We start from the raw sequence: 57,671 nt of genomic DNA on the forward strand, positions 1-57,671 counted from the left end.
AACCGGCTGCTCGATTCCCACGGCGCCTTCCGCAGTTTCATCGCTGGACGGCATCTTCAGTGAACCGGTTGGCCGCAGCAACGCAACCAGTGTTCCGAATGGCAGCCAGGTTTCCCTGGGCGTGGTGTACAGCCACAACACCCAGACCAACCGTGCCTATCTGCAGGATTACCAGGCCAACGCCGGCACCGGTTTCGGCCAGAGCCTGCTGGTGCAGCCGATTCATGACGCCTACGTTGCCACGTCGAAACCCGACCTGGCGGTGGACTGGGTCAAGGCTTCCCTGCAACGGCAGTTCGGTTCGGTCACGGTGTACCCGGACATGCAAAGCCTGAAGGCGGCAAAACCGGATGTGATCGCGGTGGTGGACGCCCGCAGCCAGCTCATTACCTCGCGCAGTTCCGACATTGAAGCGGATGTCAGCGCGCACTTCTATGACAGTCACCTCAACTACATTGGCAGCGCACATGGTCGTGACTCCAAGGCATTGAGCCCGGTGTGGGCAGACTTCAAACGCAGTGAAGAGATAGTGGCTGACATCAACGAACAGCAAAACGTGCAGGTCAGGGCCTTGCAGAAGTTCGATCAGTCGCTGAATAACTTATTGGCCAGCCCGACGGAAAAAGTGTCGATGATCGATAACAACTCCGGCTCGAAACCGTACTGATGGCAGTGACGCCATCGCGAGCAGGCTCGCTCCCACATTAGTTGGATGTTTGATATCAACTAATGTGGGTGTGAGCTTGCTCCTGATAAGGCGCAACCGCCCCATGCATCTTCGTCGCAATATCAGGCAATTGTTCCGCAGGATCCGGCGCACCCAACTCCATTACTCTGGCCATTCGCAATGACGCGAACTCTCGGAATAATGGAGATTATTATGAGTACGGACCAGAAAAGATCATTTATCGCACGCATCCGCTGCGACAATACACCGATGAAATTCTTCCAACAGCTGCTCGGCAACAGCGCCCCCCAGGGCAATCTTCTGACCACCGCCCATCGATACTCCGATCTCACCAAAAGAATGGTGCGGGTTCATAAACCCATCAACCCCACCGTCCTGACCCGGTCGGACGAGATGATTGTCTATTTCCGCTGCTATGACGATTACTACAACATTCAGATTCGCAGCGAAGGCTATCTGGGCAAATACTTCAGCAAAAACCCCCAAGGCCTCCTGGGTGCCTTTGCAGGTGCCGGTGGCAACACCACTTCGTTCAACTTGCTGAACCTCGATCAGGACATCATCACCCTTGATGATCTCAAGAAGGACGAAGCCACGGTTTATCTCAAGGCGAGGAATGCGGGCACGGTAAAACGCCACTTGATAGAGGACCCGAAGGTTTATGCCTATACCGATAAGCTCGGTGAACCCGTGGCATTCAATCTGCAGATCCTGGAACGCGATGTGCCCTACCCGATCGATTCGACCCCTTACCGGCTGTTCATCGAGCCCAAGTATCAAGATGAAGAAATCTGATTTCGCGCAAACCCTGCTCGGACACTGAAAACAAAAAAGCCCCGCATCTTTCAATGCGGGGCTTTTTCATTCAACGGCTGATCAGGCCGCAGGTTCCAGCTCGGCTTTGGCAGGAGCAGCGGCAGTCGCCGGCGCTTGACCGCTCAAGGCCAGATCCAGCAGCTCGCGGTTGGCCACCGCATACATGGCGTAGTCCGTACCGCTGGCGGCACGGATTTCCACCAGCATGGCGCGCCAGCGTTCGATCATGCTTTCGTGCTGTGCCATCCACGAACCCAGGCGAGCTTCCACGGAGCCTTCACCGCGTTGCAGAACCGAGATGGTGATCGCACGCTGTTGCCAGTCGACGTCATCGCGGAACGCTTCACGGGCCAGGGCCTGCCAGTTGTTTTCAACCGGCAAGGCGCTGATCTGTTGCAGGTACCAGGTGATGTCCAGCTTTTCACCCACGGCGAAGTAAGCCTTGGCCACTTCGGCAGGATCCTGGCCGGTCACATCAGACGCCTCGATGACTGGCAGCAAGGTGTACAGATGCGAGGTACCCGCCACCATGCGCGCCAGCAGCTCAGGCACGCCAGCTTCGACGTAAGCCTGATAACGCTTCTGCCAGCCTTCGCGGGTTGGACCTTCCAGCAGTTCGTCGAGCTTGAGGCCCAACTCTTTCAGGTGCGGACCGAAGTGCGCGACGTCACGGGCAGCATTCTGCTCGTTGCGGCGTGCACGCAGGAACCAGCGCGTGGCACGACGGCCCAGACGCATCAGCTCGTCCATCATCTCCAGTTGCACGTCAGCGGAAACTTTGTAGTCCAAGGCTTCGATCTGACGGAACCAGTGAGGGAGGTGGAAAATGTCACGCACGATCACGTAGGCGCCGGCCACGTTCGCCGGGGTCATGCCGGTCGACTCTTTGAGTCGTTGAACGAAGGTGATGCCCATGTGGTTCACCAGATCGTTGGCGATCTGGGTGCTGACGATTTCGCGCTTCAGACGGTGACGACGCATGGCTTCGGAGAACTTGTTCACCAGTGTCGGCGGGAACGCGGTTTCCATGTCACGGGTCAGGTAGTCGTCATCCGGCACCAGGGAGCCCAGCAGCTGCTCCTTGAGGTCGATCTTGCTGTAGGAGATCAGTACCGACAGTTCCGGACGGGTCAGGCCATGGCCTTCAGCGACGCGCTCGTTGATCGCATCTTCAGACGGCAGGAACTCGATGGCGCGATCCAGCTTGCCGCGACCTTCCAGATCGTTCATCAGACGCTTGTATTCAGCGATGCGTGGCAGGGCACGACGAGCCGCCAGGGACAGCGCCTGGGTCTGCTTGTAGTTGTTGCCCAGCACCAGGCCACCGACTTCGTCGGTCATGCTCGCCAGCAACTCGTTGCGTTGCTTGTCGGTCATGTCGCCGGCCTGAACCACTTCGTTCAGCAGGATCTTGATGTTCACTTCGTGGTCGGAGCAATCCACGCCACCGGCGTTGTCGATGAAGTCGGTGTTGGAACCGCCGCCATTGAGGCCGAACTCCACACGACCCAGCTGGGTCATGCCGAGGTTGCCGCCCTCGCCCACCACTTTGCAGCGCAGTTCGTTGCCGTTCACGCGCAGTGCATCGTTGGCCTTGTCGCCGACGTCGGCGTGGCTTTCGCTGCTGGCCTTGACGTAAGTACCGATACCGCCGTTCCACAACAGATCCACCGGCGCCTTGAGCAAGGCGTTGAGCAGTTCGGTCGGGGTCAGTTTGTCGGCCTTGATGTCGAAACGCTCTTGCATCTGCGGGGAAATCGCGATGCTCTTCGCGCTACGGGAGAAGATCCCGCCGCCTTCGGACATGATGTCGGTGTTGTAATCCGACCATGACGAACGTGGCAGGTCGAACATACGCTGACGCTCGGCGAAGCTGGTCGCCGGATCCGGGTTCGGGTCGATGAAGATGTGCATGTGGTTGAACGCTGCGACCAATTGCAGCTTGTCGGACATCAGCAAGCCGTTACCGAACACGTCACCGGCCATGTCGCCGACGCCCACTACCGTGATGCTGTCTTCCTGGACATTGATGCCGCGCTCGCGGAAGTGGCGCTGTACGCCAACCCACGCGCCCTTGGCGGTGATGCCCATTTTCTTGTGGTCGTAACCGGCCGAACCACCGGACGCGAACGCGTCGCCCAGCCAGAAGCCGTAGTCGATGGCGATGCCGTTGGCGATGTCGGAGAAGGTTGCAGTGCCCTTGTCCGCGGCCACTACCAGGTACGGGTCATCGTGGTCATGACGCACGACGTTGGCCGGCGGAACCAGCGCGCCGTCTTTCAGGTTGTCGGTAATGTCCAGCAGACCCGAAATGAAGATGCGGTAGCAGGCGATGCCCTCGGCCGCGATCTCGTCCCGGCTGCCGCCCAGAGGCAGGCGACGTGGCAGGAAGCCACCCTTGGCACCCACTGGCACGATCACCGAGTTCTTCACTTGCTGGGCTTTTACCAGGCCCAAAACTTCGGTACGGAAGTCTTCTTCACGGTCGGACCAGCGCAGGCCGCCGCGAGCGACGTTGCCGAAGCGCAGGTGCACGCCTTCGACCCGTGGCGAGTAAACAAAGATCTCGAACTTCGGAACAGGTTTTGGCAGTTCCGGGATCAGGTGCGGGTTGAACTTGAAGCTGAAGTACGACTTGTTATGGCCGTGGGCGTCGGTCTGGTAGAAGTTGGTACGCAGGGTCGCCTTGATCAGGTCCAGGTAGCGACGCAGGATGCGGTCTTCGTTGAGCACCTGAACGTCGTCCAGGGCGCTGAGAATCGCGTGTTCCAGGCGTTGCTGCATGTCGTCCAGATCGTCGCCGCTGAGCTTGCGCGCCAGGTAGAAACGGGTCTTGAACAACCGGGTCAGTTCGCGAGCGATATCGGTGTGGTTGTTCAGGGTGCTGGCGATGTAGCCCAGGTCGAAGCCCAGACGGATCTGCTTAAGGTAACGGGCGTAGGCACGCAGCAGCGCCACGTCACGCCATGGCAGGCCGGCGGTCAGCACCAGGCGGTTGAATGCATCGTTCTCGGCATCGCCACGCACGATGTGGACAAAGGCGTCCTGCAAGGTGTCGTTGAGCTGCTGGATGTCCAGGTCCAGGCCTTCAGCAGCAGTGAAGGCGAAGTCGTGAATCCAGAACTCGCGACCATTGGTGTGGCGCAGACGGTACGGGAACTCACCCAGCACGCGCAGGCCGAGGTTTTCCAGGATCGGCAGTACGTCGGACAGGGCCAGCGGGGTATCGGCGTGGTACAGCTTGCAGTGCAGCTCGCGCTGACCGGACACCTGGCCCAGCGGCTGATAGAAGCTCATCACCAGCGGGTTCTTGTCGCTGAGGTTCAGCAGGTGCTGCATGTCGACCACGGCCGAATGCGCAGCGAAACGCTCGCGGTAACCGGCCGGAAAGCCTTTCGGGAAGTCGGCCAGCACGTTGGTGCCCTGGGCTTCGCCGAAGGCTTCAACGGTCAGCGCCGAGTAGTCGTCCTGCCAGCTGCGGCAGGCCTGGATGACTTCGTTTTCCAGCTGTTGCGGGTCGATGTCGATGCGGTTTTTCGGGTCGACGCGCAGGATCAGCTGCACGCGGGCCAGCACGGACTCGGAGAAGAAGGTCCAGAACTCGCAGTCCGAGGCCTTCAGGCGATCCATCAGCACTTGCTGGATCTTCTGGCGCACTTCGGTGGAGTAGATGTCGCGCGGCACGTAGGCCAGGCAGTAGCAGAAACGGCCGTACGGGTCCTTGCGCAGGAACACGCGAATCTTGTTGCGCTCCTGGATCTGCACGATCGACATCACGGTGCTGAACAGCTCGTCCACCGGCGTCTGGAACAGATCGTCCCGTGGCAGCACTTCGAGGACCTGCGCCAGTTCCTTGCCCAGGTGAGCCTTGGACTGGAAGCCGGAGCGGCGTTCGATTTCCTCGACCTTGCGACGGATGTACGGGATGGTCCGCACACTTTCGCCGTACACCGAGGAGGTGTACAGACCCATGAAGCGGCATTCCTTGATGACCTTGCCGTCGGCGTCGATTTCACGGATCGACACGTAGTCAGGGTAAGCCGGACGGTGTACACGGCTAGGGTGCGCAGCCTTGGCGAAGGTCAGCAGTTTCGGCTCGCGCAGGTAGTTCACGGCGTAGTTTTCGATGCGCGTGTCATCGTAGCTCATGCCGGTGCGCAAGGTTTTGGTCAGGCCGAGGAAGGAGCTCTGGTCATACTCGATGTGACCGCCATCGGCCTGATCGGTGACCACGAACTCTTCGTAGCCGAGGAAGGTGAAGTGGTTGCCCACCAGCCATTCCAGGAAGCCCTTGATTTCGTTCTTTTCTTCGGCATCGACGGCGAAACGGCTGCTGTCCAGGTTGGTCAGGATTTCCTGGACCTTGGCTTTCATCGGTTCGAAATCGGTCACCGCGGCACGCACTTCGCTGAGCACTTGCTCCAGCTCTTTGGTCAGCACGTTCAGTTCGGCGGTGTTGGCGCAGCGGTCGATTTCCAGGTACATCAACGACTCATGCAGCACGTCGTCGCCCTGGGTGCCTTTTGGCAGGATTTCCAGCAGTTCGCCCTTGTCGCCGCGACGCACGCTCAGCACGGTGGTTTGCAGGGTGTGGATGCTGTAGCCGCGACGGTTCAGCTCGGTACGCACCGAGTCCACCAGGAACGGCAGGTCGTGGTGCAGCACTTCGACGGCAGTGTGGGTCGACTGCCAGCCGTGGCGTTCGTAATCGGGGTTGTAGACACGCACTTGCGGATGCGCGTGATCGAAGCGCTCAAGCAGGCGCCACGCAGAAAGAGTACAGCCAGCGAGGTCGGACAAACGACGCTGGGTCAGTTCGTCCAGGGAGATAATGCCGAAGAATTGTTCAGCGAACAGCGCCACTTGTGGCAGTGCCTGTTCACTGATGTGCTGCGCCAGTGCCGCTTGCAGTTGGTGCTGGAAGTCGGCTTTGCTGGCTGCGGTGAAGAACGCCATCTGTGGTACTCCGCTAGGGCTTGTTATTGATGGAAGCGTCGCGTGCAAAACCCCTTTTAGGGGCTACCCGTCACCCTGTTCCTGATTCTCGGGCAGAGGAAACAGGGCGACAGGTGGGTGAAGCTGGACGAGACACTCGGGTCACATTCACCTTCCGTGAATGGGCATCTGCAAAAGCGACTGGCCTTTCGGCAACGCAATGCCTTTACAGGTGCTCATCCGTTGCGCAGCTTAACGAGTGCGGCAAGGCCCATTCTTGCGATGCTGCGACATATTCGGTCATCGGCACGCTGCTTCGCCGCGGCGCATCGAACAACACTAGCAGTCGCACGGGAAAATGACGGTTTTCCGTCCGGTTTTGCGGGACGCCCGTACCAGAAATGACCAGCAACACTTTGCCCGTTCACGTTATGCCCCGGACACTCAGGCGAGCAGAAATTGCGCGGGGCTGGCAAAATCGCCTTTCTTTCGCCCTCACTACGCTCGTCGAGCCAGGACTTCCCCATGCAAATGACCACCGCCCTCTTGATCGTCAACCCGTGTGATGACGAAGAAGACAACATGGCCATGCTCTGCTGCCACAGCAACCAGGGCGAAATGTTCCTGATGACCCGCTACCCCGACGAGGACGAGCTGGAAATCACCCTCGACGGCGAGCCCTCGACCCTGGAGGGCGTGAAAGCCACCCTCGGCGCCAACCTGCTGAAGATCGAAATCGCTGCGGCGGATGCCGATGCGTTGAATGGGGACGATGTGCTGGAAATCACCTTCAACCCGGACATGGTGGATATGGCGGAAGTTGAGCAGACCCTGAAGAATATCCTCGACGGCACTGGCACCTTTATCAGCCAGATTTGAGCTGCTTGATCCGCCCTCATCGCGAGCAGGCTCACTCCTACATTGACGGTGTACGACGCTCAATTGTAGGAGCGAGCCTGCTCGCGATGGGGCCGGCACAGCCACCCGTTCGCTCCCCTGCCAGCAAAATCCGGCAACTACCCCAATCATTTCCCCCACTTTGCACAAAATGCCGTTAGTCGCCGCCCCCCGCGATGGATTAAAGTAACGCCCCCAGCCCCGGCGTTTACCAACGACCTCGGCCACCCTTTTGCAGGAACAGTCATCGATGGAACATCGTGAAGCGCTACTGGCGCTGCGAACCTTTCTTTCAACGCAGATTCTCGGCCAGGAAAAGCTCATCGAGCGCTTGCTCATCGCCCTGCTCGCCGACGGCCATATGCTGGTCGAAGGCGCTCCCGGCCTGGCCAAGACCAAGGCCATCAAAGAACTCGCCGAAGGCATCGAAGCCCAGTTCCATCGCATCCAGTTCACCCCCGACCTGCTGCCTGCCGACATCACCGGCACGGAAATCTATCGCCCGGAAACCGGCAGCTTCGTGTTCCAGCAAGGCCCGATCTTCCATAACCTGGTGCTGGCGGACGAAATCAACCGTGCCCCGGCCAAGGTTCAGTCGGCGCTGCTCGAGGCCATGGCCGAGCGCCAGGTCAGTGTCGGGCGCAGCACTTATGAACTGTCGCCGCTGTTCCTGGTGATGGCCACGCAAAACCCCATCGAGCAGGAAGGCACCTATCCACTGCCCGAGGCCCAGCTCGACCGTTTCCTCTTGCACGTGAAAATCGGCTTTCCGGATGCCGCCGTCGAACGCCGGATCCTGCAGCAGGCCCGCGGTGAAGCCCTGAACGGCGAGACCAAGCCGGAGCGTCGGGTCAGCCAACAGGCCATTTTCGCCGCGCGCAAGGAAATCCTTGGCTTGTACATGGCCGATGCCGTGGAGGAATACCTGGTGCAATTGGTCATGGCCACGCGCACCCCGGCCAAATTCGACCCGGAGATGGCCGAGTGGATCGCCTATGGCGCCAGCCCTCGCGGCTCCATCGCCCTCGACCGCTGCGCCCGTGCCCACGCCTGGCTGGCCGGCCGCGACTTCGTAAGCCCTGAGGATATTCAGGCGGTGCTGTTCGATGTGCTGCGCCACCGCATCATTCTTTCCTTTGAAGCCGAAGCCGCTGGCATCGATCAGGACCGCGTGGTCCAGCGGATTCTCGACGTCGTAGCCGTCGCTTGACCCCGATGAACGCGCCCCTGCCGTCCGAACCCGGTGTTCGCATCACCCTCGCTGAAATGATCGAGATGCGTCATCGCGTGCGCGAAGTGCAGCTGTTCTCCACACCGAGCCAGCGCAGCCCCTTGATCGGCCTGCACCACTCCAAGCTGCGCGGGCGTGGCGTGGACTTCGACCAGGTGCGGGTCTACCAGGCCGGCGACGACGTGCGGACCATCGACTGGCGCGTCACCGCCCGGACCCAGGAGCCGCACACCAAGCTTTTCCATGAAGAGCGCGAGCGGCCGATTTTCATCATGGTCGAACAGAGTCGCCGGTTGTTCTTCGGCTCGGGGCTGATGTTCAAATCGGTACTCGCCGCCCAGGCCGCGAGCCTGATTGGCTGGGCCGCGCTCGGGCACAACGACCGGGTCGGCGGACTGGTGTTCGGTGACAACGAGCACTATGAAATCAAGCCGCGACGCAGCAAGCAGAGCCTGCTGCAACTGCTCAACCGACTGGTGCGGGTCAACCAATCGCTGCACACCGAAAGCGAGCCCGACCGCGACGCCTTTGGCATTGCCCTGCGCCGGGCACGGGAAGTCTCGCGCCCCGGCAGCCTGATCATCGTGATCTGCGATGAACGCGCCTTGAGCGAAAGCGCCGAGCAGCAACTGAGCCTGTTGTCCCGCCATTGCGACCTGCTGTTGCTGCCGCTGTCCGACCCACTGGATCATGCCCTGCCCGCCGCGGGCTTGTTACGCTTTGCCGAGCGCGGTGCGCAACTGGAACTCGACACCCTGAACTTCGACCTGCGCCAGACCTACCGTGCCCAGGCAGAAGCCCGCATCGCCCGCTGGGAATTGCTCGCGCAAAAGTTGCGGGTGTTGATGATGCCGTTGAGCACCCAGAGCGAAATGGTCGAGCAACTGCGTGAATACCTGAACCCTCAGAAACCGGGGGCCGGTCGATGAACGGACTCGAACAACTGCAACCGCTGATCTCCCCGCCGCCCATCGACTTCTGGCCGCCGGCACCGGGCTGGTGGCTGCTGCTATTGCTGCTGCCCGCCATTGGCTTTGCCGTGTGGAAGCTGCGGCGCTTCATTCCGCGGAAAAAACCTGTCGTGCGCGCCGAACAACCACTGGACCCGGCACGCGTCGCCGCACTGGCGGAGCTGGCGCTGATGCCCAAGCCCTACGACGGTGCCCCCGCCGGGGCCTGGCTGCAGCAGCTCAACGGCCTGCTCAAGCGCCTGTGCCGCAACCACTATCCCCATAGCCAGAGCCATACCCTCAACGGGCGCAAATGGCTGGCGTTCCTCGACAACCGTTGCCCGGCCGCCGGCCTGACCCGCTGGATGGTGCTGGTCGAAGGGGCCTACAAACCCGAATGCAAACTCGACGACAAGGCCATCGCCGGCCTGACCCAGGCTGTCGACACCTGGATTCGCAAACATGTTTGAGTTCGCCTGGCCGTGGATTTTCGCCCTGCTGCCCCTGCCGTGGCTGATGCGTATCGCGCTGCCGGTGGCCGACAGCGGCGAACCGGCGCTCAAGGTCAGCTTCCTCAATGATCTGGAAGGCCTGGCCCGACGCCGTGCCCGGGCCAACCTGCCCGCCTGGCGGCAACAGGCACCGTTCATGCTGCTGTGGTTGATGCTGCTGACCGCCGCCGCGCGCCCGCAATGGCTCGGCGAACCCTTACCGATTGCCGCCAGCGGCCGCGACCTGCTGGTGGCGGTGGACGTGTCCGGTTCCATGGATTTCCCCGACATGCAGTGGCAGGACGAGGACGTCAGCCGGCTGGCGCTGGTTCAGCATCTGCTCGGCGATTTCCTCGAAAACCGCGATGGCGACCGGGTCGGCCTGATCCTGTTCGGCAGCCAGGCCTACCTGCAGGCACCGCTGACCTTCGACCGCCACACCGTGCGCGTCTGGCTTGACGAAGCACGCATCGGCATCGCCGGCAAAAACACCGCCATCGGCGACGCCATCGGCCTGGCCCTCAAACGCCTGAGACTGCGCCCGGCCCAGAGTCGCGTGCTGATTCTGGTCACCGACGGCGCCAACAATGGCGGTGAAATCGACCCGCTCACCGCCGCGCGCCTGGCGGCCAGGGAGGGGGTGAAAATCTATCCAATTGGCATCGGTGCCGACCCGGAGCAAAGCGGTACGCTGGGGTTTCTCGGCGTCAATCCGAGCCTGGATCTTGACGAGCCTTCCCTCAAGGCGATCGCCGAGGCCACCGGTGGCCAATACTTCCGCGCCCGCGACGGCAAAGAGCTGCAAGCGATCAAGGACACCCTCGACCAGCTGGAACCGGTGACGCAGCAACCGACCCAGGCTCGCCCGGCGCAGGCGCTGTATCAGTGGCCGCTGGCAATGGCGCTGATATTGAGCATGTTGCTGGTGGCCCGCGAGCTGTGGCCGGATAACCCGCTGCAACGCCTGTTTACCAAGGATCTGTTTTTGCAAACGCAACTGCCTGACTGGCGCCAGCGGCTCAAGCGCCTGCGCCTGCGGAGACGCCGATGAGCGCGCTCTGGCCTTACTGGTTCCGCCCCTGGTGGCTATTGTTGTTGCCGCTTTTGGGCTGGTTGCTGTGGCAGCTCTGGCATCGGCAGAAACGCGCCGGGCGCTGGCAGATGATCCTGCCACCGGCTTTTCATGGCGTACTGCTCAGCGGTGGCAACGGACGCGGCAGCAAACTGCCGTGGGTGGCGCTGGGCGTGGCGTGGTTTCTGACTGTCCTTGCGCTGCTGGGGCCAAGCTGGGAGCGCGTCGAGCAACAGAGCCAGAAACCCGCTGACCCGCTGGTGGCGATTGTTGAATTGACCCCGGAAATGCTCGCCACCGACGTGCCGCCCAATCGCCTGGAACAGGCCCGGCGCAAGCTGCTGGACCTGCTGCAGATCCGCAGCGATGCGCAGACGGCCATCGTCGTCTACGCCGGCAGCGCCCACACACTGGTGCCGCTGTCGGACGACCTGTCCACCAGCCGCAACCTGCTGGATGCGCTCAAGCCATCGTTGATGCCCGAAGCCGGCCATCGCGCCGACCTGGCGGTCATCAAGGCCTTGAACCTGCTGGAGCAAGCCGCACTAGGCGACGGCCGGATCCTGTTGATCGGCTCGTCCCTGTCGGAACTCGAACGCCAGGGCATCCGCCAGGCACTGAGTGGCAAATCCACCCAGTTCCTGATGATCGGTATCGGCACCGCCGAAGGTACGCCGATCACCCAGGAAGACGGCAGCTTCCTCAAGGACGAACAGGGGGCAATTCTGGTGCCGCATCTGGATGAGCCCGGCCTGAAAGCCTTCGTCAATGACCTGGATGGACGCTATCGCCACGGGCGCCTGAGCGATGCCGACCTGCGCGGCCTGGGCCTGCTCGACGGCCCGCGCAACCTGCGCAACGACGGCCAGACCCTGCGCCTGGATACCTGGGCCGATCAGGGTTACTGGCTGTTGTTACCACTGTTGCTCTTGGCGGCCTGCGCCGGGCGCCGTGGCTGGCTGTTGTGCCTGCCGCTGCTGCTGGCACTGCCACAGCCAAGCTATGCCTTCGACTTCCAGGACCTGTGGCTGCGCCCCGACCAGCGAGGCCTGCACCTGCTCAAGCAGAAACGCCCGGCCGAAGCGGCGCAGCACTTCGAAGATCATCAGTGGCAAGGTGTGGCCCTCTACGAGGCCGGCGACTACAGTGCAGCCGCCCAGCGGTTCGCCGAGGGCAACGATGCCAACGCCCACTACAATCGAGGCAACGCCCTGGCCAGGAGCGGTGAGCTGGAAGCCGCACTGGATGCCTACGAACAAGCACTGGAACGCCAACCGGATCTGCGCCCGGCGTTGACCAACAAGGCACTGGTGGAAAGTCTGCTCAAGCAGAAAGCCAACCCGCCCCAGAACGAATCGGACAAAACCGCCAGCGAGCAATCCCAGGCTTCCGAACAGGAACCACCACCCGGCGCCGCCACCCAGCAGCAAGGCCCCGGGGAGCCGGAAAACACCGAACAACACGCCAGCGCCGAGACCGAACAATCCGCCACGACGCCACCAAAACCCGGAGGCAACGAAGTGCCGGGCAGCGAATTGGGTGACGAACAACACACCACACCGCCCATGCGCCCGGCCAGCGACAGCATCGAAGGCGAACAGCAGCAGGCGCTGGAGCAATGGCTGCGGCAGATCCCGGATGATCCGGGGGAATTGCTCAGGCGCAAATTCTGGTACGAACAGCAACAACATCAGGATCAGGGAAAAACTCGATGAGCCGCTTCACCGCTTTCATGTTCGCCTCGCTGCTTTGCGCCGTTCAGGCCCAGGCCGCAGAGTTGGTCGCCAGTGTCGACCGCACGCGCCTGAACTCCGGCGAAACCGTCGAGCTGACCCTGGAATCCAACGATGTCACGCAGTTCGGCAAACCGGACCTGGCGCCCCTGGAGCCGTTGTTCGAAGTCCGTGGCACCCGCCAGGTCAACCAGCTGAACACCCTCAACGGCGACAACCGCGCCACCACCCGCTGGATCGTGACCCTGCTGCCACGGCAAAACGGCAGCGTAGTGATCCCTGCGCTGAAGATGGGCGAGGTAGAGAGCCAGCCGATTACCTTGCAAGTGGTCGAGAGCGAAGTACAGGAGAACCAGACCAAACTGGCTCCGGTGTTCATCGATGCCAGCCTCGATCAAACCAGCGTTTATGTGCAGGCCCAGGCCATCCTGACCTTGCGCATCTACCATTCTGTGTCGCTGTACGATGACAGCAGCCTGCCGCCGTTGCAGATTCCCGACGCGCGCATCGAACAACTGGGCGAGTCGCGCGCCTACGAAAAAGACATCAATGGCGTGCGCCACGGCGTGATTGAAATGCGCTACGCGATCTACCCGCAGCACAGCGGCGAACTGATCATTCCGGGACAGGTATTCAACGCCGCGCTGGTGGAGGCGCAACCCACTGCGGACTCCACCTCGCAGTCGCCCAAGTCCGGCAAGCTGATGCGGGTCAGCTCCGGCGAGCTGCTGCTGACGGTCAAGGCCAAACCCATCACCTACCCGGCCGACCTGCCCTGGTTGCCGGCGCGCAGCCTGACACTCAGCGAGACCTGGAACCCGGAACCCGAACACGTACAGGTGGGCGACTCACTGACCCGCAGCCTGACGGTGAAGGCCGAAGGCCTGGCCAGTTCGCAACTGCCACCGCTGCCCGGCACCGAAGCCAGTGGCTTGCGTCGTTATCCCGATCAACCGGTGCTGGGCAACCAGAACAGCGACAGAGGCCTGGTCGGCAGCCGCGAAGACCGCGAGGCACTGGTGCCGTCGCGCAGCGGATCAATCGAGTTGCCCTCGGTGGACGTGGTCTGGTGGAACACCTTCGAAGACCACCTGGAGCACAGCAGCCTGCCGGCCAGAAGCCTGCAAGTGGCCGCCAATCCAAGCCTGATGGTCGACACCCCGGCCGCAACCTCGCCGCTCAACGCGGCGGCTGAGAACGAAAGCCTGTGGCGCTGGAAACTCAGCAGCCTGTTCCTGGCCTGCACCACCCTGCTCGGCTTCGGCCTTTGGTGGCGCGCGCGCTCGCAACCGGCGGTCCTGCGCGCCGCGCAAACCGGTCCCAGCCCGCGCACCGTGCTCGATGAACTCAAACGTGCCTGCCAGGCCAACGACCCCCACGCCACCCGCCAGGCTCTGGACGCCTGGGCCCGACAGCAACCGGAAACCCTGGCCGACATGGCCGCCCGTTTCGTACCGCTGTCTGACGCACTGGATGGCTTGAATGGCGCGTTGTACAGCGAAGCCGGCCAGCACTGGCAAGGTGAAGAGCTGTGGCGAGTGATTCGCACCATCCCGATCGCCGAGCGGGTTCAGGATCCGGCGGGTGACAGCGGGTTGCCGCCGCTTTATCCCAAATAATTTCTGAGCCAAGGTGTACACCCTGTGGGAGCGAGCTTGCTCGCGATAGCGGTGCATCAGGCGACATTGAAGCTCACTGATTTGCCGCCATCGCGAGCAAGCTCGCTCCCACAGTTAATTGGATAAATCCACACAATCGGCGCTCGACCACCTCAAGCGCGTTTGCCAGTAAACTCTCTCCCCTTTCGCCGCCTTCATTTCCATCGCGGCCATCACCTTTCAAGTAGCGGAGTTCGCCTTGCGTCTGTTCCACACCTCCGACTGGCACCTCGGGCAGAACCTGCACGGCCAGGATCGCGATTTCGAGCACGGCTGTTTTCTTGAGTGGCTGTTGCGTCAGCTCAAGCTGGATCAGCCCGATGTACTGCTGATCGCCGGCGACATCTTCGACACGGTCAACCCGCCGGTCAAAGCCCAGGAACGCCTCTACGATTTCATCGTCAGCGCCCACGAACAGCAACCGAAGCTGACCATCGTGATGATCGCCGGCAACCATGATTCCGGATCGCGCATCGAACTGCCCGCGCCACTGATGCGCCGCTTGCGCACCCACGCGCTGGGGCGGGTGCTGTGGCTCGATGACGGTCAACTGGATGCCGAGCGCCTGCTGCTGCCGCTGCCCAATGCCAAAGGCAAAGTCGTCGCCTGGTGCCTGGCGCTGCCGTTCCTGCGCCCCGCCGAAGTCACCGGCGCGCACCTGGGCGACAACTACCTGCGCGGTATCGGCCAGGTTCACGAATGGCTGATCGAAGCGGCCAACGCCAAGCGCAAACCGGGCCAGGCGCTGATCGCCATCAGCCACGCCCACATGGCCGGTGGCTCGGTGTCGGAAGACTCCGAGCGCAGCCTGATCATTGGTAACGCCGAAGCCCTGCCCGCCAGTCTGTTCGGGCCGAGCATCAGCTACGTCGCCCTTGGCCACTTGCACAAGCCGCAGAAGGTCAACGGTGAAGAACGGATTCGCTACAGCGGCTCGCCGATTCCCTTGTCGTTCTCCGAGATCAGCTACAAGCACCAGATTCTCGACATCACCCTCGACGGCGAAACCCTGGTCAGCGTCGAGCCCAAACTGATTCCCCGCGCGGTGAACCTGCAACGCCTCGGCCCGGCGCCATTGGCGGAAATCCTGCTGCAACTGGCCGACCTGCCGAACATCGACCTGTTGGCCGACTACCAGCGCCAGCCCTGGCTGGAGGTGCGGGTACGCCTCGACGAACCGCAACCGGACCTGCGCAATCAGGTGGAAACCGCCCTGCAAGGCAAGGCCGTGCGCCTGGTGCGTATCGCGGCCGAATACGCAGGCAGTGGCAGCCGTGACGGCGCCGAGGACGGTGCCACGCTGATCGAACTCGACCAGCTCACGCCTCAGGAACTGTTCAGCCGCGCCTGGCTGGACAATTACGGCAGCGAGGTCGACGAGCAAACCCTCAAGGACTTTGCCGAGCTGCTGCAGGACGTGCAGATGGAGAGCGAGCAGCCATGAAAATCCTCGCCATTCGCCTGAAGAACCTCGCCTCGCTGGCCGGTCCGTTCGAGATCGACTTCACCGCCGAACCACTGGCCAGCGCCGGCCTGTTCGCCATCACCGGCCCCACCGGCGCGGGTAAAAGCACCTTGCTCGATGCCCTGTGCCTGGCGCTGTTCGGCACCGTGCCGCGCCTCAACAACGTTCAGGCCTCGGCCAAGGCCCCGGATGTCGATGGTGAAATCAACACCGGCGACCCGCGTACGCTGCTGCGCCGGGGTACCGGGGACGGTTATGCGGAAGTGGATTTTGTCGGCATCGACGGTCGTCGCTATCGTGCGCGCTGGGAAGCCAACCGTGCCCGGGACAAGGCCGCCGGCCGGTTGCAGGCCAGTCGCCAGAGCTTGCGCGACATCGAACAGGATCAACTGCTGGCCAGCCAGAAGACTGAATTCAAGAACCAGATTGAAGCGGTACTGGGCCTGAACTTCGAACAGTTCACCCGCGCCGTGCTGCTGGCGCAAAGCGAATTCAGCGCCTTCCTCAAGGCCGATGACAACGACCGTAGTGAGCTATTGGAAAAGCTCACCGATACGGCGCTGTACACCCGGCTGGGACGTCGGGCCTTCGACAAGACCAAGGAAGCCCGCGAAGCCCACAAGTTGCTGCAGGATCAGGCCAGCGGTGTCACGCCACTGGCGCCCGAAGCCCGGGCGGAACTGGATGAGCGCTTCAACAGCGCCCAGCAGCAGCTGAAAGTTCAGCAGGCACAGCTCAAACAACTGGAGTTGCAGCACACCTGGCTCAAGGCGTTGCGCGAGCTGCAGGACGCGCAACACAGCGCCAGCGAGCAACTGCAATCGGCCCAGACTCACTGGCAAAGCCTGGATGGCGCACGCCTGAAACTGACCCGCCTGGAGCAATTGGCACCGCAACGGCACCAGTTCGCCCGCAAGGCGCAGATCGATGCGTTGCTGACACCCCTGGCGGCGCAGATTGCTCAACAGTCCGGGCAGCTCGGCGAACTGGGCGAGCGCCAGACGCAACTCGAACAACAGCTCAACGCCAGCCGAACCGCGCTGAGCGAAGCGCAGCTGCGGCAAACCGACAGCGCCCCCTTGCTGCGCCAAGCCTTTGAACAGCAGAGCACCCTCGCCCGCCTGGCCAAGGACACCGCCCTGAGCGACGAAACCCGGCAAAACGCCGAGCAAGCCTGCACCCAGGGACAAAGCACCATTCAAGCCCTGCAGGAACGGCAAACCCAGGTCGCCGAACACCTGCAACGCATCGCCGTCGAACTCGAACAAAGCAACCACCTGGCCCCCTTGAGCGATGCCTGGAGTGCCTACCGCGATCGCCTGCAACAGTTGATGTTGATCGGCAATCGCCTCAATCAAGGTCAATCGGAACTGGCCAGCCTCGAACAAAACGCCACGACTGCCGCGCAAGCCCTCACCGCGCAGAAGCAGCAGCTGGAGGTGCTGTTCAAGGAGGCCGACGCCGAGCCGGACGCCGTCGCCGAGCAGATCGGCATTCTCGGCACCTTGTTGCAGGACAACCGCAAACAACTGCGCGCCATCGAAGACCTGACGCGCCTGTGGGCCAGCCAGCAGGAACTGGACAAGCGCGATGCCGAGCTGCAACAGCGCCTGCTTGTCGCCCAGCAGGAGCGCGAGCGCCTGACCGAGGACGGGGTCAAGACCAAGAACGAATTGAGCGTCGCCGAACAGACCCTCAACGTTACCCGCGATCTGCTGGAGCGCCAGCGCCTGGCGCGCAGTGCCAGTGTCGAGGAACTGCGTGCGCAGTTGCAGGACGATCAGCCGTGCCCGGTCTGCGGCAGCAACGAGCATCCTTATCATCAACCCGAGGCGTTGCTGCAAAGCCTCGGCCGCTTCGATGAAAGCGAACAGGCCAACGCGCAGAAAGCCGTCGATCTGCTCAAGGAAAAGCTCCTTGAACTGCGCGCCGAAGTCGGTGGCGTGATCGCCCGGCAAAAGGAACTGCTGCAACAGCAGGAACAACTGGCGACCCAGCGCCAGGCCCTGGCCCCGAGCCTTGAAGCGCATCCGTCGAGCGCTGCGCTACTGGATCAGGACGCCGGCCAGCGCGACGCCTGGCTGGCCCGGCAAAACAGCCAATTGACTCAAAGCATCACTCAGGACGAACAGCGGCAAACCACCCTGCTCACCCTGCAACAGGATGCCGCGCGCCTGACCCAGCAACTGCGCCAGGCGGAAACTGCGCATCAACAAGCAACGCAGCACCTGGACAATCAACAGCGTGAGCTGAGCAACGACCGCAAGCGTCTGGACGAAGAACTGGGCGCCTTTGCCAGCCTGCTGCCGGCGCAAACCCTGGAGGCGCTGCGCACCGACCCGGCCGCGACCTTCATCCAGCTCGACCGGCAGATCACTGAACGCCTGACGCAACTTGAGCAACAGAAAGAAGAGTTGGCCGAACAGCTACAGCGTCAGCAGACCCTGGAAAAAGAACAGGATCGCCAGCAGGTCCGCGCGCAGCAATTGCAGGCTGCCGAGCAACAGTTCAATGCACTGGCCGAGCAACAGCAAGCAAGCCAGAACACCCTTGCGCAGTTGTTGGGGGAACACGCCAGCGCCGAGCAATGGCAGCAGCAACTGGAGCGGGACGTGGAGGCCGCCCGCAGCGCCGAGACCACGACAGCCCAGGCCCTGCAGGACGTGCTCACGCAACGGGTGCAAATCGCTGCCGAACTCAAGGCCCGACAAGAACGCCTGCAGGCGCTGGAAGGCGAAGCGCATGAACTCGCCGGCAAGATTGCCGACTGGCGCGCTGGTCATCCGGAGCTGGATGACGGTGGTCTGGAAGATTTGCTGCAAGTCGATGACACCCAGGTCAGCGAGCTGCGCCAGGGTTTGCAGAACAGCGAAAAGGCCGTCGAACAGGCCAGCGTGCTGGTGCAGGAGCGCGACAAGCGTCTGCAGGAACATCAGGCGCAGCACAACGGCAACCTGGACGCAGAGCAGCTCGTGACCGCCCTCGCCGATCTGCAACAACAGTGCGCCACCAGCGAACAGTCATGTGCCGAACTGCGCGCCGAACAGGCCGAGGACCAGCGCCGACAAAACGCTAATCAGGCGTTGGCGCAGCAAATCGCCGAAGCCTACGCCGAGTATCAACGCTGGGCGCGCCTCAATGCATTGATCGGCTCAGCCACCGGCGACACCTTCCGCAAGATTGCCCAGGCCTACAACCTCGACCTGCTGGTGCATCACGCCAACGTGCAGTTGCGCCAGCTGGTGCGCCGCTATCGCCTCAAACGCGGCGGCAGCATGCTCGGGCTTTTGGTGATGGATACCGAAATGGGCGACGAACTGCGTTCGGTGCATTCGTTGTCCGGCGGCGAGACCTTCCTGGTGTCCCTGGCCCTGGCCCTGGGCCTGGCTTCGATGGCATCGAGCACGCTGAACATCGAATCGTTGTTCATCGACGAGGGCTTCGGCAGCCTCGACCCGGATTCCCTGCAACTGGCCATGGACGCCCTCGATGGCTTGCAGGCACAGGGACGCAAGGTCGCGGTGATTTCCCACGTACAGGAAATGCATGAACGGATTCCGGTGCAGATTCAGGTTCAACGCCAGGGCAACGGCCTCAGCACCCTGGAGGTGAAATGATCACGCTTTATTCGTTCCGACGCTGCCCGTACGCCATGCGGGCGCGCATGGCCTTGCGTTACTCGGGGGTTGCCGTGGACATCGTCGAAGTCAGCCTGAAGGCCAAGCCCGCCGAGATGCTCGCCCTGTCGAGCAAAGGCACGGTGCCGGTGCTGAGCGTCGATGGCCGGGTGATCGATGAAAGCCTGGACATCATGCGTTGGGCACTGGCACAGAACGATCCGCAGGACTGGTTGCTCAAGGCCGATCCCCAGGGACCGGAGCGCATCGCGGCATTGATCGAAGAAAACGACCAGGCGTTCAAGGTGCATTTGAATCGCTACAAATACGCCGAGCGCTATCCCGAGCAACCGATGGAGGCTTATCGAGCCGAGGGCGAGGTGTTTTTGCGCAAGCTGGATGAACTGCTGGCGGATCGCGCGTACCTGCTGACCGACCATCCGAGCCTGGCCGACGTGGCGCTGATGCCATTCATACGGCAGTTTGCCCATGTCGATCGCGAGTGGTTCGCACAGACGCCTTATCAGCGGTTGCAGGGCTGGTTGCAGCGGTTTCTGGAGTCGGAGTTGTTCACGTCGATCATGAAGAAATAACCGATATTTGGGGCACCGAAACCTGTGGGAGCAAGGCTTGCCCGCGATGCTTCTGGCGGCCTTGAGGACCCCATCGCGGGCAAGCCCCGCTCCCACAGGGACCGTGGTGTATTAACCATTTACGCCAGCACTTCACACATGCCAATCACCGAGCAATCGACCTGGAACGGTCCGAAGAAACCGCTATCGGGTTTGGTCGGCGGGTTGCCGGCCAGCATGCCCATAGCCTTGGCTATCTCGATGTTGTGCGCGATGTTGTGATTGGCTTCGATGGCCCGTGCCACCCCGCCTATCGAACCGCTCCCGATCCCCAGCAAGGAAAATCCGTTGGTGATGAATGCCAGGAAGGCAATGATCAAAAGTTTGCAACGATTCATGCTCCGCCGACTCCCGAAAGATCAGCCTGATCAACCATCGCCTGCTGGGCGCGGTGTTCAAACTGGATGCCGGGATGTGCCACCTGGATCGGCGGGTCGATGGTTTGTTGCGACTGTGGCGAAAGACTGACAACCAGCACCATGACCAGGTAAAGACCGATAGCCACATAGGCGCCGTGTTTGGCAGAAGTGATGATTGCGCTGGCCATGATGAACTCCGTGGACATGTTTCAGAGTCCACAGAATCGGTCAAAAAAGCACCAGTGACCAACAACGCCTGTCTATAGCGAATATCATCGACGTTGATCATTAAAGGAGACTATTTCAGTCTTCAATAAAACTCATCAGGCGCTCGCGGGCAGCCTCGGGCTCCCCGGAAATGGGCGTGGCAGCGGACAGAATCGGGGTGGAATAGAGAAACAGCAGCACCACAGCCAGACGCATTGCCATATTGTCGATCCTTTTCTTCTGAAGGAGTCAATAAACCCGCGTCAAATTTAAACGGGTGGCAAGGTGATATCAAGCGATACCTTAATGGCTATTTAATGCTGTCGGAAATGAGTTATGCAGGAGCGACATCTGTAGCAGTTGGCGAAGCCCGCATCCGTGTAGGAGCGAGCCCTGCTCGCGATGGTCGTCAACGATGACGTGGGCAGTCTGATTGCCCGCGGCGCCTGGACCTCCATCGCGAGCAGGGCTCGCTCCTACACTTGCGGAGAGAAACGCTCAGTGCTGGGCTTTGTGATCCAGCGCGGCGTAGAAGTTTGCGCTCTGTTGCAGGTATTTCTGGGTGTAGCTCTGGGTGTGGGATTTTTTGTCGCTGATTTCAACGTTGGCACTGGCTGGCAGGGCAACGGAAGCCGAGATGGCGGAGGCGGCGATTATGGAGAAGAGATTGAAGTTCATCGGGTATTCCTCGAAGTCAGTTGGCTTGCTTGCCCGGTTGGGCCGTGAAGCAAACTTACCCCTCGAGGAACGAGGCCTTGAAATGCTTTGTAGCATTACCAAATATCAGCCTCATTGATAGAAAGCTACAGGCCCCACAAACCGGGGCCTGCGGCCTATTGTCGCAGCAAGAATCTCAGATCGCCCGGGGCGTCCATCGGCAGTTTTCAGGCGTTACGCCTCTGGTTCGTCGTCTTCGTTGTCACCGCTGAAGACGTCGCCGATGCACACCAGGCGATGCTCACCGTCATTGCCCACGATCAGCCAGCTTTGCAGGGTTTGATCGAAGCTGGCGGCCTGGATCTGCGCCGGCGTGAACTCCCAATGCAGTGAATTTCTACCGTCCATGCATTCGATATGCAGGTTGTCGTCTTCGTCCAGGGCGAATTCGAAGGCATGCAGCCCGTCGATTTCCACCATATCGCAGTGTTCGAGGGCGTTGAGCAGGGTGTCGGATACAGCAGTCATGGCAGTCAATCTTTGGATGGGAAAGACGCAATGATAGCTCATGCCTCCACCGATCGTTCCCACGCTCTGCGTGGGAATGCAGCACGGGACGCTCTGCGTCCCTTCCAGAGCCGAACGCGGAGCGTCCGTAGAGGCATTCCCACGCAGAGCGTGGGAACGATCAGCGTGGCGGAAGGTTAGATCGCTTCGCGCGACGGTTTGCCATCCACCAATCGCTGAATACCCAGCGGGTTGGCGTTTTTCAGCGCATCCGGCAACAGGCTGTCCGGGTAGTTCTGCAAGCAGACCGGACGCAGGAAGCGGTCGATGGCCAGGGTACCGACCGAAGTGCCACGGGCGTCGGAAGTCGCCGGGTACGGGCCGCCATGCACCATCGAATCGCAGACCTCGACCCCGGTCGGATAGCCGTTAAGCAGGATCCGACCGACCTTCTGTTCCAGCAACGCCGTCAGCTCGCCGAACTGCTCGAAATCCGCTGGCTCGCCGATGATTGTCGCGGTCAATTGACCGTGCAATCCGTTCAACGCGGCACTCAGTTGCGCTTGATCCGCCACTTCCACCACCACCGTGGCCGGGCCGAACACTTCCTCCTGCAACACCTCGTCGCCTTCGATCAACAGGCTGACATCGGCCTTGAACAGTTGCGGTTGCGCTTGGCGACCTTGCTGTGGCTGACCGGCCAGATGCTCGATGTGCGGATGGTCGAGCAGCTTTTGCAAACCCTTGCCATAGCTGCTCAAGGTCCCGGCATTGAGCATGGTTTGCGCCGGTTGATCGGCCATCATGTCCGCCAGCAATTTCAGGAATGCGGTGAACTGCGACGAACGAATGCCGATCACCAGGCCGGGATTGGTGCAGAACTGGCCGCAGCCCTGGACCACCGACGCTGACAGGCCACGGGCGATGGTTTCCGTGCGCTCCTGTAGCGCCTGGGGCAGCACGATCACCGGGTTGATGCTCGACATTTCAGCGAACACCGGGATCGGCTGCGGGCGCGCCGCCGCCATGTCGCACAGCGCGCGACCACCCTTGAGCGAACCGGTAAAGCCCACCGCCTGGATTGCCGGATGCTTGACCAGGATTTCGCCGACGCCACCGCCGTAGATCATGTTGAACACACCGGCCGGCATGGCGGTTTTTTCCGCCGCGCGGATGATCGCATCGGCAACCTGCTCGGCCGTGGCCATGTGGCCGCTGTGGGCCTTGAACACCACCGGGCATCCGGCAGCCAGGGCTGCGGCGGTGTCTCCACCGGCAGTGGAAAATGCCAAGGGGAAATTACTCGCGCCGAACACGGCCACAGGGCCGAGGCCGATGCGGTACTGACGCAGGTCGGGACGCGGCAGCGGCTGGCGCTCGGGCAAGGCCCGGTCGATACGTGCGCCGTAAAAATCGCCACGGCGCAGCACGCTGGCGAACAGGCGCATCTGGCCACTGGTACGCCCGCGCTCACCGATAATCCGTGCCGCCGGCAAGGCGGTTTCGCGGCAGACCACGCTGACGAAATCATCGCCCAACGCGTCCAGTTCATCGGCAATCGCGTCCAGGAACTGAGCCCGGCGTTCGCCGCTCAGGCCGCGATAGGCCGGGTACGCGGCTGCCGCAGCCCTGGCGGCGGCATCGACTTCTTCGGGGGTTGCCTGGATGAAATCATGGGGCAACGCCTCGCCGGTTTCGGCATCGATGCTCTGCAGCTTGACGCTGCCTGTGGCCCTGCGCTGGCCGCCGATGTAGTTGTGACCAAGAATGCGGGTCATGAGTAGCTCCTCAACATGGATAGCGCCTTACAGGGTGCCGACAGTGCCGGGTTCGAACGCTGCTTCGACCGGTGCGATGCCATTGACCAGCGGCGCGCCGAACTCGGCCTGGCTGATCTCGAACACGTCCCCCGGCTGCGTGCGAATGCCATCGGCGAAAGACAGGGTCGCGGTGCCGAAGAAGTGAATGTGCACATCCCCCGGACGCAGGAACTGGCTGTATTTGAAATGGTGGAATTCCAGGTTCGCCAGGCTGTGGCACATGTTGGCCTCGCCACTCAGGAACTCGTTCTGCCATAGCACTTCACCGTCGCGCAGGATGCGACTGGTGCCGGCCAGGTGCTCGGGCAATTCGCCGACGCGCAACTCCGGGCCGTAGCTGCAACTGCGCAACTTCGAATGCGCCAGGTACAGGTAGTTCTTGCGCTCCATGACGTGATCGGAAAACTCGTTGCCCACGGCAAAGCCCAGGCGATACGGCTTGCCGTCGTGGCCAATCACGTAGAGGCCACTCAGCTCGGGCTCTTCGCCGGCATCCTCGGCAAATGGCGGCAGCGCAAACGGCTGGCCAGGGCGCACGACAATGCTGCCATCGCCCTTGTAGAACCATTCCGGTTGCACACCGGCCTGCCCTTGCGCCGGTTTACCGCCCTCCACGCCCCATTTGAAGATGCGCATGGTGTCGGTCATCGCCGACTCATCGCCGGACTGCTGGTGCATTTTGTCCCGTGCCGAGGCGCTGCCCAGGTGGGTCAGGCCGGTGCCGCTGACCAACATGTGAGCCGGGTCCGGATGATCCAGAGGTGGCAGGATGCGCAGTTGCGCCAGCAGCTCGGCGTAGTCGTGGCCGATGCCCAACCCCAGGGCTTGCACCTGTTGCTCCAGATTGACCCCCGCCTCGATCGCCGCCAGGGCCAGGTCGCGAACCGTGTGCGCCTCACGCACCTCCAGGACCTGCGCCCCCTCGACCACGCCGACACGGCGTAAACCGTTACTCAATTCGAATTGAACCAAACGCATGAAGTTTCTCCTGTCGAATTCAAACACCGCCATTCCCTGTGGGAGCGAGCCTGCTCGCGATAGCGGTGTATCAGTCACCATCAATGTTGAATGTGGCGGCCCCATCGCGAGCAGGCTCGCTCCCACAATGGGCCGGTGGATGCAATCAGGTACGCGTCGCGCCACGGGCACTGGCGGCAAACTCATCCGCCGGCAGCACATGCTTGCGTTCCAGCTGGCGATAAACCACGCCGGTCAAAATCAGGCCGAAGACCATCACGCACGACAGGAAGTACAACCCCGAAGCCAGGTTGCCGGTGTACTCCTTGAGCGCGCCGATCACGAACGGACCGATGTAGCCACCCAGGTTGCCGACCGAGTTGATCAGGGCGATCCCCGCCGCCGCGCTGGCGCCGGCAAAGAAACGGCCGGGCAAGGTCCAGAACACCGCCGTGCAGGAAAACAGTGAAAACGCCACCAGACACAGCGCCATCAGTTGCAGCACCGGGAACGTCAGCCAGGCACTGAGGAACAGGCCGATGGCGCCCAGCACGTAAAGCACCGCCAGGTGGCCGTAGCGATCGTTCAAGCGGTCGGAACTGCGCGGAATGATCAGCAGGCCGATGATCCCGAAGATGTACGGCACGGCTGACACGAATCCGGTCACCAGATCGCTGCCGCCGAACTGCTTGATCAGAGTCGGCAGCCACAGGCCCAGGCCATAAATGCTCAGAGTGACCGGCAGGTAGAACAGCGCGAGCAGCAAAACGCGTTTGTCCTTGAGTGCATGCAGCGGATTGCCGTGGCGAGTCTGACCGTATTGCTGCAGGTCTTTTTGCAGCTCGCCGGTCAGCCAGTCCTTCTCCGCCTGGTCCATCCACTTCACCTGTTGCGGACCATCCGGCAACCAGCGCAGCACCGGCCAGGTCAGCAGGATCGCCGGGGTGCCGATGACGATGAACAACCACTGCCAGCCGTGCAGGCCCAGCACGCCGTCCATGCCGAGCAGTCCGCCGGACAAGGGGCCGGTGATCATCATTGCGATGGGCTGCGACAGGATGAACAGGCCGAGGATCTTGCCGCGATGGCGGACCGGGAACCATTGGGTGATGTAGTACAGGACGCCCGGGAAAAACCCGGCTTCCGCCGCACCGAGCAGAAAGCGCATCAGATAGAAGCTGTTCGGCCCCTGGACAAAGGCCATGCCGATGGTGATGGCGCCCCAGGTGACCATGATCCGCGCAAACCAGCGCCGCGCGCCGAAGCGATCGAGCATCAGGTTGCTGGGGATTTCCAGCAGGAAGTAGCCGATGAAGAACAGCCCCGCGCCCAGGCCGTACGCCGCGTCACCGAGGCCAATGTCGGCGCCCATGTGCAACTTGGCGAACCCCACGGCGGAGCGATCCACATAGGCGATCAGGTACAGCAGGATCAGGAAGGGAATCAGTTTCAGCGTGATGCGACGAATAAGCCGCAGTTCCTGGCTCATGAGATCGGTCTCCGATTGTTGTTTTTATAGAACCTCGGGGGACACCTCTCACGGCAAACCGTCAGGGTCATCCCTCCGCTGAAAATGACTATATAGTAATACTAATTACCCAACAACACTTCCAAACGGCGCAATTTGCGCTTATGTTACGCCTCAGCTCGAACAATATAGTCATACAATAAGAGAATCGATCATGTCTGATAAGAAACCCACCCTGCGCTCCGCCCAATGGTTTGGCACGGCCGACAAGAACGGCTTCATGTACCGCAGCTGGATGAAGAATCAGGGCATCGCCGACCACCAGTTCCATGGCAAGCCGATCATCGGCATCTGCAACACCTGGTCGGAACTGACCCCCTGCAACGCGCATTTCCGCCAGATCGCCGAGCACGTCAAACGGGGTGTGATCGAGGCCGGGGGCTTCCCGGTGGAATTCCCGGTGTTCTCCAACGGTGAATCCAACCTGCGCCCCACCGCGATGCTTACCCGCAACCTGGCGAGCATGGACGTTGAAGAGGCGATTCGTGGCAACCCGATCGATGGCGTGGTGCTGCTGACCGGCTGCGACAAAACCACTCCGGCCTTGCTGATGGGCGCTGCCAGTTGCGACGTGCCCGCCATCGTCGTCACCGGCGGACCGATGCTCAATGGCAAGCACAAAGGCAAGGACATCGGTTCCGGCACCGTGGTCTGGCAGCTCAGCGAGCAGGTAAAAGCCGGCACCATCACCATTGATGACTTCCTCGCGGCCGAGGGCGGCATGTCCCGTTCCGCCGGTACCTGCAACACCATGGGCACCGCCTCGACCATGGCCTGCATGGCCGAAGCGCTCGGCACTTCCCTGCCCCACAACGCAGCGATTCCCGCCGTCGATGCGCGCCGCTACGTGCTGGCGCACATGTCCGGCATGCGCGCGGTAGAGATGGTTCGCGAAGACTTGAAGCTGTCGAAGATCCTGACCAAGGAGGCCTTCGAAAACGCCATCCGCGTCAACGCTGCCATCGGCGGCTCGACCAACGCGGTGATCCACCTCAAGGCCATTGCCGGGCGTATCGGCGTGGAGCTGGACCTGGACGACTGGACCCGCATCGGTCGCGGCATGCCGACCATCGTCGACCTGCAACCGTCCGGGCGTTTCCTGATGGAAGAGTTCTATTACGCCGGTGGCTTGCCGGCAGTGTTGCGCCGCCTCGGTGAAGCCAACCTGATCCCGAACCCGAACGCCTTGACCGTCAATGGCAAGTCCATCGGCGAAAACACCAGGGAAGCGCCGATCTATGGCGAAGATCAGGTTATCCGCACCCTCGACAACCCGATCCGCGCCGATGGCGGGATCTGCGTGTTGCGCGGCAACCTGGCGCCATTGGGTGCGGTGCTGAAACCGTCCGCCGCTACACCTGAATTGATGCAGCACCGTGGTCGCGCCGTCGTGTTCGAGAACTTCGACATGTACAAGGCGCGCATCAACGACCCGGAACTGGACGTCGATGCCAACTCGATCCTGGTGATGAAAAACTGCGGTCCGAAGGGTTATCCGGGCATGGCTGAAGTCGGCAACATGGGCCTGCCGGCCAAGCTGCTGGCCCAGGGCGTGACCGACATGGTGCGCATTTCCGATGCGCGCATGAGCGGCACCGCGTACGGCACCGTGGTCCTGCATGTGGCGCCGGAAGCGGCGGCTGGCGGACCTCTGGCAGCGGTGAAGGAAGGCGACTGGATCGAGCTCGACTGCGCCAGCGGCCGCCTGCACCTGGACATCCCCGACGCCGAACTGGCCGCGCGCATGGCCGACCTGCAACCACCGCAGCAATTGCTGGTGGGCGGCTACCGCCAGCTGTACATCGACCATGTGCTGCAAGCGGATCAGGGGTGTGACTTCGACTTCCTGGTGGGTTGCCGCGGGGCCGAGGTGCCCCGTCACTCCCACTAATCACACAAAATAACTGTGGGAGCGAGCCTGCTCGCGAAGGCGATTTATCATTCAACATTTTTGTTGGCTGACACTCCGCTTTCGCGAGCAGGCTCGCTCCCACATTTGATCTACGCCCGCCTCAAGAATGTGTCGTGCCTGTTATCATGCCCGACACCCCCTCGCACAGGACCGCGCCGCTTCCCATGGATTACCGCAAACCCTCCGACCGCAAAAGCATGCATTCGCGCATCGTTCAGGAACTGGGCATGCACATCGTCTCCGGGCGCTTCCTGCCGGACGACAAACTGCCGGCCGAAGCCCTGCTGTGCGAGGAATATGCCGTCAGCCGGCCGGTATTGCGTGAAGCGACCCGGGTGCTGGTCGCCAAGGGCCTGGTTTACTCCCGCCCGCGAGTTGGCACCGTGGTCAAGCCGCGCAAGGACTGGCACATGCTGGATCCGGATGTGCTGCACTGGCTGATGCAAAGCAGCCCGCAAAACCAGTTCTTCGACCTGCTCACCAGTGTGCGCAGCATCATCGAACCGGCCGCTGCCGCCCTGGCTGCCCAGTTCGCCACCGACGAAGACATCGCCTCCATCGGCGAGGCCTATCAACGCATGGAAGCCGCACCGACGCCGGAAGCCCTGTTGCAACCGGACCTGGACTTCCACAGCCGCATCGCCGATGCCACCCACAACGACCTGCTGGCCAACCTGTGCAACATGCTGTCGGTGGCGATCGCCGAGGCGCTGAAACACTCGAACCAGCGACCTAACCTGCATGAACTGGCGTTGCCACGGCACAAGGCGATTTTGACCGCCATCGAGAATCGTGATGCGCTGGGTGCGCGGCATGCGACTCTGGTACAACTCGACGATGCGCGTAGCGCGTTGAATGTGGTGCTGGGTACCGATCCAGTCTGACCAACACAAATCCACTGTAGGAGCGAGCCTGCTCGCGATGAGGCCCTGTCAATCAACATTGATGCTGAATGACAAACCGCTATCGCGAGCAGGCTCGCTCCTACAGGGACTGATGTGAATTTGAGGCATAAAAAAGCCGCAACCCTGAGGTTGCGGCTTTTGTGTTTCTGATCAGGGATCAGTGAGCAAACAGCGAGTTGCCCTTCTGCCCCGCCAGTTTCTCCGGCTTGATCAGGAAGCGTGCCAGCGCTGGCAACAGCCACAGTGCACCGAACATGTTCCACAGCAGCATGAAGGTCAGCATCAGGCCCATGTCGGCCTGGAACTTGATGGCCGAGAAGATCCAGGTGCACACACCGATGGCCAGGCACAGACCGGTGAACAATACCGCCTTGCCGGTGGACTTCAGCGTCTGGTAGTACGCCTCTTGCAGCGGCAGGCCGGCACGCAGGAAGCTTTCCAGGCGGCTGTAGATGTAGATGCCGTAGTCCACGCCGATCCCCACGCCCAATGCCACCACCGGCAGGGTCGCCACTTTCACGCCGATGCCCATGAAAGCCATCAGGGCGTTACCCAGTACCGAGGTCAGTACCAGCGGCAGCACGATGCACAAGGTCGCCGCCCAGGAGCGGAAGGTGATCATGCACATCACCGCTACGCAGATGTACACCAGGATCAGGATGGTCAGCTCGGACTTCTTGATGACCTCGTTGGTCGCAGCCTCAATACCGGCGTTACCGGCGGCGAGGATGAACTCCAGGCCTTCCTTGTTGTTTTCCTTGGCGAATTCCTGCACCGCATGTACCGCACGATCGAGGGTTTCGGACTTGTGGTCGTTGAGGAACACCAGTACCGGAGCCAGCGAACAATTGTTGTTGTACAGGCCATCGGCACGGGCGATGGAGTTGTTCAACACGTCCGGGTTACGCGACAGGGTTTCCCACTTCAGGTTGCCCTCGTTCATGCCCTTGATCATCTGCTTGGACACGGTCACCAGGGAAATCGCCGACTGCACGCCCTCGGTGTTCTGCATCTTCCACATCAGCTCGTCGATCGGCGCCATGGCTTCGTAGCGCGAACAACCTTCGGATTTGGTCTTGACCATCACCACCAATACATCGGAACTGGTGGAGTAGTTGTTGATGATGAAGTTGTTGTCCTTGTTGTAGCGCGAATCCGGACGCAGTTCAGGCGCACCCTGGTCGAGGTCGCCGATCTTCAGGTTCTGGCTGTACCAGAGGCCGCCACCGAAGGCGATCAATGCCAGCAGGATCGAGACCGGTGCAACCTTGGCGCTGGCAAAATTCGCCAGCAGGCGCCAGAACGGATGTTCGCGGTGCGCGTCCTTCTTGCTGCGATCGACGGCGCGCTTGCTGATGCCGACGTAGGAAATCGCCACCGGCAGCAGGATCAGGTTGGTGAACACGATCACCGCCACGCCGATGGACGCGCCGATGGCCAGCTCGCGGATCACGCCGATGTCGATGATCAGCAGGGTAATGAAGCCCACGGCATCGGCGAGGATCGCGATCATCCCCGGCAGGAACAGTTGGCGGAAGGTGCGGCGCGCAGCGGTCAGGGCGTTATCCGCCTCACTGGATTGCAGGGCGATACCGTTGATCTTCTGTACGCCGTGGGAAATACCGATGGCGAAGATCAGGAACGGCACCAGCATCGAGTAAGGATCGAGACCGAAGCCGAAGAAATGCATCAGGCCCAATTGCCAGATCACCGCCACCAGTGTCGTGCTCAACACCGCCACGGTGCTGCGCATGCAGTTGGTGAACCAGTAGAGCAGGATCAGGGTGATGACGAAGGCGACACCGAAGAACATCACCACCATCACCAGGCCGTCGATCAGGTCACCGACCTTCTTGGCGAAGCCGACGATGTGGATCTTGACGTTGGGGTTCTGTTTTTCGAACTTGTCCCGGATCTTTTCTTCAAGATCGTGGGAGAACTTGCGATAGTCCAGCGCCAGCAGCTTGCCCTGGTCCTGTGGATCCGGGTAGGACTCCAGCAGCGGGATATCGACGATGCTCGACTTGAAGTCGTTGGCCACCAGCCGCCCGATCTGCCCGGACTTGAGCACGTTGTTGCGCAGCATGTCGAGGCTCTGCTGGGAGCCGTTGTAGCTCTGCGGAATCACTTCACCACCGGCGAAGCCCTCCTCCGTCACTTCGGTCCAGCGAACGCTCGGGCTCCACAAGGACTTGAGGCCGGAGCGGTCGACGCCAGAAATGTAGAACACCTCGTCGTGGATCTGGCGCAGGGTCTCCATGTACTCCTTGGAGAAGATGTCGCCGTCGGTGGCTTCCACGGATATCCGTACGGTGTTGCCCAAGTTCGCCAGATCGTTGCGGTGCTCCATCATCTTCTGAATGAAGGGATGCTCCAGCGGGATCATTTTTTCGAAACTGGTGGATGGCCGGATCAGCGTTGCCTGCCAGAACAGGAAAATGCTGACCAGCAGGCAGATGGTGATCACTGCCGGGCGGTTGTTGAAAATCAGGCGTTCAAGAAACGTCGCCTTGTCCTGATGATGAGTGCTCAAGGAAGTCATAGCCCCGCCTTCTTATTATTAACCTGGCTCATTTGCCCAGCTCGGCGCCGTTTGGCGCAGTGGCGCGAACGCCGCCCTGCCCACCCAGAATCAGATTGCCGTTCCCCGCGCCGACCACCGACGAGATGGAAATACGATCCCGACGGTTGAAGACGCTGAAGGTTTCGCCGTTGTCGCTGCTGCTGATCACCGAACCGCCGTTGCCGACGATGACGATAGAACCATCTTCGAGCAGCGTGCCGCCGGACAGGCCGAACTCCAGCGCGCCACGTTCAGCCTTGAGTTCGACCTGCTCCCAGGTGCTGCCGAAATCCGTGGAGCGGTAAAGATTGCCGCGCAAGCCGTAGGCCAACAGGGTGTTGGGTTGAGCGGTGCCGATCACGCCGAACAGCGAACCTTCGTACGGACCTTCGAGTTTCTCCCAGGTCTGCCCCCAGTCGGCGGAGCGGAACATGCTGCCTTGCTCGCCAACGATGAACAGTCCGGCATCCTTGACCGCAGTGATGGCGTTGAGGTGGTACTGGTCTTCGTTGTCCAGGCGATCGCTGACGTCTTCCCAGTTTTTCCCGCCATCGGTGGTTGCCATCAACGCACCATAGGCGCCCACGGCGAAGCCGCTGTTGACGTCCTGGAACCAGACGTCGAGCAGCGGCGATTCGCGTTTGAGATCTTCGAATTGCTTGGTCCAGGTAACGCCGCCGTCCTCGCTGGCGAGGATCTGCGCGTCATGACCAACGGCCCAGCCGTGTTTGTCATCGACAAAGAACACCGAGGTCAGCAGTTGCCGGGTAGGCACCTTCGCCTGGGTCCAGGTCGAGCCCTGGTCATCGGAATAAAGAATGTGCCCGCGATCCCCGACCGCCACCAGGCGCTTGCCTGCATGGACGACATCGAGCACCAGGCTTTTGCTGGCCTTGGCTGATTCAACGGAATAAACAACGTCGGCTGCCGGCGCGTCGGCCGACAAGACAGGCGCCGACCACACGGCACAACCCAACAGCGAGAGCGCTGTAGCCAGCAAGGCGAATTTACGCAGTGCCGGCGGGCGGCAGGTACCCACACCCATGACAGGCTCACTCATAGACCTTCCCCCATTATTATTGTTAGGTCATTCAACCTTTCAGGGCGCCGCAAGGGTGCACGCCTGGACCCGCTGTTTCAGAGCATAGTCCTGAAACCCGCAATCCAGAGCCCCTTCGGAAGCTGGCTTATCCTATAGAGGTTTTTGAAGAGCTGACAATCGACGGCACGTTATGTTTTGTTAACCGCGGGGGTGATGTGGTTTTTCTGAATGATGGGGTATTGAGCGGGGTGATTGCGGCTGAGGGAACGATGGAAGGTCCTGCAGGGTTCGAGCGAACCCTGCAGGCGCGGTTACCTGATCAGGCCAGGCTTTTGCTGACCACTTCAAACACATCGCTGGACAGCTGCCCCGAAGCACGAATCCGCTCCAGTTCGCCTTTCATCAACGCCTGACGCGCAGTGTCATATTTGCGCCAGCGTGTCAGTGGTGCCAGTTGGCGGGAGGCGATTTGCGGGTTGAAGCCATTGAGCTCAATCACCAGATCCGCGAGGAAGCGATACCCCGAACCATCCGCCGCGTGGAAGTTGACCAGGTTCTGCCCGGCAAACGCACCGATCAGCGCGCGCACCTTGTTCGGGTTCTTGATGTTGAACGCAGGGTGCTGCATCAACGCCTTGACCCGCTCCAGGCCACCTGGCAATACGCTGCCGGCCTGAACGCTGAACCACTGGTCCATGACCAGCGGATTGTCGCTGAAGTGCGCGGCGAAACCGGACAGCGCCTTGGCTTTCTGCTCCTCGAACGGCGAGTTGACCAGCACAGCAAGCGCGGTCAAACGCTCGGTCATGTTGTCGCACGCATCGAACTGCTCCAGCGTCGCCGCCAACACTTGCGGCTTGCCACTGAGCATCAGGTAGGACAGCGCAATGTTCTGCAGCGCACGACGGGCGAAGTGTTCCGCTTCGGCCACATACGGGGTTTGCTTCGACAGTTCGCGGTTGGCCTGATAGCGCAGCCACAGACCTTCGAACAGCGCCTCGGCCAGTTGCTTGCGGGCAAACTCACGGGCGATGTGAATGGCGTCGACATCCGCCACTTCGCTGATTTCGGTCAGATAGGCTTCGCTCGGCAGCGAGAGCATTTCCGCGACCATCGCCTGATCCAGCGACTCGTCGGACAATACCGTGCGCAAGGCCGACACCAGGCGCTGATCCAGTACCAGGGTTTCGCCCTTCTGCTGCTGGGCAATCAATTCCTGCAACACCTGCACCGACAATTGCTGGCCGGCGTCCCAGCGATTGAAACCGTCGCTGTCGTGCTGCATCAGGAACATCAGTTGGTCGCGGTTGTACGGGAAGCTGAGTTTCACCGGCGCGGAGAAGCCACGCAGCAAGGAAGGCAGCGGCTGTTCGGCGATGTCGACGAAAGTGAAGGTCTGCTCGGCTTCGGTCACGGAGATGACCCGCGAAGTGCCTTGCGCCGCCGCTTCGCCGGCAAGACGCAGAGGCATTTCAACACCCTTGCTGTCCAGCAGGCCGAGCGCGACCGGAATCACGAACGGCAGTTTCTCAACCTTGTCAGGGGTCTGCGGGCAGCTCTGGCGGAAGGTCAGGCTGTAGGTTTTCGCCGCGGCATCGTAGGACTCGCTAACCACCAGACGTGGCGTGCCGGCCTGGCTGTACCAGCGCTTGAACTGGGTCAGGTCGACGCCGTTGGCGTCTTCCATGGCCTTGATGAAGTCATCGCAGGTCACGGCCTGGCCGTCGTGGCGTTCGAAGTACAGGTCGCTGCCTTTACGGAAGCCTTCGGCGCCGAGCAAGGTGTGGATCATGCCGACCACTTCCGAGCCCTTTTCGTACACGGTCAGGGTGTAGAAGTTGGAAATCTCGATGAAGCTGTCTGGACGCACCGCGTGGGCCATGGGGCCGGCGTCTTCGGCGAACTGGTGAGTACGCAGATAGGCGACGTCCTGGATGCGCTTGACCGTGGCCGAGTTCATGTCGGCGGAGAAACCGGAATCGCGGAATACGGTGAAGCCTTCCTTGAGCGACAACTGGAACCAGTCGCGGCAGGTCACGCGGTTGCCCGACCAGTTGTGGAAGTATTCGTGGGCCACGATGGCTTCGACCCGTTGGTGCGCGGCGTCGGTGGCGGTTTCGGCCTTGGCCAGCACAGCACTGGAGTTGAAGATGTTGAGACCCTTGTTCTCCATCGCGCCCATGTTGAAGTCGTTCACGGCGACGATCATGAAGATGTCCAGATCGTATTCGCGACCGTAAACCTCTTCGTCCCAGCGCATGGACTTCTTCAGGCTGTCCATGGCGTGCTGGCACTTGTCGATGTTTTCCGGTTCGACGTAGATGCGCAGAGCCACGGTACGCTCGGTCATGGTGGTGAAGGTGTCTTCGACACACCACAAATCACCGGCCACCAGCGCAAACAGGTACGCCGGTTTCTTGAACGGATCTTCCCAGGTCGCCCAGTGCCGGCCGTCTTCGCCAGGACCGGAGGCGATCGGGTTGCCGTTGGACAGCAGCACCGGATAGCTGTGCTGCTCGGCGACCACGGTGGTGGTGAACGTGCTCATCACGTCCGGGCGGTCGAGATAATAGGTGATCTTGCGGAAGCCTTCGGCCTCGCACTGGGTGCAGAACATCGTGCCGGACTTGTACAGGCCTTCCAGCGCGGTGTTGGTTTCCGGATGAATGCGTACGCTGGTGTCGACAGTGAAGGACGTACTGGTCGGGTGCAGCGTCAGGTGGTTTTCGGTCAGCTGGTAATCGGCTGCACTCAGTTCGCGATCTGCCAGGGTCACCGACAGCAGGTCCAGTTGCTGGCCGTCCAGCACCAGCGGCGGCAGGCCCGGGCCACGCTCGGGATTGCGGCGCATCACCAGTTGCGCATGGACCAGGCTGTGGTCCTCGAACAACTCGAAGGTCAGGTGCGTTTCGTCAATCAGGTACTCGGGCGCCTGATAGTCCTTGAGGTAGATCATCTTCGGTTGTTCGGTACGCATGCTGGAGTCCTTACTGATGCACGGCGAGCTGGTAAGCCGTGTATTTTCGAATGTTGATCACGCCGTTATCGAAGATCAGGTACTGGCCCTTGACCCCCAACAGCGTGCCTTCGGCAATCGGCTGCTTGTCCAGGTTGAAGCTGACAATCTTGGCCGGGTATTGCTCGACCGGATACTTGATTTCGAGGGTTTCGACATCGGCAATCGGCTGGATCGCCTGCAGCCCGAATCGGTCCTGCAACGCGCGAAGGCCGTCGGCGCAGCTGGCGAACAGCTGGTCACGAATCCCGGCCAGGTCCACCGACGCCGCATCGCCCTTGAGCAAGGCACGCCAATTGGTCTTGTCGGCCACCTGGGTGCGGAACAGATCCTCGACGAAACCCGACTGCTGGCGAGTGGCGACGCGCATGATCGGCAGCGCCTGACGGGCGCCCTGATCGATCCAGCGGGTCGGCAACTGGGTGGCGCGGGTAATGCCGACTTTCACCCCGGAAGAGTTCGACAGATAGACGATGTGATCGGTCATGCAGAACTTCTCGCCCCACTCCGGTTCGCGGCAGGTACCGGCGTCGAAATGGCAGCGTTCCGGGCTCATGATGCACACGTCGCACTGGGCCAGCTTGGTCATGCACGGGTAGCAGTAGCCCTGACTGAAACTGGTTTTGGTCTTGCGTCCGCAATGGATGCAATGGATCGCACCCAGGTATTCCAGGCGCACCGTGGTGCCGATCAACGGATTGACCGGTACCTCGACGTCGTCCAGACGAAATGCGTACTGCACGTTCGGCCCGTCCAGGCGCGCCGACATTTTGCTTATTGAACCGCGGCCAATCTCGATCAATGGATGGCATCCGACTTGAACAGAATATTAGGCACTTGAATCGACTTCGACGCACATTCCTGCGGGCCCATGTAACCGGTGCGCTCTTCCTCGGGCAGGTTCTGGATTTCCCAAGCGATCATCGCTTGCAGCGACAGTTCGCGTTGCTCGGCGGTGAGCTTGCCACCGTCGGACCATTTACCGATTTCCACCGCCAGTTTCAGGCTCTGGTAGATGTCCGGGGTGATGTTCTTGATCATTTCGTTAAAAGAGGACATTGGGTCTCCGCGTTCTCTATTTACATAAACTGTTTCAGGCGGCCAGTTTACGGCGGTTGTACAAACCACCCAACAAACCGGTCAAGCATCCGACGAGCAACCCGCTGACGTGGGCCGCGTTGGCAATTTCACCGAAGCCGATCATCGAGACCAGCCCGGACATGCAGAGCAACAACCAGACCAGCATCATTACCAGCACGCCTCGTGGCAGGCGATAAGCGGCGTTCGGCGCCAATAGCTGGAAAATCCAGCAATGTCCGAGCAATCCGTACAGCACGCCGGACAGGCCGCCGAACAGGCTCGGCCCGGTATACAGGTACTGTGAGTAGTTGGACACCAGGCTGAAAAGCAGGGTCAGGCCGACCAGATTGATGGTGCCCTGCCGCGATTCGATGCGCCGTCCCAGCTCCCAGTACCACATGCCGTTCATCGCCAGGTGCAGGATGCCGAAGTGGATCAGCATCGGTGTGAACAGTCGCCACCACTGCCCCGCCGCCAGGCCGTTGGCCAGGGGGGTAAAGTGGATGTACTCGCCGACCACCCGGAAATCGAGGAAGGTCAGCCAGCGCATCGTGTTGAAGTTTTCGCCGAGCATGGTCAGGGCGCCGACCAGAACGCTGAGCAACAGTATCGCCGCCGTCGCCTTGGCATGGCGCACCTGCTCGACGAAGCCGGGCCGCTTGATGGTCTTCGCCACCGGGATGTCCAGCTGATAATCGGGATCGCCCGCCGGAAAGCGCTCGTACAGCGCACGCACGTCTTCGCTGATGTTGTCCGGCACCCAGAGCACCTGCTCGCCCGCCTCTTCGCTGACGCGGTGCGGCACCTGCATGCGTCGCAGCAACTTGACGAAGCCGCTCAAATCCACCGCCAGGGGCAGACGCAATACCGCGACCGTACTCATTGCAACCTCGCTTTCATTGCAGAACCTCTGGCCGCTCGACATCGACCCAGACAAATTTGCGCGGATCGAGCCGCGTTTCCTGATCCAGGCGGTAGGCCACCAACTTGCCATAGAGCACGGCGCTGTAGTCCAGGCAGGCCAGGTTCGGGCGAATCGGCGCCGGTTTGCCGCTGCGCCAGTAGTGGCCAACGAACAGCAACGGCTCGTCGATGCCATAACGCAGCAGGTTGTTCTTTTCGGTGGAAGACAGCGGCGTCTGCGCGACCGGTTCCGGTAGCGCGTCAGGCTGGAACACGATATCGCCGTAGGTTTGCGGGTCGTCTTCCCAGAATTTGGTGCGGAAGAACGAACGGGTCAGTCCATCGCCGCTGGTCATGGTCAGGCCATGGGGCAGGCGCATGTCGGTGCCACGCAGCAGGCGGTCGAACACAGTACAGGCGAAACTGCCAGACTCCGCCGAGGCCTGAAGGAAGTGCTCATCGACGCAACCATCTGGGAACAGTGCCCGAAGTGGCTCGATCAGGCCGCCATCCCAGCAGGCGTGGACCACCCGGAAGCGCCCGGCATCGACGAACAGCGGCAGCTCATAGAACCATTGCTGGAAGTCATGCCAGTCGCCGGGATGGTGTTCGAACTGGGTCAGGGTTTCATGCAGCAAACGGGCGTGGCGCGGGGTATGTTCGCGCACGAACTGCTTGCCGCTGCCGGGCAGTGCAGGCGTGACCCAGCCCAGGGCATTGAATTCGTGGTTGCCCATGATGCACAGCGCCTGACCGGCCTCGACCATGTCGTGGACGATATGCAGCGCCTCGCGAATCCGCGGGCCACGGTCGATGATGTCGCCGACGAACACTGCCATGCGCGAGGCATGGCGCCAGACGCCGCCTTGTTTGTGATAACCGAGCCGGTCGAGCAAATGCTCAAGGGTCAGAGCGCAACCGTGCACGTCACCGATCAGGTCATAGCTACGCGCGGGATCGAGCATCAGTCGCCTCCACCACCCAACTTGCTGCCCCAGCCGAGCTTGGTCCGGCAGACTTCATAGTAGTTGTGGTCGAGCGGGTGGATCAGCCGCAACTTCTGGGCTTTCTTGCTGACGGTGATGGTGTCGCCGGGCGCGCAGGTAAAGTGGTTCTGCCCGTCACACGAGACTTGCGGGTAAATCTGCATATCCTTGGACACGACGATTTTCAGCTCACTGTTGCCATCGACCACGATCGGCCTGCCCGACAAGGTATGGGGGTACATCGGCACAATTACAATGGCGTCGAGCTTGGGATGCATGATCGGGCCACCCGCCGACAGCGCGTAGGCAGTGGATCCGGTGGGCGTGGCGACGATCAGGCCGTCGGCCTTCTGGCTGCAGACGAACTGGCCGTCGATGTACAGCTCGAACTCGATCATCCGCGTCGATTTACCGGGGTGCAGCACTACGTCGTTCAGTGCATCGCCCTGACCGATGGCCTCGGCATGGCGACGGACTTCGGCTTGCAGCAGGAAACGGTTTTCCACCAGATAGTGGCCGTCGAGCACTTCGGCGACCTTGATTTCCAGTTCATCGGGGCGGATGTCGGTGAGAAAGCCCAGGCTGCCACGGTTGATGCCGAGCACCGGAATATTGTGTTTGGCCAGCGCCCGCGCGGCGCCAAGCAGGCTGCCGTCACCGCCGACCACAATCACCATGTCACACACTTCGCCGAGCATCTTGCGCGATGAGGTTTGCAGACCGTGGCCCGGCAGGACTTCAGCGATGGTGTCTTCGAGGATCACATGCAGGTGACGATCGAGCAGAAACCGCTTCAGTCGGCGGACGGTATCCAGCACCTGGGAGCTGCCGAGGCGGCCGATGATGCCGATATTACGAAATTGCTCCATGGGGCTCCTACAGGACTCGGGGGCAGAGCGCGACGGCCTGCGACGGCGAAAAACACGATTATGGGCGAAAGCGGTGGATAGACAAAATCCTTTCAGCGACAAGGACGTACTCCTGTTTGAGGCTATGCTCGCAAGATGATCCTATTTCCAGAGTTGTCGCAGTTACCCCACCAGTTGCGCCACCCCGAAGTGCGCGACCTGGCGTGGGTCATCCTCGCGCCGCCGATGCTCGCCGACGCGCCGTGGCCGCAACGCCATCCGTTGTCCGGCAGCGACTGGGTCCAGGCGCCGGATCGCCTGGAACACTGGCTGCGCCGGCTGGACCAGGACAGCTACGGCCTGTTGCACTGGCTGTCTCAAGCCCGAACCCGACGCCTGGGACTGTATTACGAGCGTCTCTGGCAATTTGCCGTCGAACATGCGCCCGGTGTCGAATTGATTGCCGCCAACATGCCGATCCGCCGCGAAGGCCACACCCTGGGCGAGCTCGACATGCTGCTGCGTGATCGCGACGGCGTGCATCACCTGGAACTGGCGATCAAGCTTTACCTGGGACCTCAGAATGGCGACGGCCGCGATACCGCACAGTGGCTCGGCCCTGGCTGCCATGATCGGTTGGACCGCAAACTCAAGCATTTGAGCCAGCACCAACTGCCGATTTCCGCACGCCCGGAAAGCCGTGAAATGCTGGCGGCCCTGGATATCCAGCATTTCGACGCGCATTTATGGCTGGGGGGCTATCTGCTCTATCCATGGCCGGGGCGAGCGGAGTCTCCGACCGGCGCGCACCCGCTGCACTTGCGTGGTCGCTGGTTGCATCAAAAAGACTGGGCTGAATTTGTCGGGCAAAGCCCGCCCGGGCGCTGGCAACCCCTGCCCCGCCACGCCTGGCTGGCACCGGCGCACTACCCTGCGGAGCACACCTGGAGCACTGAGCAGCTGGATGCCTGGTTGAGTGAATTGTCGCCCTTGGCACCCGCGCAATTGCTGGTGCGGCTGACGGAAAATGCCGATGGCGATTGGGAGGAAGCCGAGCGGCTGTTCCTGGTAGCGGATCTTTGGCCGGATGTGCCGGGGCAAGGTTGAGCTTCGTATTGAAAGGTGTACCGCTATCGCGAGCAGGCTCGCTCCCACAATTGGAAAACACTCCCCTTGTGGGAGCGAGCCTGCTCGCGATTGGGTCGCCCCGGTCTAAATGGACAACCGCACTGCCAGCGCCGCCAAGGTCACCAACAACACCGGAACCGTCAACACAATCCCGACCTTGAAGTAAGCCCCCCAACCGATGTGGATGCTTTTGCGCTCCAGCACATGCAACCACAGCAGCGTTGCCAGACTGCCGATCGGAGTGATTTTCGGGCCCAGATCGCTGCCGATGACGTTGGCGTAGATCATCGCTTCCTTCACCACCCCCGTCGCCTGACTGGCATCAATGGACAGCAAGCCGATCAGCACCGTCGGCAAATTGTTCATGATCGATGACAACAGCGCCGTCAGCACCCCGGTCCCCATGGCTGCGCCCCACACGCCATATTCAGCGAAGCCGTTCAGCCAACCCGCCAGATAGCCAGTCAGCCCTGCGTTACGCAGGCCGTAAACCACCAGGTACATGCCCAGCGAGAAAATCACGATATGCCAGGGTGCGCCTTTCATGACTTTGCGCGTGGAGATCTTGTGGCCGCGGCCAGCGATGACCAATAACAGGGCGGCACAGACTGCCGATATCGCACTGATCGGTATACCCAGCGGCTCCAGTGCGAAACAGCCGAGCAGCAGAATCACCAGCACCGCCCAACCCGCGTAAAACGTCGCCTTGTCGTGGATGGCGGACGCCGGGTGCTCCAGTTGCTCCGGGTCATAGTCCTGGGGAATGTCACGCCGGAAAAACCACATCAGCACAGCCAGTGTCGCGGCCACGCTGACCAGGTTGACCGGAATCATCACCATTGCGTAACGGTTGAAACCGATCTTGAAGAAGTCGGCTGATACGATGTTAACGAGGTTCGACACCACCAGCGGCAGGCTCGCGGTGTCGGCGATGAAACCAGCGCCCATGACGAACGCCAAGGTTGCCGCCCTGGAGAAACGTAAGGCCACAAGCATGGAAATCACGATGGGCGTGAGGATCAACGCCGCGCCGTCGTTGGCGAACAACGCCGAAACCAGGGCACCGAGCAACACCATGCAAGCGAATAGCTTGCGCCCGTTGCCGCGCCCCCAACGAGCCACATGCAGTGCCGCCCAGGCGAACAGCCCGGCCTCGTCCAGCAACAGGCTGATGATGATCAACGCGACAAAGGTGCCCGTGGCATTCCAGATGATCTGCCACACCAGTGGAATGTCGCTCAGGTGCACGACGCCGAACAGCAGCGCCAGCACCGCGCCAAAAACCGCACTCCAGCCTACACCGAGGCCCTTGGGTTGCCAGATCACCAGTGTGATGGTCAGTAGAAAAATCAGTGACGCGATGAGCATCCGGGGCAACCTGGTCAATTGAGCGAAATTGAAGACAGACCGCCCCTGAAACTCGCGACACTGACTCGTTACAACCGAATCACATGCCCTTCCGATGGCGCGACCTGCCCATGAAACAGCCGGGCAATCACATCCTGCGCCGCCTCAAAGCCCCGGCTTTCTACCACCTCCAGCAGTGGCTTTTCAATCGCTGTCACCTTCTTGTAAAACTCGCGCAAGCCTTCGCCGATATGCCGGCTGACCCCTTCCGGCCCCCAATCGGTATTGCGCTTGCGAATCTGGATCGGCGCGAAAAAGAATACCGGCTGCGGGCCTTCGATCGCCGTCAGTCGCGCCTCATCGGTGCTCTGCGCGGATCCCGCGAAGCAGCTGTAGAGCAATTGCCCGGCAAAATGCCGGTGTACCCGGTCCCGCAGATCCAGGTCGCCGGAAAAATCCACGTAGAGCGTCGGGCAATCATTCGGCAGAGCCGCCAGTTCTTCATAGGACACCGTGCGCTCGTAACAACCCAACTGCTCGACAAAGGCTTTGTTGCCCGCCGACGTCAGCGCCACCCTCTCCAGAGCCGGATGATTGTCCAGGCACACGGCGGTGCCATAGGCGGTTTTGCTCGACGCGCTGGAGAACACCAGACGGGTCGCACCGAAGAACTGCTGGTCCTGGAGAAAGTCGGCGAGCATCGAGGAAGTCAGGAACAAAGGTTTGAGAAGGATTTGCAGATTTTCAGTGTCAGGGCTGTAGTACGCATCCCAACTGCAACGGGTGTACTGGTTGTAGGCCGAGGTCAACCCAAGCCGATGTTCGGCAGCGTCGTAGAACCCTCTTTCAGTGACCCGCTCGGGGCGCATCCAAAGGTGACTGGCGATCGGAAAATAACCGTAGAAGCGCTCACCGACCTTGATACCTGGCACTTGTGAAGCCACGACGTCGGCAAAACCCCAGGCCGGTACGTGCCCCCATTGCTCCAGCCCCGTAGGAAAGAATCCCCAATAGTTCATGGAATTGCCGTAGGCCGCGTAAGTGATGTTATTGGTCGTCAGTGCGCAACGATCAATTTTCAAGATCACCTCCCCTTCAGCCGCAACCAGGCTGCGTTGTTGCTGCTCGACGCGGCTCTGGTCAAGGGCGTTTTTACGGGTAATCAGCCGTGTTACCGTGCTCAAACTTTGCATCTTTTCAGTCTCCTGCTGCGACAGCGTGGCGGGTAACAACAGAGTAAGGGCAGCCGATGAAGCGCGGGTTCGGAAACAGCAAGGCCCAATTACCCACCCTCAATCCCCGTGCAAAGCCGTTGAAACGGCCGAGTCAGGCCCGGGCGATTTTCACTGTCGAGGCGATTTACCAGGCGTTTGTTCGGATTTGGCAGCGAGACGGCTGGCCGGGATTGACCACGCGTGAAGTGGCACTGGAGGCCGGCGTTGCGATCGGCACCCTCTACGATTACTTCCCGAGCAAGGAGGCGTTGCTCTCCGGCTACATTCGACATCAATTGGATGCCTTGCTACGGGATATCGATGAAACCGTCGTACAGGCCAGTGAGCTGGACTGGCCAACCCGAATCCAACGCCTGATCCGTCTGACCTGCGACCCCGATGATGCCCGCTACCCCCTGCTCAATCATGCCGCGTCATTCATCGAACACCAGATTGCCGAGCCCAAGCATCACCACCGGGTGCTCGAAGAGCTCACGCAAAAGTGGCGCGAAGCCTTCGCCGCCTGTGGTGACCTGCCCACGCCCCCTTCGCAATCAACCATTGATGCCTGGGTGATCATGGCGTGGGGTGGCCGACGGTATTGCATCACTGCGCAACCGTCGGCGGCGCAAACCGCCGCATGGCTGTCGGAAATGGAAACGATGATCTGTAGCCGCCTTGTGTAGGAGCCGAGCTTGCTCGCGATGGTCGTCAACGACTGCGCGAGCTTTCTGGTTAAACGCGTTGACTCGGGCTATTCGTGAGCGAGCTCCCTCCTACGGGACAGCGGTTTGTCAGACTTTCTTGTGCTGTTCGACCCACTTGCCGTAGCTGTCGATGAATTTTTGCAGGAACGGGCGCAACGAATCGGACAGCTTGCCGGCCTCGTCAAATGCGGAACCGGCGCCGCTTACATAGGCTTCCGGTTGCTGCATCATCGGAACATCGAGAAAAACCATGCACTGGCGCAGGTGGTGGTTGGCACCGAACCCGCCTACAGCGCCCGGCGAAACACTGATCACCGCGCCCGGCTTGCCACTCCAGACCGCCTTGCCATAGGGGCGCGAGCCCACGTCAATGGCGTTTTTCATCGGGGCCGGAATCGAACGGTTGTATTCCGGGGTGACGAACAGCACTGCGTCGGATGAGCGCACTTCTTGTCGGAAACTGCTGTAGGCTGCCGGCGGGGTCGCACCATCGATATCTTCGCTGTAGAGCGGCAGATCGCGAATTTCGACAATTTTCAGCTTCAGGTTGGCCGGCGCCAAGTCCGCCAGCGCGAGGGCGACCTTGCGGTTGATCGATGCTTCACGCAGGCTGCCGACGACGACGGCGACGGTATAGACATTGCTCATGAGAGGCTCTCGCTTGTCCGTGGGAGGAGCCTGTAGTTATAGATGATCAGATGACGATTCAACCAGTGAACATAGGTATATCTGTGTCCTGAATATTTTTTTACCCCAGGAAAACTTCCCGTGCCCGGTAGCGGTCTACACAAGCCGCAATCCCAGCGTTTTATCTCCAGAGGTTTTAAGCAGATGGCAGCAGTACTCGTCGGTCAATTCCATGCAAGAGACGTAGAAGGCCGCATTTATTCGGTGCATGAGTTCCAGGATTCCGCACTTTCGGTGGACGGCGCTCCGGTCACTACGTACAAGCTGGCCCATGGCGACCGCGTCAAAAAGCTCGATGACAACGAATTCCAGCTGGTTCAGAGCGGCGTTACCCTGACTCGCGAGCCGGAATCGATCGTCGCTTCCTGATTGCTGCCCCCGTAGGAGCGAGCTTATTCGCGATGGACGACAACGATGGCGCGTGCTGCCTGAAAGAACGCGCTGCCCAGGCGTTTTTCGCGAGCAAGCTCGCTCCTACCTATCTGGCGTTATGATCAGAAGTCATATGCACGGACTTGGGTTAGGATTCAGGCACTGACTCCTCACCTGCTGAACATGGACTTCACGCATGCGTTTACGCCATATCGAAGTGATCCAGGCGCTCTTGCAGACCGGTCATATGGGCACCGCCGCCGAATGGTTGCAGTTGCCCGTGACCGAGGTCGAACGGATTTTGCGCGAGGCCGAGGATCAGTTGGGTTTCATGTTGTTTTCCAGCGTTCGCGGACGCTTGCAGGCCACCCGCGAAGCGCGGGAGCTGCAAGTTGCAATTGCCCATGTCTACGACGCGCTTGAGCCGGTACAGCGCCTGGCCAGCAGCCTGCGGCAATACCTGGCGCCCCCTTTGCGCATCATCTGCACCCCGCCCCTGGCCCAACAACTGCTGCCACAAAGCATCGCGGCCCTGCGCCGACGCTTGCCTGATGCGCCTTGCACCCTGCTGAGCCAACCCACCCGAGATATCGTCAGAAGCCTGTTGCTGCGTGAAAGCGACCTGGGCCTTAGCCTGCATGATCCGGATCGCAGCGAGATCCAGTGTCAGGTCATCGCCCAGGGCAAGCTGCAACTGCTCGCCCCCCATGGCTGGCTGCAGCCGAAACAGAAATACATTTCGCTGCAGGAGCTGGCGGGGCAAGCGATGGTCGGCCTCGAAGGGCATGATCCGTTGAGCCCGGCCCTTGAGCACAAACTGCACGCCCTGCGCCCGGCCCCGGTGGTTCAGACCCGAGTCCAGACCCATCAGATGATGCGCAGCATGGTCGAGGCCGGGGAAGGCCTGGCCATCGTCGACCCTTTCACGGCACTCGGCGCCAAAGCCGCCGGGCTGGATGCCTGTCCACTGTCCCCTGCGGTGCCGATCAGCGTTTATGCGCTGACACTGAAAAACGGCGAGCCCTCGCCCGCCGTCCAGACCTTGCTGGACATCATCACGGAACAAGCCGCGGCGATGATGGCGAACTGACCGGGTTTTCCAGCGGATTATCGAACACGCGATACCAGAACAGCGCCACCTCGGCGGTATTGGGGTCGATGCCCCGATAGCGCATATGGTCGATCCCCCCCATCACATAGCCGCACCGCTCGTACAAACGGCACGCGCCCAGGTTGTTGTTCTGGGTTTCCAGCATGATGCCTGGCAGTTTCTTCTTGCGACTCCAGAACTGCGCCACATCCAGCAGCGCCTTTGCCACGCCATGGCGTCGCGCCGGCGCATGCACCGCCAGCTCGTCGATATGGGCAAATCCGTTCCAGTTGGTGCTGATTACCAGATGCCCTACCGGCTCATCGTCCAGCCAGGCCATGAAAATGGCACTGTCGGCAGCATCGCGAAAACTGCTGAACTCTTCAGGGTCGATGCCATAGCATTTACGGTAGGGCGTGATCGGGGTCACCAACCACTGCTCCACCGATTCGCCAATTTGGGGTGTTCCGTAGGCAGCCACTTCAAAACTGAAGTCACTGCCCCAGATGTAGGCGGCAAAGCCATCGTCGGCAACGCGCACCGACAACCCCGGGTGATGCGGATTCATATGCGGTTGCATACTGGGTAACGTCCTCATTCCTTGATGCAATCGACGGTGTATTGCCGCCCATTGCCCTCGTCTTCATGTTGCAATCCGTGCACATCGGCAACGAACCCCGGAAAATTGCTATCGAACGTGCGGGCAAACGCCAGGTAGTCGATGATCGAGCGAGTCGCTGCGGTAAAGCGTTCGCCAGGCATGATCAACGGAATCCCCGGCGGATAAGGCACCAGCATCACGGCGGCAATACGCCCGTCCAAAGCATCGATCGACACCGCTTCGACATCGCCACGCACCAGATGATCATAGGCATCGGCCGGTTTCATGGCGACTTCCGGCAGCACCGTGTACATGCGCTTGAGATGCTTTGCCGTGGCATTGCTGCGATAGCAGGCATGCAGTTGATCGCACAGGTCGCGCAGACCCATGCCCTGGTAGCGCGCAACATTCTGTTGCGCCACACACGGCAGGCAAGTTGCCAGGCTGATGTTGGCATCGTAACTGCGCTTGAACTCCAGCAATTCGGTGAGCAACGTGCTCCATTTACCCTTGGTGATGCCCATGGAGAACAGCACCAGGAACGAATACAGGCCGGTCTTTTCCACCACCAGTCCGCGCTCCCAGAGGAACTTGCTGACCACGGCCGCGGGAATCCCGCGCTCGCTGAGGGCACCGCCAGCATTAAGGCCCGGCATGACCAGGGTGACCTTGATCGGATCGAGCAATACGTAGTCGTCCGTCACGTCGCCAAAGCCGTGCCAGTCCTGCCCGGGCTGCAGCAACCAGTCCGCGGTCTCCACCCGGTCGATACCCTCCGCGGACGGTGGCTGCCAAATGGAAAACCACCAGTCGTCAGCCGCAATGTGCTGGCGCAGATTGGCCAGCGCGCGGCGGAAACTCAGGGCCTCATCGAACATTTCCTGCAACAGCGAGCGCCCGGCGCCGCCTTCCATCATCGCCGAGGCCACATCCAGCGAGGCAATGATGCCGTACTGCGGCGAAGTGGAGATGTGCATCATGAACGCTTCATTGAAGCGATCCCGATCCAGTTGTCGGGCACCACCATCCTGCACATGGATCATCGAGGCCTGACTGAAGGCCGCCAACAGTTTGTGGGTGGAATGAGTGGTGAATACCAGCGGGCTGTCTTCGCTGCAGGACGTGCCCATGCCGTAGCGCCCGGCGAAAAATTCATGGAAGGCCGCATAGGCGTACCAGGCCTCATCGAAGTGCAGCACCTCGACACTGTTGCCCAGTTGCTGCTTGATCAGCTCGGCGTTGTAGCACAGGCCGTCATAGGTCGAGTTGGTCACCACCGCCAGCTTGACCTTGGGCGCCCGACCTTTGGTCAGTGGGCTGGCGTCGATCTTGGCCTGGATCGATTGCGGGCTGAATTCGCTCAACGGAATCGGACCGATGATCCCCAGCTCATTGCGTTCCGGGCACAGGTACAACGGGATGGCACCGGTCATGATGATCGAGTGCAGTACTGACTTGTGGCAGTTGCGATCCACCAGCACCAGGTCATCACGCGCCACCATGGAGTGCCATACAATCTTGTTCGCGGTCGACGTGCCATTGATCACAAAGAAGGTGTGATCGGCACCGAAATTACGCGCCGCCCTGGCCTCGGCTTCCGCCAGGGGCCCAGTGTGATCGAGCAGTGAACCGAGTTCCGGCACTGAAACCGACAGGTCAGAACGCAGGGTGTTTTCCCCGAAGAACTGGTGAAAGGCCTGCCCTACCGGACTTTTATGATAGGCCACACCGCCGCCATGACCGGGGGTATGCCAGGAATAGTTGGAATCGGCGGTGTGCTGTACCAGCGCCTTGAAGAATGGTGGCAGCAGCCCGTCCAGATACTTGCGGGCAGCCCGCGCCACTTGGCGCGCGAGAAAGGGCACGGTGTCTTCGAACAGGTAGAGGATGCCGCGCAGTTGGTTGAGTTCGGCCATGGCGTCGGCGGGCGCGTTTTCCAGGGTTACTTGCTCGCCCAGGGCAAAGATCGGGAGATCCGGTGCACGTACGCGGGCCAATCCGATCAGCTCGGCCATGTTCTGCAATAAATGGGAGTGGGCGCTGGCGTCTTCCGCCGCGATCAACATGCACGACAAGCCGTGATGAGTCGAAGCGACCAGGCGTCCTTCGGTGTAATCCATCGCCGAGACGATGCTGAAACCTTCCTGCTCCAGCTCCCGGGCGATGCCCCGCACACGATCGCCGGCGACAGTGTCGGCCTTGATGTCGCGGTGGACGATCAGGACCGGGAATTTCAGATCTTTATACATGGGGCTCAGTGTCCTGAGGCGGCAGGCCAGAGCCTGCCAATGACCTCAGGGTAGAGGGTTGAAGCGGATGTGGCGAGCGCGTTGCACTGAAAAGGGTCACGAGGCTGCGATCTCTTTTCAGGGAAATCTACGCCTGGGCTTCAGCCTCGGCCAATTGCAACCACAATGCCGGCGCCCCCGCCGACTTGCTGATGACTTCCAGCCGCGCCGCATGCTGCGCCAGGTCATCCTCGCTGGCGTGAATGATGCGCCCCGGTTTGCGGTCCGCCGGCAGGCGACGGATTTCAGTGGCCGAGTTGTCCGCACCTTCACCGGAACCATTGCCGTCGGAGGCGTTACCCGCCAGGGACAGGCTGGTCTGGCCGCCAGTCATGGTCAGGTAAACGTCGGCGAGAATCTCGGAGTCGAGCAAGGCGCCGTGCAGTTCACGGCCGGAGTTGTCGACGCCGTAGCGTTTGCACAGGGCGTCGAGGCTGTTGCGCTGCCCCGGGTGACGTTCCCGGGCCATCAGCAGGGTATCGAGGACCGTACAGTGTTGCGTGATGTCAGCGCGATCGTGCTGGCCCATCAGGGCGAATTCGTTGTTGATGAAGCCAACGTCGAACGCCGCGTTATGGATGATCAGCTGCGCGCCCTTGATGAACTCGAAGAACTCTTCGGCCACCTCGGCGAAACGCGGTTTGCCCACCAGGAATTCGTTGGTGATGCCGTGCACGCCGATGGCGCCTTCATCACTTTCGCGGTCTGGTTGCAGGTAAACGTGAAAGTGCCGGCCTGTCAGGCGCCGACCGATCAACTCGACACAACCGATTTCGATAATCCGGTGGCCGTCGGTCACCGGCATGCCGGTGGTTTCGGTATCGAGTACAACGGATCTGGTGGCCATCAGTGCTCAGCTCTCAATCGGTCAATCGTGCAAAAGGCGGCGATATTAGCACGCCTGCCGGGGTCTTTCAGGTAGGCCGTGCGCTCGGCGGTCAAGCCAGGCCGCGAACCTCATCCACGCCACGGTTGGCCAACTGGTCGGCCCGTTCATTGCCATGATGGCCGATGTGCCCGCGCACCCACTTCCAGGTGACGTTGTGACGGCTGACCTGCTCGTCGAGCATCTTCCACAGGTCGGCGTTTTTCACCGGCTCTTTCGCGGCGGTTTTCCAGCCGCGTTTTTTCCAGTTGGCCATCCACTCGTTGATGCCTTTCATCACGTACTGCGAGTCGGTCACCAGCAGCACGTCGCAGGGCCGCTTGAGTTCTTCCAGGCCGCGGATCGCGCCCATCAGCTCCATGCGATTGTTGGTGGTATTGGCCTCACCGCCCCACAACTCCTTTTCAACGCCCTTGTACACCAGCAATGCGCCCCAGCCGCCAGGGCCGGGATTGCCCTTGCAGGCGCCATCGGTGAACAGTTCTACGCTATCGCTCATGCCAATCCATCCAGAAAACGCGGTGGCTCGCCGATCGCTGATCGACAACGCCCAAGACCGGGGCAGCCCCGGCCGAAAATATAAAAGAAGGTATTACGGTTCGATGCGGCGGCGGTTGACCTTGGCCATCGGCAAGGGAATCAACTTGCCCATCGGCTCGCGACGTTCCTGGCGGACCGGCCGCAGGCCTACCACGATCTTGCGCGCAACCAATAAATAGAAGCCGCCACCGGACAGCTGCCAATTGCCGGCCATGCGCTCCCAACCGGCCAGACGGGTCTGCCAGGCAGGTGAGGCAAGCGGCGGACGATAGCACCCGAAGCGGCGTTTCTCCAGCGCGAAGCCCAGCAGGTTCAGCCAGTCGGCCACCCGCGACGGCGAGATGCAGCGGGCTTTGCGCAATGCATCATGAGCAAACACATGACGCAGGCCCCAACTGCTCCAGGGGTTGATGCCGATGATCAGCAGATGCCCGCCGGGCCGCACACTGCTCGCGGCCTCACGCAACAAGCCGTGGGGCGACAGGCAGAAATCCAGCCCGTGCTGCAACACCACGACATCGGCGGCATGCTCGCTCAACGGCCAGGCCTGCTCTTCGCAGACGATCTCGACGCCCGGCAAGGGCGCGCCCAGACGCACATTGCGCTGGACCTGCGGCGCCGACGGCGGAGTCTGGGCCGACGGACCGTAATGCACCAGGTAGCCACCGAAGAAACGCCCCAGCTCCTCTTCGAGCATGCGCCGCTCTTCATCCAGCAAAAACTGTCCGAGCGGGCCGGACAGCCACTCTCGCGCCGCGCTGATCAATGCCAGCCAGTCAGGATCGGCCTGAGCGAACGCTTTATCGGTCATTGCATTCTCCAACGCGTCAGGAAGTTCTAAGATGCGCCTTTGTTTTCCGCTTGGCGAATCCGACGATGATACAGATCAGTGCCCTGCCCGCCTTTACCGACAACTACATTTGGTTGCTGCAAGACCACAGCACCCGGCATTGCGCAGTGGTCGACCCGGGCGATGCCGCGCCGGTACAGAACTGGCTCTCGGAAAATCCGGGGTGGGTGCTCAGCAATATTCTGATCACTCACCACCATCATGACCATGTCGGCGGCGTCGAACTGCTCAAGAAAGCGACGGACGCGAAAGTCTATGGTCCGGCCAGCGAAAACATTCCGGGACGGGACATCGCGCTCAAGGATAACGATCGCATCCAGGTGCTGGGCCATGACTTCGAGATCATCGCCGTGCCCGGTCATACTCTGGGGCACATTGCCTATTATCACCAAGGCCTGCTGTTTTGTGGCGACACCCTGTTCGCCGCCGGTTGCGGCCGCCTGTTCGAGGGCACGCCGCAGCAAATGCACGCCTCGTTGTCCCGCCTCGCGGCGCTGCCGGAAGACACGCAGGTGTTCTGCACCCACGAATACACCCTGAGCAATTTGCGTTTCGCCGCCGCAGTCGAACCGGGCAATCCCGACACCCTCGAACGCCTGGCCAAGGTTACCCGCCAGCGGGAAGCCGGGGTCATCACGCTGCCGTCGACGATCGCCCTGGAGAAGCGCACAAATCCGTTTTTACGTACCTCCGAAACATCCGTTAAAGAAAAAGCGGACGAACGGACCGGCACCGATAACTCTGCGCCCGATATGGTTTTTGCGACGCTCAGAGCGTGGAAAGACAAGTTCTGAACAGCTTGTACGATGGTACGAAAACCGTGAATGGTTGACCGCGGGGGGTGCGCTTTCTAGAATCGCCCGACATTTTTGCCCGGAACTCACGTTCAGCCAATGTCGTCATCCATTCGAAATGCCATCAGTTCGGACGCGTTAACCCGCCTGGCGCAAGCCATAGCGGTGGCTGTGTCCGCGACGCTGGCGGGCTGTTCCAGCCATGTGCCGCAAACCGACGCGACACACACTCCGAATATTGCCGCGCGTGCCAAGCAGAAGCCCGTATGGCTCAGCGAAAAGCCGAGCCCGCAGATTCCGCAGGACGTCTGGGAGCGCATGCGCCAGGGCTTCCAGCTGCAGGACGGCCTGGGCGTCAACCCGCGCATCGAGCAGCAACGCCTGTGGTTCGCCAGCAATCCATCTTTCCTCGAAAACGCCGGCGAACGCGGCAGCCTCTACATTCATTACATCGTCGAACGCCTCGAAGAGCGCAACATGCCGCTGGAACTGGCCCTGCTGCCAGTGATTGAAAGTGCCTACAACCCAATGGCCTATTCCAGGGCCGATGCAGTTGGCCTATGGCAATTCATTCCCTCCACCGGGCGTTACTTCAACCTGCGTCAGACCCGCTTCTATGATGGCCGTCGCGATATCACCGCATCGACCACCGCCGCGATGGACTACCTGACCCGCCTTCACGACATGTTCAACGGTGACTGGCTGCTGGCCCTGGCCGCCTACAACGCCGGTGAAGGCACCGTCAGCCGCGCCATCGAGCGCAATGAAAGGCTGGGGCTGCCTACCGACTACTGGAACCTGCCGCTGCCTGCCGAGACCCAGGCCTATGTGCCGAAGCTGCTGGCACTGTCGCAAGTGGTGCTGGCGCCGGAAGCCTATGGCGTGAACCTCAATCCGATCGCCAACGAACCGTACTTCAAGGTCGTCGAAATCAACCAGCGCATGGACCTGTCCAAGGTTGCCGCTGTAGCCAACATCGACGAAGACGAACTGTTCCAGCTCAACCCGGCCTTCAAGCAACGCACCACCATCGACGGCCCCCAGCATCTGCTGGTGCCGACGTCCAAGGCGCAACTGCTGACCACCAGCCTGCAGACCATGCGTCCTGAAGAGCTGATCAGCAAGAAGTCGCTCAAACCGGTGTTCGACGGTGCCGACGACACCCAGGTGGCAAGCGTCAAACGCAATTACCGGGTCAAGCGCGGCGACAGCCTCGGCTCCATTGCCAAGGCCAACGACGTCGACATCAAGGACTTGCAGCGCTGGAACAAGCTGAGCGGAAAGAACATCAAGCCCGGCCAGACACTGGTCCTGCAAGACACCAGCAAACGCAGCTCCGGGCGCATCAACACCGTGGTCGCGGCCAACGCCAAAACCAAAGGCGAAGCCAAAAAACCACAGGCCAAGTACAAGGTCCAGCAAGGTGACTCGTTGTACATCGTGGCCAAGCGTTTCAACGTTGAAATGCAACACCTCAAGCGCTGGAATCCACGTGTCGGTCAGGCGCTCAAGCCTGGCCAGATGCTGACGGTTTCGAACCCGCATTAAAAATCGAGGTAGTGCCAGAAAGATCGCAGCAAGCTGCGATCTTTTTTTATGCCCCGATGCTGCTTTCCGGGCGCGTCTTTTTCCTGTCCATACAAGCTGTTACTGTACGGCCCACAAAGCCCAAGCCGCCTGGATCGGATTCCTTACTTGAAGCGTGCCCTCCTCTCGCTCCTGATCAGCCTGGCCTTGAGCTCCACCGCAAGCGCGACGATCAGCGAAAGCCATGGTTATGCGCAGTTCGGCGTGCTCAAGTACCCGGCCAGATTTACCCACTTCGACTGGGTCAACCCGCAAGCGCCCAAGGGCGGCACGTTGCGGGTCATGGCGTTTGGCACCTTCGATACGCTCAATCCCTACACCTTCAAGGGCACCAGCCCGGTCACCACGCCGAACTTCCTGCAATACGGCATCAACGAGCTCAACGAACCACTGATGGTCGGCACCGGCCAGTACGCGCCGTCCGGCGATGAACCGACCTCCAGCTATGGCCTGATCGCCCAATCGGTGGAGTACAGCGAGGACCGCAGTTGGGTGGTGTTCAACCTGCGCCCCGAAGCACGCTTTCACGATGGCACGCCGATCACCGCCTACGACGTGGCGTTCTCCTACCGCCTGCTGCTCAAGGAAGGTCATCCGCAGTACCGCACCAACCTGCAGGAAGTACAGCGGGTGGATATTCTCAATCCGCAGCGCATTCGCTTCGTGTTCAAGCGTTCCGGCAACCCCCTGCTGATCCTGCGTCTGGGCGAGTTGCCAGTGTTGCCTCAACATTACTGGAAAGGACGCGATTTCAAGGCCACAACCTTCGAACCTCCACTGGGCAGCGGGCCGTACCGGATCACCTCGGTTACGCCGGGCCGGCAGATCGTGTTCGAGCGGGTCAAGGACTACTGGGGCAAGGACCTGGCGGTCAATCGCGGCAAGTACAACTTCGATCGCATGGAAGTCGAGTTCTACCGCGACAGCGATGTGGCGTTCGAAGCTTTCAAGGCCGGCGAGTTCGACATCTATATCGAGCATCAGGCGAAGAATTGGGACACCGGCTACAACTTCCCGGCAATACGCCGAGGCGATGTGATCAAGGCCCAGATTCCGCACCAGATCCCGACCCAGAGTCAGGGCCTGTTCATGAACAGCCGGCGCCCGACGTTCGCCGAGCCCAAAGTGCGTGAAGCGCTGGGTTTGATGTTCGACTTCGAGTGGACCAACCGCACCCTGTTCAGCGGCGCCTACAAACGCGCCATGAGCTATTACCCCAACAGCGAATTCTCCGCCACCGGCCTGCCGGTCGGCCACGAATGGCTGCTGCTCAAGCCCTGGCGCGAGCAGTTGCCCGCCAGGTTGTTCACCGAGCCGTTCAGCCTGCCGCAGACCCAGGGTCGCGGCATTCCCCGGGAAACCCTGCGCAAGGCCCTTGGCCTGCTGGCCGAGGCCGGCTGGAAGCTCAACGGCCAGCGCCTGCAGAATGCAGCCGGGCAACCGTTGCGAGCGGAGATCCTGCTGGTCAATCCAAACCTGGAACGCATCCTTCAGCCCTATGTCGAGAACCTCGCCAGCATCGGCATCGATGCACGGCTGCGCACGGTGGATCGCGCCCAGTACAAACAGCGCCTCGACCAGTTCGATTTCGACATGATCCTGATGACCCTCAACCAGACCCTCAGCCCCGGCCTGGAGCAGTGGCAGTACTTTCATTCCAGCCAGGCCTCTGTCAAAGGCAGCAAGAACTACGCAGGCATCGCCAACCCGGTGGTCGATCAACTGCTCGATCAACTGCTGGCAGCCAAGACACGTGACGAGCAAGTGGCCGCCGGCAAGGCGCTGGACCGGGTGTTGCTGTGGCAGCACTACATCATTCCCAACTGGTACCTCAATTATCACCGCCTGGCTTACCGCAACCGGTTGGCCTTTGTCACCACGCCGCCCTACACCCTGGGGCTGAGCGCGTGGTGGCTGAAATCTTCGGAGAAAGATCGATGAAACCCATCAGCGCCCTGCTGTTGCAGGCCAGCGCCCTGTTGTTCGCAGGGTGGGCCTGTGCCGCGCCGCAACATGCCCTGACCCTGTACAACGAGCCGCCGAAGTACCCGGCGGACTTCAAGCATTTCGATTACGTCAACCCGGACGCGCCCAAGGGCGGGATCTTCCGCCAGGCCGGCTTCGGCGGTTTCGACAGCCTCAACCCGTTCATCAGCAAGGGCGTGTCGGCCAACGATATCGACCTGATCTACGACACCCTGGCCAAGCAAAGCCTGGATGAGCCTTTCACCGAATACGGCCTGATCGCCAGCAAGATCGAAAAAGCCCCGAACAACGACTGGGTGCGCTTCTATCTGCGGCCCGAAGCACGCTTCCATGACGGCCATCCGGTACGCGCCGAAGACGTCGTATTCAGCTTCCAGACCCTGATCAAGGATGGCGCGCCGATGTACCGCGGCTACTACAACGACGTCGAAGACGTGGTCGCCGAAGATCCGTTGACGGTGCTGTTCAAGTTCAAGCACAGCAACAACCGCGAACTGCCGCTGATTCTCGGCCAGCTGCCGGTATTGCCCAAGCACTGGTGGGCGACCCGCGATTTCAACAAGGGCAACCTCGAAGTACCGCTGGGCAGCGGACCGTACAAGGTCAGCGAGGTCAAGGCCGGGCGCTCGGTGCGCTATGAGCGGGTCAAGGACTATTGGGGCAAGGACCTGGCGGTCAATCGTGGTTTCTACAACTTCGATGTCATGCTCACCGATTACTACCGCGACAACACCGTGGCCCTGGAAGGCCTCAAGGCCGGGCAGTTCGATTACTGGCTGGAGATGACCGCGAAAAACTGGGCCAACGCCTACAACATTCCGGCCGTCACCGAAGGCCGGCTGATCAAGGAACAGATCCCCAACGGCAACCCTACCGGCATGCAGGGCTTCGTGTTCAACCTGCGTCGCCCGGTGTTCCAGGACGTGCGCGTGCGCCAGGCGCTGACCCTGTTGCTGGACTTCGAATGGACCAACAAGCAGCTGTTCAACAGCGCCTACGCCCGCACCCGCAGCTATTTCGAGAATTCGGAAATGGCCGCCACCGGCCTGCCGGACGCCGACCAGCTGGCGATCCTCGACCCCTTCCGCAGCAAACTGCCACCAGAGGTGTTCAGCGAAGCCTTCGAGAATCCGACCACCGACGGCAGCGGCATGATCCGCACCCAGCAACGCAAGGCCTATCAACTGCTGCAAGAGGCCGGTTGGCGCATCGTCGATGACAAGATGGTCGACGCCACCGGCAAACCGGTGGTTATCGAATTCCTCCTGGCGCAGACCGAATTCGAGCGGGTGCTGTTGCCGTTCAAGCGTAACCTGAGCGACCTGGGGATCGACCTGGTCATCCGCCGGGTCGACGTCTCGCAGTACGTAAACCGCGTGCGTTCGCGGGACTTCGACATGATCGTCGGCAGCTTTCCGCAATCCAATTCGCCGGGTAACGAACAGCGCGAGTTCTGGATGACCGCGGCCGCCGACAAGCCGGGCAGCCGCAACTCCATGGGCCTCAAGGACCCGGTGGTGGACCAGTTGGTCGAGCAACTGATCAACGCCGATTCGCGCAAAAGCCTGGTGGCCCACGCACGCGCACTGGACCGCGTGCTGCAATGGGGTTATTACGTGATCCCCAACTGGCACATCAAAACCTGGCGCGTGGCCTACTGGAACCACATCGGCCATCCGAAGGTCTCGCCCAAATACGATATCGGCACGGCTACCTGGTGGGTCAAACCCGACGCCAAGCCGGCGATAGAGATCGAAACCAAATTGCAAGCCGACCCTGCGGGCACGGAGTAATCAGATGCTGGCGTATATTTTTCGGCGACTGCTGCTGATCATTCCGACCCTGTTCGGCATTTTGCTGATCAACTTCGTGATCATCCAGGCCGCGCCCGGCGGGCCGGTGGAGCAGATGATCGCCAAGCTAGAAGGCTTTGAAGGCGCCACCAGCCGCATCGCCGGCGGTGGCGCGGAAGTGTCGGTGGCCGGTTCCGCCTATCGCGGCGCCCAGGGCCTGGACCCGGCGCTGATCAAGGAAATCGAACACATGTACGGCTTCGACAAATCGGCGCCGGAACGCTTGTGGATCATGGTCAAGAACTACGCGTCGCTGGAGTTCGGCG

48 protein-coding genes (2 of these 48 running past the window's edge) are annotated in these 57,671 nt (G+C 61.1%); 23 read left to right on the top strand and 25 right to left on the bottom strand.

Annotated elements, in window-relative coordinates:
* Both ABTV29_RS17030 and ABTV29_RS17035 read left to right on the top strand, forming a co-directional pair.
* Window positions 1–667 carry the 3' portion of an ATPase gene (locus tag ABTV29_RS17030; RefSeq protein WP_433765663.1) on the top strand. 44 nt of this gene lie to the left of the window's left edge, so only the last 667 of its 711 coding nucleotides appear in the window; the start codon falls outside the window, past its left edge; the stop codon is at window positions 665–667.
* A gap of 213 nt (window positions 668–880) precedes the next feature.
* Complete coding sequence (locus ABTV29_RS17035; RefSeq protein WP_433765665.1) at window positions 881–1,483, top strand: hypothetical protein; 603 nt, start codon at window positions 881–883, stop codon at window positions 1,481–1,483.
* Window positions 1,484–1,564: 81 nt separating this feature from the next.
* Here ABTV29_RS17035 and ABTV29_RS17040 read toward each other — a convergent pair whose 3' ends face one another.
* Window positions 1,565–6,460 carry an NAD-glutamate dehydrogenase gene (locus ABTV29_RS17040; RefSeq protein WP_433765667.1) on the bottom strand — a complete coding sequence of 1,632 codons (4,896 nt, stop codon included), beginning with the start codon at window positions 6,458–6,460 and terminating at the stop codon, window positions 1,565–1,567.
* 504 nt (window positions 6,461–6,964) lie between these two features.
* Here ABTV29_RS17040 and ABTV29_RS17045 point away from each other — a divergent pair.
* The 10 genes from ABTV29_RS17045 (at window position 6,965) to ABTV29_RS17090 (ending at window position 20,146) form a co-directional block, all read left to right on the top strand.
* Complete coding sequence (locus tag ABTV29_RS17045; RefSeq protein WP_433765668.1) at window positions 6,965–7,318, top strand: hypothetical protein; 354 nt, start codon at window positions 6,965–6,967, stop codon at window positions 7,316–7,318.
* Between the two features lie 268 nt (window positions 7,319–7,586).
* Window positions 7,587–8,546 carry an AAA family ATPase gene (locus ABTV29_RS17050; RefSeq protein WP_433765670.1) on the top strand — a complete coding sequence of 320 codons (960 nt, stop codon included), beginning with the start codon at window positions 7,587–7,589 and terminating at the stop codon, window positions 8,544–8,546.
* A 5-nt stretch (window positions 8,547–8,551) separates the two neighbouring features.
* The gene (locus ABTV29_RS17055; RefSeq protein ID WP_433765672.1) at window positions 8,552–9,496 is read left to right on the top strand and encodes a DUF58 domain-containing protein; all 945 of its coding nucleotides are present in this window, start codon (window positions 8,552–8,554) and stop codon (window positions 9,494–9,496) included.
* Complete coding sequence (locus ABTV29_RS17060; protein WP_433765674.1) at window positions 9,493–9,987, top strand: DUF4381 domain-containing protein; 495 nt, start codon at window positions 9,493–9,495, stop codon at window positions 9,985–9,987. The genes ABTV29_RS17055 and ABTV29_RS17060 overlap by 4 nt, the downstream gene beginning before the upstream one ends.
* Window positions 9,980–11,059: a vWA domain-containing protein gene (locus ABTV29_RS17065; RefSeq protein WP_433765676.1), complete on the top strand. Its 1,080-nt coding sequence runs from the start codon at window positions 9,980–9,982 to the stop codon at window positions 11,057–11,059. The genes ABTV29_RS17060 and ABTV29_RS17065 overlap by 8 nt, the downstream gene beginning before the upstream one ends.
* A complete protein-coding gene (locus ABTV29_RS17070) occupies window positions 11,056–12,795 on the top strand; it encodes a tetratricopeptide repeat protein (protein WP_433765678.1) in 1,740 nt (579 codons plus the stop codon). Before ABTV29_RS17065 ends, ABTV29_RS17070 begins: the two co-directional genes overlap by 4 nt.
* Complete coding sequence (locus ABTV29_RS17075) at window positions 12,792–14,432, top strand: BatD family protein (RefSeq protein ID WP_433765680.1); 1,641 nt, start codon at window positions 12,792–12,794, stop codon at window positions 14,430–14,432. Before ABTV29_RS17070 ends, ABTV29_RS17075 begins: the two co-directional genes overlap by 4 nt.
* 238 nt (window positions 14,433–14,670) lie before the next feature.
* Window positions 14,671–15,915, top strand: coding sequence for an exonuclease SbcCD subunit D C-terminal domain-containing protein (locus ABTV29_RS17080; RefSeq protein WP_433765682.1), 1,245 nt, complete (start codon window positions 14,671–14,673; stop codon window positions 15,913–15,915).
* On the top strand, window positions 15,912–19,553 hold the full coding sequence (locus tag ABTV29_RS17085) for an AAA family ATPase (RefSeq protein WP_433765683.1): 3,642 nt from the start codon (window positions 15,912–15,914) through the stop codon (window positions 19,551–19,553). The genes ABTV29_RS17080 and ABTV29_RS17085 overlap by 4 nt, the downstream gene beginning before the upstream one ends.
* Window positions 19,550–20,146, top strand: coding sequence for a glutathione S-transferase (locus ABTV29_RS17090; protein WP_433765684.1), 597 nt, complete (start codon window positions 19,550–19,552; stop codon window positions 20,144–20,146). The genes ABTV29_RS17085 and ABTV29_RS17090 overlap by 4 nt, the downstream gene beginning before the upstream one ends.
* A gap of 119 nt (window positions 20,147–20,265) precedes the next feature.
* Here ABTV29_RS17090 and ABTV29_RS17095 read toward each other — a convergent pair whose 3' ends face one another.
* From ABTV29_RS17095 to ABTV29_RS17130, 8 genes are all read right to left on the bottom strand, one after another.
* A complete protein-coding gene (locus ABTV29_RS17095) occupies window positions 20,266–20,523 on the bottom strand; it encodes a hypothetical protein (RefSeq protein ID WP_433765685.1) in 258 nt (85 codons plus the stop codon).
* The gene (locus ABTV29_RS17100; protein ID WP_433765686.1) at window positions 20,520–20,732 is read right to left on the bottom strand and encodes a hypothetical protein; all 213 of its coding nucleotides are present in this window, start codon (window positions 20,730–20,732) and stop codon (window positions 20,520–20,522) included. The genes ABTV29_RS17095 and ABTV29_RS17100 overlap by 4 nt, the downstream gene beginning before the upstream one ends.
* 115 nt (window positions 20,733–20,847) lie before the next feature.
* Window positions 20,848–20,973 (bottom strand): hypothetical protein, encoded by a 126-nt coding sequence (locus ABTV29_RS17105; protein ID WP_275428077.1) that lies wholly within the window; start codon window positions 20,971–20,973, stop codon window positions 20,848–20,850.
* A gap of 276 nt (window positions 20,974–21,249) precedes the next feature.
* Window positions 21,250–21,429 carry a hypothetical protein gene (locus ABTV29_RS17110; protein ID WP_433765688.1) on the bottom strand — a complete coding sequence of 60 codons (180 nt, stop codon included), beginning with the start codon at window positions 21,427–21,429 and terminating at the stop codon, window positions 21,250–21,252.
* Between the two features lie 213 nt (window positions 21,430–21,642).
* Window positions 21,643–21,978 carry a DUF5629 family protein gene (locus ABTV29_RS17115; protein WP_433765690.1) on the bottom strand — a complete coding sequence of 112 codons (336 nt, stop codon included), beginning with the start codon at window positions 21,976–21,978 and terminating at the stop codon, window positions 21,643–21,645.
* A gap of 134 nt (window positions 21,979–22,112) precedes the next feature.
* Window positions 22,113–23,693 carry an aldehyde dehydrogenase (NADP(+)) gene (locus ABTV29_RS17120; protein ID WP_433765691.1) on the bottom strand — a complete coding sequence of 527 codons (1,581 nt, stop codon included), beginning with the start codon at window positions 23,691–23,693 and terminating at the stop codon, window positions 22,113–22,115.
* 27 nt (window positions 23,694–23,720) lie between these two features.
* Complete coding sequence (gene araD1 / locus ABTV29_RS17125) at window positions 23,721–24,713, bottom strand: AraD1 family protein (RefSeq protein ID WP_433765692.1); 993 nt, start codon at window positions 24,711–24,713, stop codon at window positions 23,721–23,723.
* A 145-nt stretch (window positions 24,714–24,858) separates the two neighbouring features.
* The gene (locus tag ABTV29_RS17130) at window positions 24,859–26,181 is read right to left on the bottom strand and encodes an MFS transporter (RefSeq protein WP_433765694.1); all 1,323 of its coding nucleotides are present in this window, start codon (window positions 26,179–26,181) and stop codon (window positions 24,859–24,861) included.
* Window positions 26,182–26,374: 193 nt separating this feature from the next.
* Here ABTV29_RS17130 and ABTV29_RS17135 point away from each other — a divergent pair, with 193 nt between their 5' ends.
* The gene (locus tag ABTV29_RS17135) at window positions 26,375–28,111 is read left to right on the top strand and encodes an IlvD/Edd family dehydratase (protein WP_433765695.1); all 1,737 of its coding nucleotides are present in this window, start codon (window positions 26,375–26,377) and stop codon (window positions 28,109–28,111) included.
* A 185-nt stretch (window positions 28,112–28,296) separates the two neighbouring features.
* Window positions 28,297–29,016, top strand: coding sequence for a FadR/GntR family transcriptional regulator (locus tag ABTV29_RS17140; RefSeq protein ID WP_433765696.1), 720 nt, complete (start codon window positions 28,297–28,299; stop codon window positions 29,014–29,016).
* Window positions 29,017–29,194: 178 nt separating this feature from the next.
* Here ABTV29_RS17140 and ABTV29_RS17145 read toward each other — a convergent pair whose 3' ends face one another.
* The 8 genes from ABTV29_RS17145 to ABTV29_RS17180 all read right to left on the bottom strand — a co-directional run bounded on the left by ABTV29_RS17145 (window position 29,195) and on the right by ABTV29_RS17180 (window position 39,496).
* A complete protein-coding gene (locus ABTV29_RS17145; RefSeq protein WP_433765697.1) occupies window positions 29,195–31,579 on the bottom strand; it encodes an efflux RND transporter permease subunit in 2,385 nt (794 codons plus the stop codon).
* A gap of 28 nt (window positions 31,580–31,607) precedes the next feature.
* A complete protein-coding gene (locus ABTV29_RS17150) occupies window positions 31,608–32,660 on the bottom strand; it encodes a WD40/YVTN/BNR-like repeat-containing protein (RefSeq protein ID WP_433765699.1) in 1,053 nt (350 codons plus the stop codon).
* A gap of 301 nt (window positions 32,661–32,961) precedes the next feature.
* Window positions 32,962–35,619: an aminopeptidase N gene (gene pepN / locus ABTV29_RS17155; RefSeq protein ID WP_433765701.1), complete on the bottom strand. Its 2,658-nt coding sequence runs from the start codon at window positions 35,617–35,619 to the stop codon at window positions 32,962–32,964.
* A 10-nt stretch (window positions 35,620–35,629) separates the two neighbouring features.
* On the bottom strand, window positions 35,630–36,460 hold the full coding sequence (locus ABTV29_RS17160) for a DUF2797 domain-containing protein (protein WP_433765703.1): 831 nt from the start codon (window positions 36,458–36,460) through the stop codon (window positions 35,630–35,632).
* Window positions 36,457–36,717, bottom strand: a complete 261-nt coding sequence (locus ABTV29_RS17165) for a YeaC family protein (RefSeq protein WP_110962585.1) — start codon at window positions 36,715–36,717, stop codon at window positions 36,457–36,459. Before ABTV29_RS17165 ends, ABTV29_RS17160 begins: the two co-directional genes overlap by 4 nt.
* A gap of 34 nt (window positions 36,718–36,751) precedes the next feature.
* Window positions 36,752–37,621, bottom strand: coding sequence for a rhomboid family intramembrane serine protease (locus tag ABTV29_RS17170; protein ID WP_433765705.1), 870 nt, complete (start codon window positions 37,619–37,621; stop codon window positions 36,752–36,754).
* 13 nt (window positions 37,622–37,634) lie between these two features.
* A complete protein-coding gene (locus tag ABTV29_RS17175; RefSeq protein ID WP_433771912.1) occupies window positions 37,635–38,609 on the bottom strand; it encodes a metallophosphoesterase in 975 nt (324 codons plus the stop codon).
* The gene (locus tag ABTV29_RS17180; RefSeq protein ID WP_011333623.1) at window positions 38,606–39,496 is read right to left on the bottom strand and encodes an NAD(+) kinase; all 891 of its coding nucleotides are present in this window, start codon (window positions 39,494–39,496) and stop codon (window positions 38,606–38,608) included. The genes ABTV29_RS17175 and ABTV29_RS17180 overlap by 4 nt, the downstream gene beginning before the upstream one ends.
* A 135-nt stretch (window positions 39,497–39,631) precedes the next feature.
* Here ABTV29_RS17180 and ABTV29_RS17185 point away from each other — a divergent pair, with 135 nt between their 5' ends.
* Entirely contained in the window at window positions 39,632–40,582 is a 951-nt protein-coding gene (locus ABTV29_RS17185; protein ID WP_433765707.1) for a DUF1853 family protein, read from the top strand.
* 105 nt (window positions 40,583–40,687) lie between these two features.
* Here ABTV29_RS17185 and ABTV29_RS17190 read toward each other — a convergent pair whose 3' ends face one another.
* Together ABTV29_RS17190 and ABTV29_RS17195 are read right to left on the bottom strand one after the other, a co-directional pair.
* Window positions 40,688–41,971, bottom strand: a complete 1,284-nt coding sequence (locus ABTV29_RS17190) for an arsenic transporter (RefSeq protein ID WP_433765709.1) — start codon at window positions 41,969–41,971, stop codon at window positions 40,688–40,690.
* A gap of 68 nt (window positions 41,972–42,039) precedes the next feature.
* On the bottom strand, window positions 42,040–43,143 hold the full coding sequence (locus ABTV29_RS17195) for a DUF2855 family protein (protein WP_433765711.1): 1,104 nt from the start codon (window positions 43,141–43,143) through the stop codon (window positions 42,040–42,042).
* A gap of 56 nt (window positions 43,144–43,199) precedes the next feature.
* Between ABTV29_RS17195 and ABTV29_RS17200 the strand changes: the two genes are divergently transcribed.
* Window positions 43,200–43,850 carry a TetR/AcrR family transcriptional regulator gene (locus tag ABTV29_RS17200; protein ID WP_433765713.1) on the top strand — a complete coding sequence of 217 codons (651 nt, stop codon included), beginning with the start codon at window positions 43,200–43,202 and terminating at the stop codon, window positions 43,848–43,850.
* A 108-nt stretch (window positions 43,851–43,958) separates the two neighbouring features.
* Here the strand turns inward: ABTV29_RS17200 and ABTV29_RS17205 are convergent, their stop codons facing one another.
* Window positions 43,959–44,519, bottom strand: a complete 561-nt coding sequence (locus ABTV29_RS17205; protein ID WP_433765715.1) for an NADPH-dependent FMN reductase — start codon at window positions 44,517–44,519, stop codon at window positions 43,959–43,961.
* 183 nt (window positions 44,520–44,702) lie between these two features.
* On the opposite strand from ABTV29_RS17205, the gene ABTV29_RS17210 reads away from it, so the two are divergent.
* The gene (locus ABTV29_RS17210) at window positions 44,703–44,927 is read left to right on the top strand and encodes a hypothetical protein (RefSeq protein ID WP_433765716.1); all 225 of its coding nucleotides are present in this window, start codon (window positions 44,703–44,705) and stop codon (window positions 44,925–44,927) included.
* A gap of 199 nt (window positions 44,928–45,126) precedes the next feature.
* Window positions 45,127–46,020, top strand: coding sequence for a LysR substrate-binding domain-containing protein (locus ABTV29_RS17215; RefSeq protein ID WP_433765717.1), 894 nt, complete (start codon window positions 45,127–45,129; stop codon window positions 46,018–46,020).
* On the opposite strand, the gene ABTV29_RS17220 is transcribed toward ABTV29_RS17215, so the two are convergent.
* From ABTV29_RS17220 to ABTV29_RS17240, 5 genes are all read right to left on the bottom strand, one after another.
* Window positions 45,986–46,600, bottom strand: coding sequence for a GNAT family N-acetyltransferase (locus tag ABTV29_RS17220; protein WP_433765718.1), 615 nt, complete (start codon window positions 46,598–46,600; stop codon window positions 45,986–45,988). The genes ABTV29_RS17215 and ABTV29_RS17220 overlap by 35 nt on opposite strands.
* Window positions 46,601–46,614: 14 nt before the next feature.
* Window positions 46,615–48,870, bottom strand: coding sequence for an Orn/Lys/Arg decarboxylase N-terminal domain-containing protein (locus ABTV29_RS17225; protein WP_433765720.1), 2,256 nt, complete (start codon window positions 48,868–48,870; stop codon window positions 46,615–46,617).
* 127 nt (window positions 48,871–48,997) lie between these two features.
* Complete coding sequence (gene dnaQ, locus ABTV29_RS17230) at window positions 48,998–49,756, bottom strand: DNA polymerase III subunit epsilon (RefSeq protein ID WP_433765722.1); 759 nt, start codon at window positions 49,754–49,756, stop codon at window positions 48,998–49,000.
* 91 nt (window positions 49,757–49,847) lie between these two features.
* On the bottom strand, window positions 49,848–50,294 hold the full coding sequence (rnhA, locus tag ABTV29_RS17235; RefSeq protein ID WP_433765724.1) for a ribonuclease HI: 447 nt from the start codon (window positions 50,292–50,294) through the stop codon (window positions 49,848–49,850).
* A gap of 93 nt (window positions 50,295–50,387) precedes the next feature.
* Window positions 50,388–51,146: a methyltransferase domain-containing protein gene (locus ABTV29_RS17240; RefSeq protein WP_110962572.1), complete on the bottom strand. Its 759-nt coding sequence runs from the start codon at window positions 51,144–51,146 to the stop codon at window positions 50,388–50,390.
* A 65-nt stretch (window positions 51,147–51,211) separates the two neighbouring features.
* Between ABTV29_RS17240 and gloB the strand changes: the two genes are divergently transcribed.
* From gloB to ABTV29_RS17265, 5 genes are all read left to right on the top strand, one after another.
* Window positions 51,212–51,979 carry a hydroxyacylglutathione hydrolase gene (gene gloB / locus ABTV29_RS17245; protein ID WP_433765727.1) on the top strand — a complete coding sequence of 256 codons (768 nt, stop codon included), beginning with the start codon at window positions 51,212–51,214 and terminating at the stop codon, window positions 51,977–51,979.
* A gap of 99 nt (window positions 51,980–52,078) precedes the next feature.
* Window positions 52,079–53,527 carry a LysM peptidoglycan-binding domain-containing protein gene (locus ABTV29_RS17250; RefSeq protein ID WP_433765729.1) on the top strand — a complete coding sequence of 483 codons (1,449 nt, stop codon included), beginning with the start codon at window positions 52,079–52,081 and terminating at the stop codon, window positions 53,525–53,527.
* A gap of 171 nt (window positions 53,528–53,698) precedes the next feature.
* Window positions 53,699–55,507 (top strand): extracellular solute-binding protein, encoded by a 1,809-nt coding sequence (locus ABTV29_RS17255; RefSeq protein WP_433771914.1) that lies wholly within the window; start codon window positions 53,699–53,701, stop codon window positions 55,505–55,507.
* Complete coding sequence (locus ABTV29_RS17260) at window positions 55,504–57,345, top strand: extracellular solute-binding protein (RefSeq protein WP_433765731.1); 1,842 nt, start codon at window positions 55,504–55,506, stop codon at window positions 57,343–57,345. The genes ABTV29_RS17255 and ABTV29_RS17260 overlap by 4 nt, the downstream gene beginning before the upstream one ends.
* 4 nt (window positions 57,346–57,349) lie before the next feature.
* On the top strand, window positions 57,350–57,671 hold the start of the coding sequence (locus ABTV29_RS17265) for a microcin C ABC transporter permease YejB (RefSeq protein WP_433765733.1). The gene runs 752 nt beyond the window's last position; only the first 322 of its 1,074 coding nucleotides appear in the window; its start codon is at window positions 57,350–57,352; its stop codon lies off the right edge, out of view.

The organism is Pseudomonas putida (assembly GCF_050989985.1).
GTDB lineage: Bacteria > Pseudomonadota > Gammaproteobacteria > Pseudomonadales > Pseudomonadaceae > Aquipseudomonas > Aquipseudomonas putida_AI.

What these genes read in the sequence shown, in the direction of transcription:
- ABTV29_RS17240 (WP_110962572.1), bottom strand. Translation starts at nt 51,146, where the DNA reads ATGACCGATAAAGCGTTCGCTCAGGCCGATCCTGACTGGCTGGCATTG.
- ABTV29_RS17220 (WP_433765718.1), bottom strand. Translation starts at nt 46,600, where the DNA reads ATGCAACCGCATATGAATCCGCATCACCCGGGGTTGTCGGTGCGCGTT.
- ABTV29_RS17085 (WP_433765683.1), top strand. Translation starts at nt 15,912, where the DNA reads ATGAAAATCCTCGCCATTCGCCTGAAGAACCTCGCCTCGCTGGCCGGT.
- ABTV29_RS17035 (WP_433765665.1), top strand. Translation starts at nt 881, where the DNA reads ATGAGTACGGACCAGAAAAGATCATTTATCGCACGCATCCGCTGCGAC.
- ABTV29_RS17105 (WP_275428077.1), bottom strand. Translation starts at nt 20,973, where the DNA reads ATGGCAATGCGTCTGGCTGTGGTGCTGCTGTTTCTCTATTCCACCCCG.
- ABTV29_RS17140 (WP_433765696.1), top strand. Translation starts at nt 28,297, where the DNA reads ATGGATTACCGCAAACCCTCCGACCGCAAAAGCATGCATTCGCGCATC.
- ABTV29_RS17060 (WP_433765674.1), top strand. Translation starts at nt 9,493, where the DNA reads ATGAACGGACTCGAACAACTGCAACCGCTGATCTCCCCGCCGCCCATC.
- ABTV29_RS17225 (WP_433765720.1), bottom strand. Translation starts at nt 48,870, where the DNA reads ATGTATAAAGATCTGAAATTCCCGGTCCTGATCGTCCACCGCGACATC.
- ABTV29_RS17200 (WP_433765713.1), top strand. Translation starts at nt 43,200, where the DNA reads ATGAAGCGCGGGTTCGGAAACAGCAAGGCCCAATTACCCACCCTCAAT.
- ABTV29_RS17040 (WP_433765667.1), bottom strand. Translation starts at nt 6,460, where the DNA reads ATGGCGTTCTTCACCGCAGCCAGCAAAGCCGACTTCCAGCACCAACTG.
- ABTV29_RS17130 (WP_433765694.1), bottom strand. Translation starts at nt 26,181, where the DNA reads ATGAGCCAGGAACTGCGGCTTATTCGTCGCATCACGCTGAAACTGATT.
- ABTV29_RS17110 (WP_433765688.1), bottom strand. Translation starts at nt 21,429, where the DNA reads ATGAACTTCAATCTCTTCTCCATAATCGCCGCCTCCGCCATCTCGGCT.
- ABTV29_RS17250 (WP_433765729.1), top strand. Translation starts at nt 52,079, where the DNA reads ATGTCGTCATCCATTCGAAATGCCATCAGTTCGGACGCGTTAACCCGC.
- ABTV29_RS17065 (WP_433765676.1), top strand. Translation starts at nt 9,980, where the DNA reads ATGTTTGAGTTCGCCTGGCCGTGGATTTTCGCCCTGCTGCCCCTGCCG.
- ABTV29_RS17070 (WP_433765678.1), top strand. Translation starts at nt 11,056, where the DNA reads ATGAGCGCGCTCTGGCCTTACTGGTTCCGCCCCTGGTGGCTATTGTTG.
- gloB (WP_433765727.1), top strand. Translation starts at nt 51,212, where the DNA reads ATGATACAGATCAGTGCCCTGCCCGCCTTTACCGACAACTACATTTGG.
- ABTV29_RS17100 (WP_433765686.1), bottom strand. Translation starts at nt 20,732, where the DNA reads ATGGCCAGCGCAATCATCACTTCTGCCAAACACGGCGCCTATGTGGCT.
- ABTV29_RS17215 (WP_433765717.1), top strand. Translation starts at nt 45,127, where the DNA reads ATGCGTTTACGCCATATCGAAGTGATCCAGGCGCTCTTGCAGACCGGT.
- ABTV29_RS17180 (WP_011333623.1), bottom strand. Translation starts at nt 39,496, where the DNA reads ATGGAGCAATTTCGTAATATCGGCATCATCGGCCGCCTCGGCAGCTCC.
- ABTV29_RS17055 (WP_433765672.1), top strand. Translation starts at nt 8,552, where the DNA reads ATGAACGCGCCCCTGCCGTCCGAACCCGGTGTTCGCATCACCCTCGCT.
- ABTV29_RS17075 (WP_433765680.1), top strand. Translation starts at nt 12,792, where the DNA reads ATGAGCCGCTTCACCGCTTTCATGTTCGCCTCGCTGCTTTGCGCCGTT.
- ABTV29_RS17095 (WP_433765685.1), bottom strand. Translation starts at nt 20,523, where the DNA reads ATGAATCGTTGCAAACTTTTGATCATTGCCTTCCTGGCATTCATCACC.
- rnhA (WP_433765724.1), bottom strand. Translation starts at nt 50,294, where the DNA reads ATGAGCGATAGCGTAGAACTGTTCACCGATGGCGCCTGCAAGGGCAAT.
- ABTV29_RS17135 (WP_433765695.1), top strand. Translation starts at nt 26,375, where the DNA reads ATGTCTGATAAGAAACCCACCCTGCGCTCCGCCCAATGGTTTGGCACG.
- ABTV29_RS17170 (WP_433765705.1), bottom strand. Translation starts at nt 37,621, where the DNA reads ATGAGTACGGTCGCGGTATTGCGTCTGCCCCTGGCGGTGGATTTGAGC.
- ABTV29_RS17185 (WP_433765707.1), top strand. Translation starts at nt 39,632, where the DNA reads ATGATCCTATTTCCAGAGTTGTCGCAGTTACCCCACCAGTTGCGCCAC.
- dnaQ (WP_433765722.1), bottom strand. Translation starts at nt 49,756, where the DNA reads ATGGCCACCAGATCCGTTGTACTCGATACCGAAACCACCGGCATGCCG.
- ABTV29_RS17050 (WP_433765670.1), top strand. Translation starts at nt 7,587, where the DNA reads ATGGAACATCGTGAAGCGCTACTGGCGCTGCGAACCTTTCTTTCAACG.
- ABTV29_RS17120 (WP_433765691.1), bottom strand. Translation starts at nt 23,693, where the DNA reads ATGACCCGCATTCTTGGTCACAACTACATCGGCGGCCAGCGCAGGGCC.
- ABTV29_RS17260 (WP_433765731.1), top strand. Translation starts at nt 55,504, where the DNA reads ATGAAACCCATCAGCGCCCTGCTGTTGCAGGCCAGCGCCCTGTTGTTC.
- ABTV29_RS17205 (WP_433765715.1), bottom strand. Translation starts at nt 44,519, where the DNA reads ATGAGCAATGTCTATACCGTCGCCGTCGTCGTCGGCAGCCTGCGTGAA.
- ABTV29_RS17115 (WP_433765690.1), bottom strand. Translation starts at nt 21,978, where the DNA reads ATGAGCTATCATTGCGTCTTTCCCATCCAAAGATTGACTGCCATGACT.
- ABTV29_RS17195 (WP_433765711.1), bottom strand. Translation starts at nt 43,143, where the DNA reads ATGCAAAGTTTGAGCACGGTAACACGGCTGATTACCCGTAAAAACGCC.
- ABTV29_RS17210 (WP_433765716.1), top strand. Translation starts at nt 44,703, where the DNA reads ATGGCAGCAGTACTCGTCGGTCAATTCCATGCAAGAGACGTAGAAGGC.
- ABTV29_RS17045 (WP_433765668.1), top strand. Translation starts at nt 6,965, where the DNA reads ATGCAAATGACCACCGCCCTCTTGATCGTCAACCCGTGTGATGACGAA.
- pepN (WP_433765701.1), bottom strand. Translation starts at nt 35,619, where the DNA reads ATGCGTACCGAACAACCGAAGATGATCTACCTCAAGGACTATCAGGCG.
- ABTV29_RS17150 (WP_433765699.1), bottom strand. Translation starts at nt 32,660, where the DNA reads ATGAGTGAGCCTGTCATGGGTGTGGGTACCTGCCGCCCGCCGGCACTG.
- ABTV29_RS17090 (WP_433765684.1), top strand. Translation starts at nt 19,550, where the DNA reads ATGATCACGCTTTATTCGTTCCGACGCTGCCCGTACGCCATGCGGGCG.
- araD1 (WP_433765692.1), bottom strand. Translation starts at nt 24,713, where the DNA reads ATGCGTTTGGTTCAATTCGAATTGAGTAACGGTTTACGCCGTGTCGGC.
- ABTV29_RS17190 (WP_433765709.1), bottom strand. Translation starts at nt 41,971, where the DNA reads ATGCTCATCGCGTCACTGATTTTTCTACTGACCATCACACTGGTGATC.
- ABTV29_RS17165 (WP_110962585.1), bottom strand. Translation starts at nt 36,717, where the DNA reads ATGTCCTCTTTTAACGAAATGATCAAGAACATCACCCCGGACATCTAC.
- ABTV29_RS17145 (WP_433765697.1), bottom strand. Translation starts at nt 31,579, where the DNA reads ATGACTTCCTTGAGCACTCATCATCAGGACAAGGCGACGTTTCTTGAA.